Source organism: Rhizorhapis sp. SPR117 (genome assembly GCF_021742065.1).
The window spans coordinates 1-49,442 of sequence record NZ_JAKKIE010000031.1 but is presented as its reverse complement, the minus strand read 5'-3'; the positions used below and the strand labels follow the sequence as shown (position 1 = coordinate 49,442).

At 60.8% G+C, this 49,442-nt stretch carries 56 protein-coding genes, 1 tRNA gene and 1 pseudogene; 24 read left to right on the top strand and 34 right to left on the bottom strand.

The window, feature by feature from the left end; all coding sequences use genetic code 11:
• Positions 1-398: 398 nt before the first annotated feature.
• From arsB to L3X40_RS13010, 9 genes are all read right to left on the bottom strand, one after another.
• Complete coding sequence (gene arsB, locus L3X40_RS13050; RefSeq protein WP_066970392.1) at positions 399-1,463, bottom strand: ACR3 family arsenite efflux transporter; 1,065 nt, start codon at positions 1,461-1,463, stop codon at positions 399-401.
• Positions 1,460-1,987 carry an arsenate reductase ArsC gene (locus tag L3X40_RS13045; RefSeq protein WP_096367739.1) on the bottom strand — a complete coding sequence of 176 codons (528 nt, stop codon included), beginning with the start codon at positions 1,985-1,987 and terminating at the stop codon, positions 1,460-1,462. Before L3X40_RS13045 ends, arsB begins: the two co-directional genes overlap by 4 nt.
• Complete coding sequence (locus tag L3X40_RS13040) at positions 1,984-2,340, bottom strand: ArsR/SmtB family transcription factor (RefSeq protein WP_066970295.1); 357 nt, start codon at positions 2,338-2,340, stop codon at positions 1,984-1,986. Before L3X40_RS13040 ends, L3X40_RS13045 begins: the two co-directional genes overlap by 4 nt.
• Positions 2,340-2,792 (bottom strand): ArsI/CadI family heavy metal resistance metalloenzyme, encoded by a 453-nt coding sequence (locus L3X40_RS13035; RefSeq protein ID WP_237366001.1) that lies wholly within the window; start codon positions 2,790-2,792, stop codon positions 2,340-2,342. The genes L3X40_RS13040 and L3X40_RS13035 overlap by 1 nt, the downstream gene beginning before the upstream one ends.
• 74 nt (positions 2,793-2,866) lie before the next feature.
• Positions 2,867-3,730, bottom strand: a complete 864-nt coding sequence (locus tag L3X40_RS13030) for an ArdC family protein (RefSeq protein WP_237366000.1) — start codon at positions 3,728-3,730, stop codon at positions 2,867-2,869.
• Between the two features lie 169 nt (positions 3,731-3,899).
• The gene (locus tag L3X40_RS13025; RefSeq protein WP_237365999.1) at positions 3,900-6,062 is read right to left on the bottom strand and encodes an integrase; all 2,163 of its coding nucleotides are present in this window, start codon (positions 6,060-6,062) and stop codon (positions 3,900-3,902) included.
• A complete protein-coding gene (locus L3X40_RS13020) occupies positions 6,059-7,846 on the bottom strand; it encodes a hypothetical protein (RefSeq protein WP_237365998.1) in 1,788 nt (595 codons plus the stop codon). The genes L3X40_RS13025 and L3X40_RS13020 overlap by 4 nt, the downstream gene beginning before the upstream one ends.
• Positions 7,843-9,192, bottom strand: a complete 1,350-nt coding sequence (locus tag L3X40_RS13015) for a tyrosine-type recombinase/integrase (RefSeq protein WP_237365997.1) — start codon at positions 9,190-9,192, stop codon at positions 7,843-7,845. The genes L3X40_RS13020 and L3X40_RS13015 overlap by 4 nt, the downstream gene beginning before the upstream one ends.
• Positions 9,193-9,349: 157 nt before the next feature.
• Positions 9,350-10,108 (bottom strand): ArdC family protein, encoded by a 759-nt coding sequence (locus L3X40_RS13010; protein ID WP_237365996.1) that lies wholly within the window; start codon positions 10,106-10,108, stop codon positions 9,350-9,352.
• Between the two features lie 380 nt (positions 10,109-10,488).
• Here L3X40_RS13010 and L3X40_RS13005 point away from each other — a divergent pair, with 380 nt between their 5' ends.
• Positions 10,489-10,755, top strand: a complete 267-nt coding sequence (locus tag L3X40_RS13005) for a hypothetical protein (protein ID WP_237365995.1) — start codon at positions 10,489-10,491, stop codon at positions 10,753-10,755.
• 20 nt (positions 10,756-10,775) lie between these two features.
• Here L3X40_RS13005 and L3X40_RS13000 read toward each other — a convergent pair whose 3' ends face one another.
• The 4 genes from L3X40_RS13000 to L3X40_RS12985 all read right to left on the bottom strand — a co-directional run bounded on the left by L3X40_RS13000 (position 10,776) and on the right by L3X40_RS12985 (position 13,613).
• Positions 10,776-11,531, bottom strand: a complete 756-nt coding sequence (locus L3X40_RS13000; protein WP_237365994.1) for an HNH endonuclease — start codon at positions 11,529-11,531, stop codon at positions 10,776-10,778.
• 282 nt (positions 11,532-11,813) lie between these two features.
• Positions 11,814-13,028 carry a tyrosine-type recombinase/integrase gene (locus L3X40_RS12995; protein ID WP_237365993.1) on the bottom strand — a complete coding sequence of 405 codons (1,215 nt, stop codon included), beginning with the start codon at positions 13,026-13,028 and terminating at the stop codon, positions 11,814-11,816.
• Between the two features lie 66 nt (positions 13,029-13,094).
• The gene (locus tag L3X40_RS12990; protein ID WP_237365992.1) at positions 13,095-13,337 is read right to left on the bottom strand and encodes a hypothetical protein; all 243 of its coding nucleotides are present in this window, start codon (positions 13,335-13,337) and stop codon (positions 13,095-13,097) included.
• A 33-nt stretch (positions 13,338-13,370) separates the two neighbouring features.
• Positions 13,371-13,613 carry a hypothetical protein gene (locus tag L3X40_RS12985; RefSeq protein ID WP_237365991.1) on the bottom strand — a complete coding sequence of 81 codons (243 nt, stop codon included), beginning with the start codon at positions 13,611-13,613 and terminating at the stop codon, positions 13,371-13,373.
• Positions 13,614-13,922: 309 nt separating this feature from the next.
• On the opposite strand from L3X40_RS12985, the gene L3X40_RS12980 reads away from it, so the two are divergent.
• The 5 genes from L3X40_RS12980 (at position 13,923) to L3X40_RS12960 (ending at position 16,864) form a co-directional block, all read left to right on the top strand.
• Positions 13,923-14,117, top strand: a complete 195-nt coding sequence (locus tag L3X40_RS12980) for a hypothetical protein (protein WP_237365990.1) — start codon at positions 13,923-13,925, stop codon at positions 14,115-14,117.
• 119 nt (positions 14,118-14,236) lie between these two features.
• On the top strand, positions 14,237-14,461 hold the full coding sequence (locus L3X40_RS12975; RefSeq protein ID WP_237365989.1) for a hypothetical protein: 225 nt from the start codon (positions 14,237-14,239) through the stop codon (positions 14,459-14,461).
• Between the two features lie 150 nt (positions 14,462-14,611).
• Positions 14,612-14,866 carry a hypothetical protein gene (locus L3X40_RS12970; RefSeq protein ID WP_237365988.1) on the top strand — a complete coding sequence of 85 codons (255 nt, stop codon included), beginning with the start codon at positions 14,612-14,614 and terminating at the stop codon, positions 14,864-14,866.
• Between the two features lie 61 nt (positions 14,867-14,927).
• Positions 14,928-15,206: a hypothetical protein gene (locus L3X40_RS12965; RefSeq protein WP_237365987.1), complete on the top strand. Its 279-nt coding sequence runs from the start codon at positions 14,928-14,930 to the stop codon at positions 15,204-15,206.
• On the top strand, positions 15,203-16,864 hold the full coding sequence (locus L3X40_RS12960; RefSeq protein ID WP_237366005.1) for a recombinase family protein: 1,662 nt from the start codon (positions 15,203-15,205) through the stop codon (positions 16,862-16,864). Before L3X40_RS12965 ends, L3X40_RS12960 begins: the two co-directional genes overlap by 4 nt.
• Here L3X40_RS12960 and L3X40_RS12955 read toward each other — a convergent pair.
• The 5 genes and pseudogenes from L3X40_RS12955 to L3X40_RS12935 form a co-directional block, all read right to left on the bottom strand.
• A tRNA-Arg gene (locus L3X40_RS12955) sits at positions 16,823-16,899 on the bottom strand. The genes L3X40_RS12960 and L3X40_RS12955 overlap by 42 nt on opposite strands.
• A 106-nt stretch (positions 16,900-17,005) precedes the next feature.
• Positions 17,006-17,515 carry a DUF1178 family protein gene (locus L3X40_RS12950; RefSeq protein ID WP_237365986.1) on the bottom strand — a complete coding sequence of 170 codons (510 nt, stop codon included), beginning with the start codon at positions 17,513-17,515 and terminating at the stop codon, positions 17,006-17,008.
• Positions 17,512-18,342: a carbon-nitrogen hydrolase family protein gene (locus tag L3X40_RS12945; protein WP_237365985.1), complete on the bottom strand. Its 831-nt coding sequence runs from the start codon at positions 18,340-18,342 to the stop codon at positions 17,512-17,514. The genes L3X40_RS12950 and L3X40_RS12945 overlap by 4 nt, the downstream gene beginning before the upstream one ends.
• Before the next feature lie 6 nt (positions 18,343-18,348).
• Positions 18,349-18,606 carry a glutaredoxin 3 gene (grxC, locus tag L3X40_RS12940; RefSeq protein WP_237365984.1) on the bottom strand — a complete coding sequence of 86 codons (258 nt, stop codon included), beginning with the start codon at positions 18,604-18,606 and terminating at the stop codon, positions 18,349-18,351.
• Positions 18,607-18,615: 9 nt separating this feature from the next.
• Positions 18,616-19,417, bottom strand: a pseudogene (locus L3X40_RS12935) (double zinc ribbon domain-containing protein).
• A gap of 45 nt (positions 19,418-19,462) precedes the next feature.
• Here L3X40_RS12935 and L3X40_RS12930 point away from each other — a divergent pair.
• Positions 19,463-20,320, top strand: coding sequence for a class I SAM-dependent methyltransferase (locus tag L3X40_RS12930; protein ID WP_237365983.1), 858 nt, complete (start codon positions 19,463-19,465; stop codon positions 20,318-20,320).
• A gap of 15 nt (positions 20,321-20,335) precedes the next feature.
• On the opposite strand, the gene L3X40_RS12925 is transcribed toward L3X40_RS12930, so the two are convergent.
• Complete coding sequence (locus tag L3X40_RS12925) at positions 20,336-20,761, bottom strand: (deoxy)nucleoside triphosphate pyrophosphohydrolase (RefSeq protein WP_237365982.1); 426 nt, start codon at positions 20,759-20,761, stop codon at positions 20,336-20,338.
• A gap of 73 nt (positions 20,762-20,834) precedes the next feature.
• On the opposite strand from L3X40_RS12925, the gene L3X40_RS12920 reads away from it, so the two are divergent.
• Together L3X40_RS12920 and L3X40_RS12915 are read left to right on the top strand one after the other, a co-directional pair.
• Positions 20,835-20,996 carry a Flp family type IVb pilin gene (locus tag L3X40_RS12920; RefSeq protein ID WP_237365981.1) on the top strand — a complete coding sequence of 54 codons (162 nt, stop codon included), beginning with the start codon at positions 20,835-20,837 and terminating at the stop codon, positions 20,994-20,996.
• 126 nt (positions 20,997-21,122) lie between these two features.
• Positions 21,123-21,281, top strand: a complete 159-nt coding sequence (locus L3X40_RS12915) for a Flp family type IVb pilin (RefSeq protein WP_237365980.1) — start codon at positions 21,123-21,125, stop codon at positions 21,279-21,281.
• A gap of 475 nt (positions 21,282-21,756) precedes the next feature.
• Here the strand turns inward: L3X40_RS12915 and L3X40_RS12910 are convergent, their stop codons facing one another.
• The 3 genes from L3X40_RS12910 to L3X40_RS12900 are packed head-to-tail and all read right to left on the bottom strand — an operon-like array spanning position 21,757 to position 25,431.
• Entirely contained in the window at positions 21,757-22,701 is a 945-nt protein-coding gene (locus L3X40_RS12910) for an acetyl-CoA carboxylase carboxyltransferase subunit alpha (RefSeq protein WP_237365979.1), read from the bottom strand.
• 11 nt (positions 22,702-22,712) lie between these two features.
• On the bottom strand, positions 22,713-23,609 hold the full coding sequence (locus L3X40_RS12905; RefSeq protein WP_237365978.1) for a tyrosine recombinase: 897 nt from the start codon (positions 23,607-23,609) through the stop codon (positions 22,713-22,715).
• A 22-nt stretch (positions 23,610-23,631) separates the two neighbouring features.
• Positions 23,632-25,431 carry a hypothetical protein gene (locus L3X40_RS12900; protein ID WP_445177189.1) on the bottom strand — a complete coding sequence of 600 codons (1,800 nt, stop codon included), beginning with the start codon at positions 25,429-25,431 and terminating at the stop codon, positions 23,632-23,634.
• Between the two features lie 270 nt (positions 25,432-25,701).
• On the opposite strand from L3X40_RS12900, the gene L3X40_RS12895 reads away from it, so the two are divergent.
• Positions 25,702-26,247, top strand: a complete 546-nt coding sequence (locus tag L3X40_RS12895; protein WP_237365976.1) for a shikimate kinase — start codon at positions 25,702-25,704, stop codon at positions 26,245-26,247.
• On the top strand, positions 26,238-27,341 hold the full coding sequence (gene aroB, locus L3X40_RS12890; RefSeq protein ID WP_237365975.1) for a 3-dehydroquinate synthase: 1,104 nt from the start codon (positions 26,238-26,240) through the stop codon (positions 27,339-27,341). The genes L3X40_RS12895 and aroB overlap by 10 nt, the downstream gene beginning before the upstream one ends.
• A 13-nt stretch (positions 27,342-27,354) precedes the next feature.
• Here aroB and L3X40_RS12885 read toward each other — a convergent pair whose 3' ends face one another.
• The 5 genes from L3X40_RS12885 to radA are packed head-to-tail and all read right to left on the bottom strand — an operon-like array spanning position 27,355 to position 31,831.
• Positions 27,355-27,681, bottom strand: coding sequence for a DUF423 domain-containing protein (locus L3X40_RS12885; protein ID WP_237365974.1), 327 nt, complete (start codon positions 27,679-27,681; stop codon positions 27,355-27,357).
• On the bottom strand, positions 27,678-29,486 hold the full coding sequence (locus L3X40_RS12880; RefSeq protein ID WP_445177188.1) for a cation:proton antiporter domain-containing protein: 1,809 nt from the start codon (positions 29,484-29,486) through the stop codon (positions 27,678-27,680). The genes L3X40_RS12885 and L3X40_RS12880 overlap by 4 nt, the downstream gene beginning before the upstream one ends.
• The gene (locus tag L3X40_RS12875; RefSeq protein ID WP_237365973.1) at positions 29,483-29,932 is read right to left on the bottom strand and encodes an iron-sulfur cluster assembly scaffold protein; all 450 of its coding nucleotides are present in this window, start codon (positions 29,930-29,932) and stop codon (positions 29,483-29,485) included. The genes L3X40_RS12880 and L3X40_RS12875 overlap by 4 nt, the downstream gene beginning before the upstream one ends.
• Complete coding sequence (locus L3X40_RS12870; protein WP_237365972.1) at positions 29,929-30,453, bottom strand: CvpA family protein; 525 nt, start codon at positions 30,451-30,453, stop codon at positions 29,929-29,931. Before L3X40_RS12870 ends, L3X40_RS12875 begins: the two co-directional genes overlap by 4 nt.
• Positions 30,454-30,463: 10 nt before the next feature.
• Entirely contained in the window at positions 30,464-31,831 is a 1,368-nt protein-coding gene (radA, locus tag L3X40_RS12865; protein WP_237365971.1) for a DNA repair protein RadA, read from the bottom strand.
• Positions 31,832-31,934: 103 nt separating this feature from the next.
• Here radA and L3X40_RS12860 point away from each other — a divergent pair, with 103 nt between their 5' ends.
• The gene (locus L3X40_RS12860) at positions 31,935-32,630 is read left to right on the top strand and encodes an endonuclease/exonuclease/phosphatase family protein (RefSeq protein WP_237365970.1); all 696 of its coding nucleotides are present in this window, start codon (positions 31,935-31,937) and stop codon (positions 32,628-32,630) included.
• Between the two features lie 48 nt (positions 32,631-32,678).
• Positions 32,679-35,012, top strand: coding sequence for a patatin-like protein (locus tag L3X40_RS12855; RefSeq protein ID WP_237365969.1), 2,334 nt, complete (start codon positions 32,679-32,681; stop codon positions 35,010-35,012).
• Between the two features lie 9 nt (positions 35,013-35,021).
• Here the strand turns inward: L3X40_RS12855 and L3X40_RS12850 are convergent, their stop codons facing one another.
• A complete protein-coding gene (locus L3X40_RS12850; protein WP_445177187.1) occupies positions 35,022-35,498 on the bottom strand; it encodes an SH3 domain-containing protein in 477 nt (158 codons plus the stop codon).
• Between the two features lie 148 nt (positions 35,499-35,646).
• Here L3X40_RS12850 and L3X40_RS12845 point away from each other — a divergent pair, with 148 nt between their 5' ends.
• Both L3X40_RS12845 and L3X40_RS12840 read left to right on the top strand, forming a co-directional pair.
• Positions 35,647-36,645, top strand: coding sequence for a 2-hydroxyacid dehydrogenase (locus L3X40_RS12845; protein ID WP_237365968.1), 999 nt, complete (start codon positions 35,647-35,649; stop codon positions 36,643-36,645).
• A 9-nt stretch (positions 36,646-36,654) separates the two neighbouring features.
• Positions 36,655-37,503, top strand: a complete 849-nt coding sequence (locus L3X40_RS12840; protein WP_237365967.1) for a glycosyltransferase family 2 protein — start codon at positions 36,655-36,657, stop codon at positions 37,501-37,503.
• 9 nt (positions 37,504-37,512) lie between these two features.
• On the opposite strand, the gene alaS is transcribed toward L3X40_RS12840, so the two are convergent.
• The gene (gene alaS, locus L3X40_RS12835; protein ID WP_237365966.1) at positions 37,513-40,164 is read right to left on the bottom strand and encodes an alanine--tRNA ligase; all 2,652 of its coding nucleotides are present in this window, start codon (positions 40,162-40,164) and stop codon (positions 37,513-37,515) included.
• Positions 40,165-40,245: 81 nt separating this feature from the next.
• Positions 40,246-40,869 carry a glutathione S-transferase family protein gene (locus L3X40_RS12830; protein WP_237365965.1) on the bottom strand — a complete coding sequence of 208 codons (624 nt, stop codon included), beginning with the start codon at positions 40,867-40,869 and terminating at the stop codon, positions 40,246-40,248.
• A gap of 191 nt (positions 40,870-41,060) precedes the next feature.
• On the opposite strand from L3X40_RS12830, the gene L3X40_RS12825 reads away from it, so the two are divergent.
• Positions 41,061-41,270 (top strand): dodecin, encoded by a 210-nt coding sequence (locus L3X40_RS12825; protein WP_237365964.1) that lies wholly within the window; start codon positions 41,061-41,063, stop codon positions 41,268-41,270.
• Between the two features lie 173 nt (positions 41,271-41,443).
• Here the strand turns inward: L3X40_RS12825 and chrA are convergent, their stop codons facing one another.
• From chrA to L3X40_RS12810, 3 genes are read right to left on the bottom strand one after another with little or no spacing between them, the layout of a single operon-like run.
• Entirely contained in the window at positions 41,444-42,625 is a 1,182-nt protein-coding gene (chrA, locus tag L3X40_RS12820) for a chromate efflux transporter (RefSeq protein WP_237365963.1), read from the bottom strand.
• 33 nt (positions 42,626-42,658) lie between these two features.
• Complete coding sequence (locus L3X40_RS12815) at positions 42,659-43,393, bottom strand: sulfite exporter TauE/SafE family protein (protein ID WP_237366002.1); 735 nt, start codon at positions 43,391-43,393, stop codon at positions 42,659-42,661.
• A 36-nt stretch (positions 43,394-43,429) separates the two neighbouring features.
• Positions 43,430-43,768: a PadR family transcriptional regulator gene (locus tag L3X40_RS12810; RefSeq protein ID WP_237365962.1), complete on the bottom strand. Its 339-nt coding sequence runs from the start codon at positions 43,766-43,768 to the stop codon at positions 43,430-43,432.
• A gap of 138 nt (positions 43,769-43,906) precedes the next feature.
• On the opposite strand from L3X40_RS12810, the gene L3X40_RS12805 reads away from it, so the two are divergent.
• From L3X40_RS12805 to L3X40_RS12785, 5 genes are read left to right on the top strand one after another with little or no spacing between them, the layout of a single operon-like run.
• Positions 43,907-44,680, top strand: a complete 774-nt coding sequence (locus L3X40_RS12805) for a hemerythrin domain-containing protein (RefSeq protein ID WP_237365961.1) — start codon at positions 43,907-43,909, stop codon at positions 44,678-44,680.
• The gene (locus tag L3X40_RS12800; protein WP_237365960.1) at positions 44,677-44,883 is read left to right on the top strand and encodes a hypothetical protein; all 207 of its coding nucleotides are present in this window, start codon (positions 44,677-44,679) and stop codon (positions 44,881-44,883) included. Before L3X40_RS12805 ends, L3X40_RS12800 begins: the two co-directional genes overlap by 4 nt.
• A 17-nt stretch (positions 44,884-44,900) precedes the next feature.
• The gene (locus L3X40_RS12795; RefSeq protein WP_237365959.1) at positions 44,901-45,359 is read left to right on the top strand and encodes a DoxX family protein; all 459 of its coding nucleotides are present in this window, start codon (positions 44,901-44,903) and stop codon (positions 45,357-45,359) included.
• Entirely contained in the window at positions 45,328-45,963 is a 636-nt protein-coding gene (locus L3X40_RS12790) for an acyltransferase family protein (protein ID WP_237365958.1), read from the top strand. The genes L3X40_RS12795 and L3X40_RS12790 overlap by 32 nt, the downstream gene beginning before the upstream one ends.
• Entirely contained in the window at positions 45,893-46,390 is a 498-nt protein-coding gene (locus L3X40_RS12785) for a hypothetical protein (protein ID WP_237365957.1), read from the top strand. The genes L3X40_RS12790 and L3X40_RS12785 overlap by 71 nt, the downstream gene beginning before the upstream one ends.
• Positions 46,391-46,401: 11 nt before the next feature.
• On the opposite strand, the gene L3X40_RS12780 is transcribed toward L3X40_RS12785, so the two are convergent.
• Positions 46,402-46,671, bottom strand: coding sequence for a metal-sensing transcriptional repressor (locus tag L3X40_RS12780; protein ID WP_237365956.1), 270 nt, complete (start codon positions 46,669-46,671; stop codon positions 46,402-46,404).
• 98 nt (positions 46,672-46,769) lie between these two features.
• Between L3X40_RS12780 and L3X40_RS12775 the strand changes: the two genes are divergently transcribed.
• From L3X40_RS12775 to L3X40_RS12765, 3 genes are all read left to right on the top strand, one after another.
• Positions 46,770-48,107 carry an MFS transporter gene (locus L3X40_RS12775; protein ID WP_237365955.1) on the top strand — a complete coding sequence of 446 codons (1,338 nt, stop codon included), beginning with the start codon at positions 46,770-46,772 and terminating at the stop codon, positions 48,105-48,107.
• A 95-nt stretch (positions 48,108-48,202) separates the two neighbouring features.
• On the top strand, positions 48,203-48,520 hold the full coding sequence (locus L3X40_RS12770; protein WP_237365954.1) for a hypothetical protein: 318 nt from the start codon (positions 48,203-48,205) through the stop codon (positions 48,518-48,520).
• Between the two features lie 54 nt (positions 48,521-48,574).
• Complete coding sequence (locus L3X40_RS12765) at positions 48,575-49,396, top strand: TolC family protein (protein ID WP_237365953.1); 822 nt, start codon at positions 48,575-48,577, stop codon at positions 49,394-49,396.
• The last annotated feature ends 46 nt before the right edge of the window (positions 49,397-49,442 follow it).

Genomic DNA, 49,442 nt, shown 5'->3' with positions numbered 1-49,442 from the left:
ACATATCCTGACAGTCCAGCCAAAAACGGCGGTTGGAAGGTGAAATCCATCGGTGCCTCCAGCACTGCCCAAAACCCCATGGCCTCCCCCGAGGCGGGGGTGGGCGGCGAGAGCGACCGGAGAGGCCCGCCGAAGCGGCGGGCTGCACCCGCAGGGGCGAAATGCAATGGAGCAGTCCGGCGCAGCCGGACTTGCAGCGCGCCGTGGCGGGCCTAGAAGGGAGCGCCGACCACTCCCGCCTTGAGGGAGGCCCGACGAACAGCGCCGCCGCGCCAGCGGCGACCGCTGGGTGCGGGCGAAGCCCGTGCCGATCGCCTATGCGACTGGGCGGCCGATCCCGAGAGAGAGCGGCCGCCCAGGTCTTCTATCGTTGATGATCGCGAACGCGCCGCGCAGGATTATGCAGGCAACGACCGCTCATACCAGGGCCGCGTCTTCTTCACGAGCGCGACGACCGAGAGCATCACCGGCACCTCGACCAGCACGCCGACGACGGTGGCGAGCGCCGCGCCCGATCCGATGCCGAACAGGCTGATCGCCGCGGCGACGGCGAGTTCGAAGAAGTTGGACGCGCCGATCAGCGCGGCGGGCGCGGCGACGCACCAGGCGACGCCGAAGCGGCGGCTCAGCCAATAAGCGAGCCCGGCATTGAAATAGACCTGGATGAGGATCGGCACGGCGATGAGCGCGATGACCAGCGGATGCGCGATGATCGCCTCGCCCTGGAAACCGAACAACAGCACCAGCGTGGTGAGCAGCGCGATCAGCGATACGGGGCCGAGCGCTGCCAGCAGGCGATCGAGCGCCGGCTGTCCGCCAGAGGCCAGCAGCGCGCGACGGACAAGCTGCGCGGCGATTACCGGCACGACGATGTAGAGCAGCACCGAGATGAGCAAAGTGTCCCACGGCACCGTGATCGACGCGACCCCGAGCAGCAGCGCGACGATCGGCGCGAAGGCGAACACCATGATGACGTCGTTCAAGGCGACCTGGCTCAGCGTGTAATTAGGCTCGCCCTCGCACAGGTTGGACCAGACGAACACCATCGCCGTGCAAGGCGCGGCGGCGAGCAGGATGAGGCCGGCAATATAGGAGCCGATCTCGGCCTCGGGCAGCCAGGGGCGGAACAGATAGCCGAGGAAGAAGGTGCCGAGCAGCGCCATCGAGAAGGGCTTCACCGCCCAGTTGATAAAAAGCGTGACACCGACGCCCTTCCAGTGCCGCCTGACTGATCCCAGCGCGCCCAGGTCGATCTTGAGCAGCATCGGCACGATCATCAGCCATATCAGCACCGCGACGACGATGTTGACGTTCGCGATCTCGGCCGCGGCGACGCGCGCGAACAAGCCGGGCAGCGCATAGCCGAGCGCGATGCCGACGACGATGCAGGCCGCGACCCAGAGGCTGAGATAGCGTTCGAAGGTGCCGATCGCGGGCTTCGCCGCCGCGGCGGCATCGCTCACGCGGCGTCCCCGCGCCGGTTGCTCGCGCCTTCGCCCTGACCGATCTCGCGGACATGTGCCCTCAATGCCATCACGTCGAGCTGGTCGAACGGCAGCGCCATGAACAGCTTGATGCGGTTCTCGAGATAGCGCAGCGCTGTCACGAAGGCGCGCTCGCGCTCGATGTCGTTGCCCTCGACATGGCTCGGATCTTCGATGCCCCAATGGGCGGTCATCGGATGGCCGGGCCAGACCGGACACGTCTCGCCCGCCGCATCGTCGCAAACGGTGAACACGAAATCCATCACCGGCGCGTCCGGCACGGAGAACTCTTCCCAGCTCTTCGAGTGAAGGCCTTCGGTCGGGTAACCGATGCGCTCCAGCAGCCTCAGCGCGTCGGGGTTGACCGCGCCCTTGGGGAAGCTGCCTGCGGAATAGCCGCGGAACCGGCCTTCGCCGAGCTTGTTCAGTGCGCTCTCGGCGAGGATCGAGCGGGCCGAGTTACCCGTGCAGAGGAACAGGACATTGAAAACACGGTCGGTCATTGAACGGCTCCGGGTTGGCAGCAGGCGGCCCTGGTGACCACGTCGGCGAGCGGAGCACAGATCTCCGGGGCGCCGCCGCAGCAATCCTCCATCAGGAAGCCGAGCAGGTCGGTCATGCGGGCATAATCAGCGGTGTAGATGATCGACCGGCCCTCGCGCCGCGACGACACGAGCCCGGCGTGGCCGAGGATGTTGAGGTTGCCCGAGAGCGTCTGCGGGACATGGCCCGTCGCGCGCGCGATATCGCCCGAGGCCATGCCCTCGGCGCCGGCGCGGACCAGCAGGCGAAAGACCTCGAGGCGGCCCGGATGCGCGAGCGCCGAGAGCGAGGCGACGGCAGCGTTCGCGTCCATCAGCAGCACGCCTGCTTTGGCGCGGGCGCATCGGCGGGGCCGCAGCAGGCCGCGGCGGGCTCGGGCAGCACCTCGTCCTCGCCGTAGCTGGTCGCCTCACCGAAGGTGAAGAAGGTCTCCCAGCGCACGCCGGCGGGATCGCGGACCCAGCTCTTGTCCGACTGCGCGTAGCAGCAGGTGGTCGCTTCCTGATCGAGCGTCTCCGCCCCGGCGGCCTTGAGGCGACCGGCGAGCGCGCCGAGCTCATCGGCGCTGTCGACCTGGATGCCGATATGGTCGATGCCGGCCGCGCGCGCGCGCTCGGAGATCGCGAAGTTGACCTTGGGATCGTCGAGCATCCACTTGGCGTAGTCGTCCTTCACGACGACGGGCGCGGCGCCGAACAGCGTCTCGTAGAACTGGATCGACGCGCCGAGATCGGGCACGCTGACGTGCAGATGGATGCGCTTCATGGAATGGCTCCTGATAACGACTCGATGACACTACGAGTATATCCGTAATATCATCGAGTCAATGAGCACGACGCTCATGGCTGCTGGGCGTGCATCCAGTCAGCGGCGGCCTGCGCCTTGCTGGCTGCGGTGAAGATCGCCCGCGGCTCATCCTTCAGGAGTTGGAGCCAGGAAGCGATATAGGCGGCGTGGTCGGGCCGCGGCTCGTGGGCGATCCCGAGATCGGCGAGCAGGAACGAGGCGGTCAGCTCGGCGGTCGCTTCCTCCATCGCGAGCGCGTGCCTGGTCCACTTGGCGCTGAAATCCCGATCGAGCCGATGGGCTGCGCCACTGGCATGAGCGGCCTCGTGAATACGGGTGGCATAGAAGCCGTGAGCGTCGTGGAAGGCGCTGAAATCCGGCATGTGGATGCGGTCTTCGGCGATGTGATAATAGGCGCTGGCCGAGCCGTAGACAGTATCGATGCCGAGGGCGGCGATGAAGGCTTCGGCGGCGGCGAGGCGTTCGCTCTCGGGCAGGTCCGGCCCCGATTTGGGCGCATAGCCATCGACCTGATCGGCGTTGAACAGGCCGAACGCCTTGGCGAAAAGCCGTCGATGGTCGTCATCGTCGCTGGCGTCGTCGCCCTTCGCGTGAAACTCCTTCCAGAGGACACCGAGGCTGGCGTGCTCACCCTTGCGGACCTGCGCGCCGAGCGCCTGCCACTGGCGATAGGTGCCCCAGACCCCGCTCGCATAGCCGCTGCCATAGGCGGCCGCCCAGAGCGAGACCGTATTTATGCCGCGATAGGGCTTGCCGCTGGCGACGTTGGTCGGGCGGGTGACGTCGGCGCCGGAATGATGCCATGGCATGCGCCAGGTGCCGGTGCCGGCTTCGATGGCGTCGACGATCGCTTGCGTGACGCGAGCATAGACGTCTGAGCGTTGTGAGGCTGACATGATCTGTTCTCCGTTCTCGCGCCGGGGACCATCCCCGGCGGCGGAGGCCCGTTCGCGCCGGGCACAGGGGGGCTCGCGCACCCGTCAGGGCCGCAGCGAAGCGAAGGACGGCGAAGCCGTTGCGCGGGCGCGCCGACCGGCGCAGGACTCCGCCAACAACCGGGGTGGTCTACGGCGCGGGAGGGTCGATCCCGGCAATCACCACGCTCAGGCGATCCAGCTCGCGCTGGAGAGCCTGACGCTGGAGATCGGAGATGCGCCGTTCGCGTAAGTGCGCCCTGGCATCGGCCGCCGCGCGTTCCCAGGCCGGCCTGTGGCGGGCGGTGATGCAGGCGTTGGGACAGCGGGTCGGCTCGCACAGGGCAGTGAGCGGCCCTGCCGGATCGGGGGTCGTCACGCGCTTGAGGCAGAGCGCGGTCGCGGGATCGAAGAAGCAATCCGCGAGCGGGCCGACATGGAAGGTGCGCGCGACGCTGGCGAGCATGACGCGCAGGCGGGCGCGATCGGCGATCATGGCGGGCAAAGGCCCTTGTCTGACGGCGGCATCGTCGAGCGTCCGCGCGATGCGCGGTCCCGCCGGTCCACCGAGCGATGCGCCGCCCTGACGCCGGTCGAAATAGTCCAGCAGATCGTCAATCTGACCGAGCCGACGCTGCGCCTCGAACTCGGCGCGAAACCCTGATGCGCTGGTCCCGGCATAGCCTTCGAACGCGGCGACCGAGGCGTGCTTGTACTGGATCATGCCGGCGATGGTGCCGAACGGACGGTTGGCGATGTGCCACGCGATCGTGCGCCGGAACTGCCGCGTCGTGATGCGCCACGGCTTGCCATCGGGTCCGGGCGGGATGACCGGCTCATCGGGGGTGCCGAAGGCGCTGTTGAGGTGGTCGCGGAAGGTGTTGAGCTGGCGGACCACCTCGCTCGACAGATGCGTCTTGGAGACGGCGCTCGCGCGCAGCACCGGCCAGAGCGTATCGCTGCCGCTGGCGCGCGCCGGCCCTGCCGACAGGCGTTCGAGCACCATGATCGCGGCGGCGACCGGCTCGATCGTCACCCAGCTCGCCGCCTCGCCCACCGCCGCCCGGCGCTTGTAGATGGTCGACCGGATGCGATGGCGCTCGATCAGGCCGTCCTCGCTGCGCGCGATAGAGAGACACCCGCGCCGCATCGCCTGCACCTCGCAGTCGCGCATGCCGGTCAGGTAGGCGCACACGATATAGGCAGCGGCTTGAAGCATCCGTTCCTCGTGTGCGAGAGTCTTCGCATCGAAGCGCTCGCGCCACGGCCGACCGCTGTCAGGATCGATCGTGATCGGCGTGTCCATGCCGCCGACCTCTACCCCCAGCTCGGCCGCCACTGCGTCGATCAACCTCGCTTCACCGCCTGTCAGCAGAAGATGCGCGCCAGGCTCGGCCTGCACGTCGATCCCGACATGGAGATGCAGGAGATGGGCGTTGATCGGTGGGGTCACTGCGCCGGTGTTGGGGTCGACGCGCAGCTTGCCGTTATGAGCGGTGCCCCAGATCGGCGCGCCGCGCCCCTCGCGGCGTCGGCGGCCGAAATAGGCCTTCAGGCGGGTGCGGCGACGTTGCCGGCGATCAGGGTCTGGAAGGCCGGCATCGGCGGCGGCAAGGCGATCCCGGCGCACTTCGAGCCGCGCAAGCTCGCGGCGGGCGGCGAGGATATCGTCCGCGAATATGGTGACGTAGCGCAACGACCAGGCGAGTAGCGCGGCGATGACCTCTTCCGGGAAGCGCGGCGTGCGGTTCTCCCGGACATGGCGGTAGCCCGCAACGCGGGCGGGCGCCTGTCCGGCCCAAGGCTCGAATGCAAGGCCTCCGCTATCGAGGTGGTCGCGATAGTAATAGAGATCTGAGACCACTTCGAGGAGGTGGCCGACGATGACGGGTCGTCGGGCAGGATCGTCACGGAGATGACGGGCATAGGCATCGAGCAATGGCTGATCGATACGGGAAACGTCGAGCCGTCCGAGCCGCTCGCGGGCGAAGGCGAAGAACCGGCGGGCACGGTTGAATGCCTGGCGGATACAGGCGGGTGGTAACTTCGTCCGATAGCCGGGGAGATCGGCGTTGAGGCGGGCGTAGAGATAGGCGCGCATCACCGCCTGCACATCGGCATGTTCGAGCACGTGGAAATGCACGGTGACGTGGCAGCGCCGGGCGTTCTCGCGGAAGACGGCGGGACCGAGATCCCAGCTCGGGTCGCCGACGCGCGATAGCGCCTCGCGGGTATGGCCTTCCTTGAGTGGCGCGCTCGCCAGCACGGGGCGATCGTCGAAAGCGGGCGCCTGGGCATGAACGGGCATGGTCATGCGCGGACCTCCGGCGGCAGATAAAGCCGTTCGCCCTCCATCTGCCGGCGCGCATCGGTGATGACGGCATCGGAGAAGGCCGGCAGGACCTGGGCGGTGATGCGGGCATGGACGCGGCCGAACTTGGCCGCCCAGTCGGTCGCGGGCAGGCTCAGCCGCTGCTCTTCGACGAAGGCGAGGAAGGCGAGGATCGCGGGGAGCTTGCGCACGGTGATGACGGCGTTGGGGCAATCAAGGCAGCCCCAGAAGGGCTGCGCGCAGGGTGATCCGGCCTCGGCGAAGGGACTGTTGTGGAAGCCCGCGCAGGCTGCGAGCCAGACATCCTGTTCGCCGTCGAGCAACGGACCCACGGTATCGGGCGGCATCAGCGGCGCGGCCTGTTCGGGTGCTTCGCGCAACGTCTGCTCGGCGGTGGGCGGAAGCACGGTCGGCATCGCGGCGGCGACCGCCGCGCGGAAGGCGTCGGCGACGGCCGTCTCGTGCACGGGCCGGAGCGACGGCAGATCGGCATAGTGGCGCGCCGCCACCTCGCGCGAGTGGCCGACCGCGAAGCGGGTCATGTGCCCCTCGGTCTTGGTGTACCACAGCGCCTTGTGGGTCTTGCGGAGCCGCGAGAGCAGCAAGTGGAGCGGCTCGCCGTCGTCATCGACAATAGCGTGCTGAGCTACCCAGGCATCGATCCGTTCCGTCGGGTGGCGGATGCCTACCCGCAGGCCGCCAGCGTTGTGATAAACCCAAAGACGATCGTCGTTCAGATGCTTGCGGGCAATCGCCGAGACCTCAATCAGGCGACGAATCAGACCACCAGGCGTGCCCCCACCGCCATCGCGCACGCGCATGCTCTTGTGCTCGGCGCCGCAGGCGCGGCGCTTGAGATAGCGCAGCTCCACCGTGCCGGCATGGGGGTTGGTGAGACAATCTGTGGTCAGCGTCTTCAGGCACTCGGGCTCGAGGCCGGTATCGAGCGTGAGCAGCACGAGCAGCGCCGGCAGATCGCGCGCAAGCGGGTGATGGCGGCCATGCAGATCATCGATGAGCGTGCTGATCGGCAATCCGCGCCGCATGCGCATGAAATAGAGGCTCTTCAGCGCCGGGTGGTCTGCAACGATAAAGCCCTGCCGCGCGATGATCGCTTCGACGTCGGCCCGCGCTCTGGCGATGACCGGGTCGCCCTCATCGGTGCGGTCGTCGGCACCGAGACGGCGGAACATCGCTTCGACGTCGGTCCTCGCGGCGTCGCGCAACGCGCGGGCGACGAAGGGGCTATAAGCATCGCGTGGGGTCGAGCGGCCCGCCGATGTGGCCAGCGTGTAGCGCAGCCGCTCATGCAGGTCGGGCGCGATCCGATCGGGCCGGTCTGCCTCGATCGCGCGCAATGTGTTGACGATCTTGCCGACCGATATGTGCCGGTGGATCGCGCCCATCCCGCGCTGTTCGAGCGCGGAGGCGAACCCATCGATATGGACTGCACGCAGGTCGTTGACGCCGGTCACCCCCGGCGCACCATCACCAAGCCAGGCGAAGAAGTGACGATAGACCTGCACATACTGCTTGATGACGCTGGCCGCACCAATCGGTCCCCCGAGCGCAGCCGATCGACGCAGCGCGCCGGCGAAGGCGATAGCGAGCGGACGGGGATCGAGTGCGGCCATATCGACCAGGACCGTTCCGCCATGCCGCGCCTCGATGGTGAACTTGAGGCCGAGCACCGGATCGGGCTTCTGTGGCTCCGGCGTGATCGGCGCGAAGGCGACAGGCCGGCCCTTGCGGGGATGGCCGCTCATGCGCCCTGCGGTCCCGGCAGCAGCGCAAGCAGCTCCTCGACGGCCGCGTCCACCGTATCGGCGCGCGTCGCGATATGGTCGAGGTAGATATAGGTGGTGGTGAGGCTGGCGTGGCCAAGCAGGCGTTGCACCTGCTGCAGCGGGTCGCCGAGGATCAGCCGATAGCTCTCCAGCGGTCCGACCGGCAATGCCGCTTCGCGCAACCGCTGCTGGATCAGCAAGGCGAGCATATGGACTGCGAATGTGTGGCGAAGCTGGTGCGGGTTGATCGACAGCGGGAAGCCGTTCTCCGCGCACCGGTTGCAGGCGCGGGTGAAGATCACCTCCCACGAGTTGGGCCGAACAGGCTGCCCTACCTCGGTCAGCCACAGCGCCGCCGGCTCGCGGGGCGATCCATCCTCGTCGTACAGGATCAGGCGGCATCGTTCCTCCGGGGTGCAGATATCGCGCATGCGGTCGAGACCGGCGCGGGTGACAGGGATCGATCGTTCGAGCTTGGTCGCGCCGTCTCGCGCGGCGAACTTGGCCACGCCCGCTGCGCGCTCGACGGCGACGTAAGCGGCAATCTGACGAAGCAGCCGACGCGGGAGCAGGACGCTGCGTCCCCGGTCGCCCTTGGTCAGCGGTGGCGGGAGAGGCAGCCAAAGTTGTTGGGCATCGCCGTCCTCGCGGTCGATCGCCGCGAGCTCGGCGGCGAGCAGGCCCGACGCCTCTTCGAGGCGCAGGCCGGTGGTGACGAGAAGATCGGCAAACAGCGCGTTGCGCAGCCCGTTCCGGTCGCGCGCGCCGAGGCGCTCGGTGCCGTCAGGGGTAAGGCCGCGCAGGCCGACCTCGCGGAAAATACGGTAGTCGTCCATCGTGACGAACCGCACATCTGATCGCCTGGCAACACGTTCATAGGCGTCATTGCGCGCCGCGATCATGCCGCGACGGCCACCATGCGCCGGTCGCCACACGGCGCGGCGGCTGAACGGCGCGTCGGTGATCAGCCCGTGCTGCTCACCCCATCGGTAAAGGCGATCGAGACTGGCGACGGCGCGGTTCCAGCTTGCGGCCGTTATCCGGTGATCGGCCTCGTCGCGGCGTCGCTCACGATGATAGGCGTCGACATCGTCGCGGGTCGCAGCCCACACGGTCTTGCCGCAGGCATCGAGAAAGCGAAGCCAGACAACGACATCATAGGCATAGGCGCGAAGCGAGTGCCGCGAGCGGACGCCCGACAACGGCAGGTCGAGAAAGAAGCGATCCAGATCGGGATCATAGAGCGCGTCGCCGCGCAGGATCAGCGGCACATGCGCATCGAGGCCCCTGGCCTCGCGGCGCTCGCAAACAGTAATGATCGACACCGGCGCGAAGCCCTCCCCCCGGACCCCCCACCGGGAAGCTGACCTTCACACCGTTGCGCACTATGGCCCGGCAGCAATCAGGCTGGCCTCCGCCAGCTCTTGGGTCAGCGCTACGGCCAGCCTGATTACTGCCTACCGTGGGCGTCCATCGCCGACCTTACTGCAAAGTTGCGAGCGGCGCAGACTGTCCAGATAAGGCGACCAGTTCTTCGCGGGCGTAACCGTCATCGCCGAAGCGCTTGCGCCCGAAATCACGGTCAAGGCGCGTGGTGTGCTTCGTCCAGTGCGTCGTCTCATGGGCGAGCGTGGCATAGTAAGCCTGCGCATCGCGGAAGGCATCGAAGGGCGGCATCTGGATATAGTCGAGCCCCGGGCTGTAGTAGGCGCTGTCGCCCCCGTGACGGATATCGGCACGAATGGCCGCGAAGTACGCCTCGGCGTCGGCGACGCGCTCATCGGGGTTACGGGTGCTTTCGGCCAGCGCGTAGTAGTGACCGGGCAAGTCTTCGATCTGTTCGACGTTGAAGACCGTATAGGCCTTCAGGAACGGGATCGTGCGTTCGACATCATCACCGGTGGACTCGTCGGCTTCTGTTTTGCTGATCGTGTTGGCGTAGACGACGGGCGCGCCCTTCTCGCCCTTGCGGACATGGCCGCCCAGCTCGATCGCCTGGCGGAACGTCATCCAGATCGGGGCGCTGAAATGTCCCGTCATGGCCGAAGCCCAGAGGGTCAGGACGTTGATGCCGCCGTAAGCCTGGCCGTTATGGCGCAGGGGCCGGGATACGTGACCGGCGGCGTGCGCGGCGTTCCAGGGCTGGGTCCAGGGTTTCACGCCCTGCTCAAGGGCGGCGATGATCTGGTTGGTGATGCGGCTGTAGATATCCTGCCGTGGTGTTTCTGTTGTGTTCGACATGACCTGTCTCCTTTGCGTCGGGGTTTTCCTCAAGACGCGGAAGAAAAAGGCCGGGCGACCGAGCCGGACGGTCAGGCCCTAACACGGTCGCGACGCGCAGCGGCGGGAGTGGTGCGGGCGGGGTTTGACCGGACGGCGCGCCCGGCCGAATTATCGCGTCAATCCTTGAGGAAACCCGCCGAAGGAGCGGTCTCTATTCGGGCAACACGTCTCGGCAGAACTACGTGCCGCGTCGGAACCGACGATACGGCGCATGACAACCGGGGCTTGAACCAGCGGTCAGCCGGACGACACGCGGCGAATCCACGATATGCGGCTGCCGACGACAACAGCGCGGCCAGCCGATCGGCATCAAATCCAGACACGCGAAAGGACTGAACATGGAATACGAGAACTGGAAACGGCTGACGCCACGGCAGATAGCGAAATGGCCTGCCGCCGATAAGGGCTACCTGCGCCCGCAGCAGCAGGTGACGATCAGCATCGATGCCGACCTGGCGAAATGGCTAATTGAGAATGTTGTGGGCCGGTCGTCCTTCACGGGCGATCTGGAAGAAACAATCGTCACGGCCCTGCGGGTCATGCGCGGAGACCTGCCGCCCGCTGCTCTGCCGCTTCCGAATGGGAGCATCAAATCGGGCAGTTGAACGCTCTGAGAGCGGGCTGGCTATTGGCGGCTGGGCTTGAAGATCAGGTCGTTGTGGTGCGCGACATACTGGTCACCAACCTGGTGACCCGGCACTTGCCGCAGGGTCTCGATCTCCAAAGACCGCACGCCGTAATCGAACTCAGCATGATGGTTCGGGCATAGGCAGAGCAGGTTTTCCTGCACATCGGGGCCGTTGTGCGGCCCGCCTAGTGGCTGGATATGATGGGCCTCGGCATAACGGCGTCCGTCCGGTAGGTTTATCGTTGTGCCGCACACCTGACACTCATGACGGTGAAGCGCTTTTACCCGGAGCGCCATCTGCGTGTCGCGCAGCACTCGATAGGTGCGCGCTTCGACCCGCTCGGGCGGCTTGACCGCGTCAGGCGGACGCGGCGTTGTCAGTTGTACCGCTCCAGGCAGAAATTGGGACCAGTTGAAGGTCTTGGATTGACGTATTTGGTCAGCCCACCATACGAAGTCATCCTCGCTCTTGCCGAACAGATTGAAATACCCTTGGCCCGGCATACGATCGTCGCCATTCACGATCAGTCCGGTAATCGCCGGTAACCCCTTGGCTGCGGTCCAGTCCGCAAGGGCCACCAGCCCCTGATGCTTCAGGCTCAAACCGTAAGTCTGGCCCTGCTGAGAAAGGCCGAGGCGGTCATGGGCTTCCTTGTATGTGATAAAGGTTTCTGGCTTTTCCGGAATCGCCTTCGGTAAACGTTCGACAAGCAGCGCGAGTAGGTGTTGTCCCCGCTCATCAAGCTCAAGCATACATCTCTCCTCCCGGCGCTCTCAGTCAGCGCCTTCAAAATAACCACACTTCGCAAATGGCATTGCCACAAACGCGCCACAAGCTCACGCGGGCCAAGCCAGACAATCGAGGATTTCTGCGGGTTATAGCAGATCGCTGATTTGTGGCAAAAACCGATGATTTAATGCGTCTATGGGAAAACTATGTCTCTAAGTGATTGATTTTGCATGGCGCGCCCGGCAGGACTCGAACCTGCAACCCTCTGCTTAGAAGGGCATTTCAATAAGCTTCAGAACAAGGACTTACTGTGCGTGCGCCACAGACTCGCCACAAGTATTTTGATCCAGGCGTGCAAGCAGCCCGATTTTGTCGCGTTCATCGATTTCGGCACGCTCAATCAGGTGTCCGTAGATGTTCAGTGTGGTGGCGATGTTCGTATGTCCCATCAATTTCTGAATGCGCTTCAGGTTGACCCGGCTCTCGATCAACATGGAGGCGTAGAAGTGGCGCAAGTCATATGGTGAGAATTTCACGCGCTCCACGAGCTTGCCGTCAACTTCCACCACCTCGACCAATCCAGCTTCCAGACAAGCAGCCGCGAATGCCTGTTTGCGCCAATTAGATACAGCCTGCCATCGTCCCGTGGCCGTCGGAAACACTAGGTCGTATTTATTCTCCGGTGCGTAATTGTCGGCGTAGTGCATGACCATATCAGCGGTATCCGGGCTGAGGTCGATCCAGCGCCAGCCTGCTGGCGTCTTGGTGACCGAAATTTTATGCCCACTCCGCTCAACCGCCCGGTCAATCTTCACCTCCTTAGGTGAGACATTGAAGCGCGGCAGCGCAAGATACTCGCCGGGCCGCATTCCTGTATCCGCCGCAAGGTAAAGCATCGGTCGGTTGCGTCGCCAGGCCTTTTCGATTTGCAGATTGCGTGAATTCGCAAGGCGGTCTGCCGCCATGAGCAACGCCTGCACCTCCGCTACCGTTGGCGGCGTCACGGGCTGCTCATAGCGGGATGACGTACCCACGGTAATCCCGGCGGCGACATTGCTACCGATATGACCCCGTAGCGCCATCTCCTTCATGACTGTTTGGAAGTATGTCAAAGTCTTGCGCGCGAGATAGCGCGAAGGGCAATGCGATAACAGCCACGAGCGAAACCGGACGATGTCCGGTGGCTGCAACATGGATAACGGCTTGTCCCATGCATAGCCCTGCATGAACGCGGCAAAGTAGCGGTAATGTTTTAGCGTGAAGGCAGTGACCGGCTCATTGCCATCGGTACCTTCCTTCTCACAGATTTGGAGCCAACGCTCGATCGCCTCCGGCACGGTCTTAACCGTGTAATCGATTGCCCCTTCTTGACTCTGAGTGCGTCCGCTCTCCACAAAAGCGCGGGCCTCTTTGAGTGTCTCGAAGGTTGCATAGGCGTATCCCGACTTCGAACCGAGGCTGGCATAGCGGACCTGATATGTTGTCCCTTTATTACCTGTGCGCTTCCTTATGTCTGCCATAATTAGATTAACTGCTGTTATTATTGTTAAGTACAATATTAATAGATCAAATAATGATTCATGCGGTCAACTATTATTTCCAAACTCACTTTCTGCTTGTGCTTGTAGACGCTTGTAAATCTCGACCAGTGTTCCTTTCTCGATCTTCAACGTGCCTTCGATTGGATCAACGAAGAACGGCAACTTGCGCCGACCGGTACCGTCCTTGTCGGCGGCCCGTTTCATCTGACGCGGGTTCAGATCGACTCCCATTTCGGCAAGAACCTGCCGGGCCTGCTCAAGGCCGATATATTGCGGCGGCATTTTCATCCGCGTCCCCTGTCAAATACATGCGCCTGCCGCCTAGCGGGGATCGTAGTGATCCGCCGCCGAACGGTAGGGTCCCTTCTTCGTCACCTTTTTCACCTGATGTCCCAGCCGGTTGCGGGGAGAGACTTTCTCGCCCAACCCGTCCGTCGGGTTGATGAACAGCACCGCGCCATAAGAAAAGCGCAGCGCAAATTCATCCTCGATTTCATTGATGGTTTCAAAAAGCGCCTGGCGAAGTTCAGCAATGCTCATTTCGCCAATAAATCTAATCTGCATAAATACGTCCAAAAATAGTATTCATAATATCAACACAACCATTACGTTAATTGTATCGCGGGAAAGCGCTTCTCTGCAAATTTCATTGCCCGCAAGCCCGCAGAAACCTTGGGGTTCCAGCCTGTTTTCCTGCCGTTCCTGACCTGCTTTTCAGCGCATCCGGCTGCCCGTCGCTGCCGTGCCGCTGCGGTTATCTTTTCCTCCTTCCCTTCTCCACCCCCGCCCACAGGGGCCTTCATCCGTCGATGATCTGTGTGTGGGCCGGAAAGGCCCTGGTTGTCGGGGCCTCCGAAGAAAAGGAGAAATACGATGTCCCGCATCATCACTGTCAGCGAACTCAGCAACCGGTCGCTTGCCGAACTGCATGTGCTGTACCGGCAGGTGCAACAATCACTGGCCCAGGCGGCACCGGGCTCGGACGCGCAGCGTCACGCGGTCGCCAGCCTGGACGCCGTCAGCCGGATGATCCGGCTGCGGCAACAGGCGATGGCACCGCGTTTCTAGCCGCTGCGCTGACCGGCCCGGTTCGCCGGGCCGGTTTTCTGCGATGTGGCGGGCGCGCGGTTCCCGCGCGGAAAGCGGATGCGGCGTGCATCCATATTCTCCTGCGAAAGGAGACGACGATGAGCAATTCCCAAAATGACAGGCTGGTACAGGTGCGGATGCCAGCGCGCTTTTCCGCATGGGCCGAGACATGGCTGGCGGCCTGCGACCGACCTGTTACGGAAGAAACCGTCGATGCGCTGTTTCAGCAGATGATCGACGAACTGTTCGATCCGTCCTGCCCGCAACCGGGCGACGATCCGCCATGCTGCGATCCCGGCGGCGGCATGCGCAGCCCGGTTTAAAACCGACCGCACGAAGAAAGGCGCACGAGTCATCGGCTCGTGCGCCTTTCGCTTTTCAGGATCGCCGGAGATTTCCACGCGCTTTCCCCGTGAAAACAGGTCCCGCAGCGCCCGCATATTCATCCCATCGACCAGCCAATGGAGATGAAAATGAACAAGGATATTCGGCGCTGGGCTGCCGGTCATCTGAAGGCGCAGGGACTTGAATCCTGCCATGCCCGGATCAACGCCGTGCATGACGCGGTGGTGATGGTGCTGCAATCCGGCCGCTTCGGTGATGAGCGGTCTGAGGCCATCTTTGAGCAGGCATACGCCGCCTACGGCGACAGCTTCGCGGAATGCTGCCGCCAGCGCGGGCTGGACTGCCATCCCCACCGCCGCATCGCTTTGAAGAACGACAACTGAGCCGCCCGGCGGCGGCACAGCCGCCGCCCCTGCCAAATCCGTCACAAGAGAGGACTGACCGATGCGCGGACAGGAGTCCCGCCATCGCCGGATAGTGCCGCCTCGTCCCGCCGTGCAGGCCGGGGCGAACGGCACCCTCTCGCCTGACGATTGGACGGTCCTGCACGATCTTCATGCGGACGATCCGATTACCGACGAGGAACTGGCCGTCATCGAAGCCTTCCTGATGCCGGCGCTTCAGGCGTTGTTTGAAGCAGAAAACACGTCACACGACTCGAAAGAGCCGCAAAGATTTGGCAAGGTTGCAGACAGGATCGTTGCTGCGGATGACCGGCCATGAACACGCGCGTTACAATCCCTCCTGATGCGGAAGCGCCGCCGCGCGCGGCTTTATACCTGCGGGTCTCGACCGGGCGGCAGGCCGAGCATGATCTGTCGATCCCCGACCAGCGCCGCCAAGCCATCGCCTATTGCGAGTCGCGCGGCTGGATCGTCGCCGCCGAATTCGTCGAACCCGGTGCCAGCGGCACCGATGACCGGCGGCCTGAACTGCAACGCCTGCTCGACATGGCGACGGCGGGCGGCGCGCCGTTCGATGTCGTGCTGGTCCATTCCTTCAGCCGCTTCGCCCGCGATCATTTCGCGCTGGAATATCATGTGCGCGCCCTGCGCAAACACAACGTGCGACTGGTGAGCATCACGCAGGACCTCGGCGATGACCCGATGAGCGTGATGGTCCGGCAGGTCTTCGCCCTGTTCGACGAATACCAGTCGAAGGAGAACGCCAAGCACACGCTGCGCGCCATGCAGGAGAATGCGCGGCAGGGCTTCTGGAATGGCTCGAAAGCGCCCTACGGCTATGCGGTGATCGCCGCCGAACAGCGCGGTTCCAAAACCAAGAAGCGGCTGGCCGTCGATCCCGTCGAAGCCGAAACCATCCGCCTGATCTTCCGGCTGTTTCTAGAAGGCGATGGCACGGGCGGGCCGATGGGCGTGAAGGCGGTCGCGGCCTGGCTCAACGATCACGGCCACCGCACCCGCAGGGGCGCGCGCTGGGGCATCGGCCCGTTGCACAAGCTCGTGACCAGCACGGTTTACAAGGGCGAGTACCGCTTCAACCGCAAGGTCTGGAAGACGAAACAGGACAAGCCGGAAACCGAACAAATTCTTGTCCCGGTCGATCCGATCATTGACGCACCGGCATTCGATAAGCTCCAGAAGAACCTCAAGGCGCGCAACCCGAAAGTCACGCCGCCGCGTACCGTCACCGGCCCGATCCTGCTGACCGGGCTTGCCACCTGCGCAAGCTGCGGCGGCGGCATGACGCTGCGCACCGGCAAATCAGGCCGCTACCGCTACTATGCCTGCGCGACCTGCGCCCAGAAGGGCAAGAGCGCCTGCAAGGGCCGCGCGATCCCGATGGACAGGCTGGATACGATCGTCACCGACAGGCTCGCCACCGACCTGCTGACCCCGCAGCGCGTCCACAAATTGCTGGAAGCCCTGCTCGAACGGCAGTCCGCGCGCAGCGCGGATCATGCCGAGCGAATCACGGCCCTGCGCACAAAGCTGCTCGACGCGGAAAGCAGGCTCAGCCGTCTCTATCAGGCCATCGAAACCGGCATCGCCGATCCTGCCGACGCGACTCTCAAGGACCGTATCGCCGCCGTCAGGACCGAGCGCGACATTGCGCAGGCCACGCTTGACCGCGCCCTGACCGAAATGCGGCCCGAAGCGAGAATCAGCGCCGACAAAATCGACGCGTTCACCGCGACCATGCGCGCCAACATTCAGGACGGGCCGACTCCGTTCCGCCGCGCCTGGCTGCGCGCCATGATCGACAATGTCGAAGTGGACGACGCGGAAATCCGCATCCACGGCCGCCGGACCGTGCTCGAACGTCTTGTGATGGGGAACGGGCAGGCTGCGGCCGGAGTGCCCAGTTTTGTTCGGAAGTGGCGCGCCCGACAGGATTCGAACCTGTGGCCCCCAGATTAGGAATCTGATGCTCTATCCTGCTGAGCTACGGGCGCGCACTGAAAAACCGCTGGTTTCCTTGGCGTTGCGATAGGCATCCAGCTTGCAGGCGTCAAGGAAAACGGAACGAGGCGCGCCCCTGTCTTGACCATCACGGATACTCTAGTTTTGAATATCCGGCGGAATGACGGGCAATGGCAAGGGCGCGACTTCAACGCCCTCTTCCAAAAGCGCGCGGGCCTCCTCGGTTGCGACTTCACCATGGATTTGCTTATGCGGTTCTTCACCATAATGCATAGCGCGCGCGCGATCAGCGAATGTTCGGCCCACCCATTCCGATTTTTCCAGTATTTTTGCCTGTGTCTCTGCCAGCGCAGAGATCAATGCCTGCATTTTCGCCATCTCGTTCGTCGTCGAAGCGTTGCTGAGCGACACCGCATGATTTTCAGCATCCTGGGCCGGTTGTGATTGAGGCATCGGAGCGGACTGGCGTTGCTGGCTGGATTTAGGTCCAATGGCAGGACTCATCACGGCCTTGCGCACCTGAGAATCGCCGCACACTGGGCAAGAGATCATGCCCGCCGCCCGTTGCTTTTCATAATCTGCACTTGATCCGAACCAGCCTTCGAAAACATGGCCGCGATCATAGCATTTCAGGTCAAAGACTATCATTTGGTTTCAATTTCACTCGGTATAGTACGTCGGTTGGTCAGCGCCGGTATGCGCGAACGCACATCAGCGACCCTTTCCATCTCTATATCGGTCAATGCAAGGCCTGTTTCAGTATCCATGTCCAATAATATATCACCCCAAGGATCAACCACACATGAATGGCCGTAGGTTTCTCGGCTATCCTCATGTTTGCCGACCTGCGCCGGGGCGATGACGAAACAGCCTGCCTCTATGGCTCTGGCGCGCAAAAGGACGTGCCAGTGCGCCTGCCCTGTCGGCACAGTGAATGCCGATGGCACCAGCAAGATATTCGCGCCGGCATTGGTCAATGCTCTGTAAAGATCGGGAAAGCGCAGGTCATAACACACGCTGAGGCCCATGCGTGCCCAAGGGGTATCGACGGTTACGACACGCTCACCCGGACCATATACCGACGATTCGCGCCAGCTTTCACCCGTGGCCAGATCAACATCGAACAGATGGATCTTGTCATAACGGGCGCGGATCTTGCCTTTGTCATCTATGACGAAACTGCGGTTGCTCCAACGCCCGTCGCTACGTTCATCTTTTAATGCCAATGACCCCAGATGCACCCAAAGCCCCGCCTTGGCTGCTGCCTCGCACACCTGCGCCAGAACGATATTATGCGCCTCATCGACAAGCGTTGCCGCTGCACGCTTTCTGTCTCTATCGAGCTGACCCGCCATTTCCGGTGTGAAAAGCATATCGGCACCACGATTTTTCGCCTCCTGCACTGCCTTCACAATCACCTGCGCATTGCGCGTGGGATCGGTTCCGCTCGTCATCTGGCATATGGCAGCCCGCACTGGAAATCAGGCTTTCAGCAAAGGATCAAGCCTGCCCGCACGTTCAAGCATCATGAGATCATCCGATCCGCCAATATGCTTCCCTTCGATGAAAATCTGAGGCACCGTGTAACCTCCATTGGCTCGATCCAGCATTTCCTGCCGCTTGGGTCCGCCCAAGCTAATGTCATATTCCTCAAACTCCACCCCCTTGTCGCTCAGCAGCCGCTTGGCGCGCGTACAAAAGGAACACATCATCTTTGTATAAATTTCAACACGGGGCATAAATGTCCTTCACTCCTTCATACCGAGATTGGCATGGGCGCCATGATTGTCAATCAGCGTGGCAGGCTCTTCGCGCAGGACTCTCGCCCAACAGAGGATGTGCACCGACGCAGCCCCGCCACGCTTGAGAACTTTTGCACAACTATTGGCCGTGGCACCACTGGTATAGACATCATCGACCAGAACCACCGTCTTTCCAAGCAGTTCGCTGCGGGATTTCCTTGCCACTTGAAAGGCTCCGCTGAGCGTTTTCATGCGCTGTGACGGGTTCATCCCACGAAGCGGCGGCGTGCTTTTGATCCGCTGCAAAATCTCTAACTCCACCGGCAATCCCAAGGATTGACCCAGCGCTCGCGCTATCAAGGCGGATTGGTTGAAACCCCGCCACCCCAAACGCCAGCGATGCAACGGCACAGGAACAAGCAGCATTTCCGTTCGCTTTTCAGGCTGAACATGCCGTTCCATATGGCGTGCGATCAAGCGCGCCAAGCCTATCCTGCGCCCATATTTCAACTTCAGCGCGACTGTACGGGCTATATCCCCATAGGCCAGCACAGCGCGCGCGGTCATGCGCCGGAGGATGCGCCAGACATGCGCCGCAGCGGCTGTTTTCCGGCTGTTCAAAAGCAAATGGCAGCCCGCAGCTATTACAGCAGGGTGTTCCAAGGAACTCCATTTTCCCCCAGCACGACAGGCAGAATTGCTGGTGCTCTGCTGTAATGACACCACAGCCTGGACATCGTGGCGGCAAAGCAAAATCCACAAGCCGGGTCCCCAACGCGCGCAATATGTTCACAGGCCCCCTATTCATAGCCCCTTGTCCTATGTCCCCACGCGATGCACAAGCCCGACTGTGATGCCGACGACCAACAATCATGAGATTTTCGATCGCCGTCTGCGCCGGATGCGGCGCGACCGTGCAGCCCGGAATTTTGCCGAACATGATTTTCTCTACCGCTATATGGCAGAGGAACTGCTCGACAGGCTGCGCGATGTAAAAAGGAGTTTTGACCGGGTTCTGCTGATCGGCTGCCCGACCCCATTCCTCCGCGAATCGCTGGCGGCGATTGGAATGACGGTCTTATGCACCGATCCGGGCATTACCAATGCGCGCGCGACCAATGGGGTGCAGGCGGATGAAGATGCCTTGCCCTTTGCAGATGCCTGTTTCGACCTCGTCATCGCTTGTGGAACCCTTGACAGCGTCAATGACCTTCCCGGCGCGCTGATCCTGATCCGACGGATTTTACGTCCCGACGGACTCTTTCTTGCTGCCTTTTCGGGGGCCGGTTCGCTTCCGGCATTACGTAGAGCCTTATTGGTCGGAGACGGAGAGCGCCCTGCGCAGCACATTCATCCACAAATTGATGTGCGATCCGCCGGCGACCTTCTCAGCCGCGCCGGCTTTGCCATGCCGGTCGCTGATAGCGACATTCTGAATGTCCGGTATTTCAGTATTTTTTCGTTGATGGCGGATCTGCGTGGCATGGGTGCGTCCAACCTGCTGTCATCCCGCCCACCACATATGACGCGCGAACAGCTAGGGCGCGCGGCAAGCGTCTTCGCAAATGCGGCCGATGCCGATGGAAAAACGACGGAAAGTTTCAGCGTCATCTATATGAGTGGCTGGGCGCCAGATCCAAGCCAACCCAAAGCAGCGCGTCGGGGCAGTGCCACCATTTCCTTGACCGAGGCTTTGAAGAGCAAGCGTTGAACCCGAAAGCGGCTATTACAACAAAGCGTCGAGCAGACCGATCAGCGGTTTATCCGCGGGCGGCATGTCCAGAGCATGCATCTGTACCGGCCGAACCCACTTCAGCGCGCTCGCTTGGGTCGGGACAATAGTGCCCGACCATTTCCGGCATATATAAAGTAACAGCAACAGGTGTCTGTCACCCAAGGTGTCGCTGGCAAATGCAGCGGGCGCAAGGCAGCTTACATGCGTATCGATGCCAAGCTCCTCCTGCAATTCGCGCACAAGGGCTGCTTCGGGGGTTTCGCCCGGTTCTATCTTGCCGCCGGGGAATTCCCACAGGCCCGCCATCGCCTTTCCCGGTGGGCGCTGCTGCAGAAGAATGCGTCCGTCCGCATCGATCAGCGCAACCGCCACAACATGGAGCAAGGATGAGCGGGAAACCGCAAAAATGTCGTTCATAAACCTTTGTTAACGACACCCATACTATGAGTCACCATAGACGCATTGTGAAATGGGGTTTTTGATGATCCGAATGCTGAGAAAATTGTCGGGTTCCGACAAAGGCGCAACGGCTGTCGAATATGGCCTGATCTGCGCGCTCATCGTTCTCGCCGCCATGGGCGCTATCGCGAGCTTGGGAACTAAAACATTAGCGATGTGGAGTAACATCAGCAATGCGGTCGAAGACAATTGAAGGTTAACGAAACAAATTCGGTCTCGCGTTAAATCTTTGTCAACCTCAATCTCCTATTTCTGCAAATGCTAGCCTGGGAATCCAGGAAGCCGGGTAAATTGAAGCTTGAAACCAAGGAGACCGACTATGCAATATATTCGCAAGATTTTCGCTGACAACAAGGGCGCGACCGCTATTGAATATGGCCTGATCGCAGCCCTGATCGCCGTTGCTGCCATCACCGCGATGTCCAGCTTGGGTACGAAGCTGGGCGCTACCTTCAACAACGTGTCCACGAAGCTTTAATAGCGTCTGACACGTCCAAAAACAAAAAAGGCGGTGGAACGACAGGTTCCGCCGCCTTTTTTATGTCAGAAGAGCATGATCTGGTGCCTAGTCATGTGAAGCTGAATTTTGTCACATAAGATATCGTCATGCTGCCTGCGCAGGGAATCATACCGTTGCGACAAATAGGCTGGGCTCGCCATCATAGCCCCTCCCCCTGAAGGGACTATTGCATAATTCGTGCATTTCCTGATTTTCGTCGTTCCCGCGAAGGCGGGAACCCATCTCCCAACGTAAATCAAGCGGTTAGATCAGGAAATGGATCCCCGCCTTCGCGGGGATGACGGTAAAATGAAATTATGCAACGATCCCCACAGGGGAGAGGGAGATTGGCTACATGTTTCAAGGGCACAATTGCCAATCAAGTTCAGGGTGACGATCTTTAATATTGAAAACTTCGATTCCACCATACCAGGACGAAACCTGCCTCAATATGTCAGGTGCCCATTGCCAGAAACTTGTCCTGCCGTGCGATGCGCAATTTGTCCCGGGGTTGACGTGAAAGCTGATCCAGTTCCTCGGCAATAGCACTCCCCAGAGTCTTGATGGCCGTCGCCGGATCACGATGTGCGCCGCCAACCGGTTCCTTCACGATTCGATCAATGACGCCCTGTCCCAGCAGATCATTGGCTGTAATTTGCATCGCAGCAGCAGCCTCGCTGGCCTTTTCGGCCGTCCGCCAGAGAATCGAGGCACAACCTTCAGGCGATATGACTGAATAAACGGCATGTTCGAACATCAATACACGATTGGCAGCGGCCAAGGCCACCGCACCGCCTGAGCCCCCCTCTCCCACAATCGCGGCAACCATCGGCACACCAAGCGCGAGGCATTGTTCGGTCGATCTCGCAATGGCTTCGGCTTGCCCGCGTTCTTCCGCCTGAACGCCTGGAAAAGCGCCAGATGTGTCCACGAGCGTCACCACTGGCAAGCCGAACCGGTCGGCAAGCTGCATCAGACGGATCGCCTTGCGATAACCCTCTGGCTTGCCCATCCCGAAATTATGTTTGAGACGGCTTGCGGTGTCATCGCCCTTTTCATGGCCGATCACCATCACCCGACGCTTTCCCAATCGCGCAAAACCGCCGAGAATCGCCTGATCATCACCAAAGGCTCGGTCCCCGGCCAAAGGAATGAATTCCTCGAAAATACCCGCGACATAATGTTTGAAATGGGGCCGTTCGGGATGCCGCGCCACCTGCGTCTTCTGCCAAGGCGAAAGCTTCGCATAGGTATCGGCCAGCATCTTGTCCGAACGAGCTTGCAACCGCTGGATTTCAGCGTCGATGTCCAGCGCGCCTTCGTCAGCGGTTTCGCGCAATTCGGTGATACGGGCCTGCAGGGCCGCTATCGGCTTTTCGAAATCGAGAAAACTTACCATAGCCGCTGGCGTTAAGGCTCTCGACGCTTCAGGTCAACGAGGGGATGGCGCGCGTTGACCAGTTCGACCAGACGGCGGCTATCGACATGCGTGTAAATTTCGGTTGTCCCGATGTCAGCGTGACCCAGCATGGTTTGCAAGGCACGCAAATCCGCCCCACCTTCCAGCAAATGCGTGGCAAAGGCATGGCGCAGAACATGGGGGCTTACCCGTTCCGGCGCGATCCCCGCCGCGGCGGCCAGTTCCTTCACCAGTTGGTACAGACGGATACGGCTGAGATGGCTTTTGCCAGAAGGAAACAGCCAGGGCGAATCCGCCGGCACATATTCCGACCACAAAAAGACCGCAGCGCGGGCGCGGTCGGAAATCGGCACCATCCGCTCCCGCCCGCCCTTGCCCCGCAGGATCAGGAAAGGGCGATCCGACACGATTGATTTACGCGGTAATGACACCAGTTCACTGGCCCGCAAACCCGACCCGTAAAGCAGTTCGACAAGCGCGGAAAGGCGGGCGTCCAGCGGTGATTCGATCGCACGTCCGGTCCGTTCCGCGATGACCGCGAACATCCTTTCCAATTCGTCATGGCTCAATAGCTTGGGAAGTGGTCGTTTCCGCGTCGGTCGCGGCAGCGCCGCCGATGGATCGTCCGCACGAAGTCCCTCCTCCTGCAGAAAAGCAAAAAACCGGCGAAGCGCGGAGGCCTTTCGTCCAGCAGTTGATGCAGCGAGCGTCATCCATTGCTCGCCAAAACCGGAAAGTTCGGGCTGCCCGGCATGTTCGAGCCTGCCTTCAAGCTGTTGGGACGCCTGAACAAGATCCGTGCGGTAAGCAAACAGCGTATTGCGCACCGCCCCCCGCTCTGCCGCCATCATTTCAAGAAAGCGATCGATCAGGTCCATGTCGTTCATCGCCGCCAATGCCCCTGTGACCCTAAAGGCGCGCGATGGCCTCTGCCGCGATCATCCGCGCTTCGGGTTCAAAACCGGACCGCCGCAATGCCGAAACGATATGGAACAGATGTTCCGGCGGAAGCTGGTGCCAATTGTTGCCCTGCATACCGACAGCAGCAAGCAATGCGACAGTCCCCGCCTCCCTGCGTTGCGCCGCAGCGTCTATCGCCCGGGTCCAGCGCGATGAATAGCCTGGACGCAAGCCAATTTCAGGCGCGATTTTCGTCATATCTGCGCGGTTCATACGTCCCAATCCGGCAAGTCCCGCAACCAGCATACGGGATTTGATGAAATTCACGCTTTCATCCCTCCCCTTATACTGATCGACCCGATTATAGCCCGTATCCACGCGCGGCCGCGGTGATCCAAGCGCCAGCATGGCCCACGCATCTTCACCTGCTTGACCGCTCATCTTCCCGGCAACTTCACTCCATGCCACCGCGTTGCGATCAAGTCCGGCGGCAAGCATCGACGCAATAAGTGGCGCTATGTCCTCACCGACCTCTGAACTGACCGGCAGGCGCGCAGCGGCGCGAGCCATGGCGACATATCCTGCGTAATCAGGCTTGTCTTCCTTCGTCCAGAAACTGTGCATTGCCGTCAGTCGCTGCGCCATATCTTCGCCGGTATAGGCGGTGCGCATGGCCCGCACGCCCTCGCTTGTGTCGGCGCCTTCCTGTTCACCAAGGCGGCCGTAAAAATCGACAAGAGCGGCGTTGGAAAACACCCCGAGACGCGCGGCCATATTGACCGAACCAAGACGCGACTCCATCGGCAACAACGCCGCGCGGGCCTTCCATGCCTGAACATGCGGGCTTACGCCGCGCCAAAGCCTGTCGGGTATTTCCACCGCGGTTGCCGTCGCCATGCCGAAACGCCAGGCGGTTATCCGATCAACGCCTTCCCATTCGATGTTCACCGAACGACGGCTGTTCAGCCCTGCGCCCACCACTTTTTCCGCCAGATGAAAATCAATGCCGCGCGCCGTTCTGCGCCGTGCCGCTTCGTCCAACAAAGCGCTGGCCATACTCTGATCACCTGAAAGCGACGCGCAAATGGCACGGCTCAGATTCCAACCCGGTTCTTTGCTGACGCGCAGCGCCAATCCTGTCAGCGGACAAAGGCCGGCGGGATCAGCGGTCGCCAAATAGGTCTGCATGGCAATGGCGAACAGACGAGGCGTATAATCAACGACATCGACGCTCTGCACCATCATGCGGGCGGCATCGGCCTCTCCCATCCGCAGGAGCAGCCAGGCTCGCTCGGCGGCCCAATCCGCACCATTCACGTGGGCGGGTGTATCGGTAGCTGATAAAAGCGTTCGCCGCAGTAGGATGGACGCCCAACGCGAAATGATGGGCGCCTGAGTCTTTTTCATCAGCGCCACCAGATAGCCGCCATCAGCCTCGCCAAAGGCATCTGGTGCAAGCCCGTGCCTGCGCGGCGTTATGACACCGATGCGGTCCAGCGAGCGGCGTGCCGCGGCAGGCAAGTCCATCTTGCTTCGTGCAAGCTCTATATCTTCCTCTTCGCCATCCTTCTGGTCGTCGCCCTCATTAAGCAAAATCTCTGGAAGAGAGGCTGTCGCTTCCGATGGTGGTGCAGGCTTTTCGCCCTGCGATGGGGGCAGCGAAAGCGGTGTTCCATCGGATGGCACGGCTTCGCCAAAACCGGGCGGCAACAGCGATTCAGGCGCATCCTGCCCAATCGCCGGAATGGCAAGCGCCACAGTCGCCAACCCGGCGAAAAGCCAATGTTTTGTACGACGGCGCATGGCCATATTATTGCGCAAACCTGTCTGAAGAGATCAGTTTTTCAACGCGAACCTGTTCCTGCTGGCCACCCCGTGACCAAAGATACCAGAGCCCACCGCCCACAATCGCGATCATGACAATCCAGATGATGAGCGGGCGGCTACTGCTTGTTCTTCTATTCCTCATACACGCTCCCTACCGCCAACCGGGGGCCTATTTCCAGCCTCCGCAAACGGCGCAATCAAATAAAAAGACGATTTGCCCGACTGGCTCGGGGCTGTATAGCCGCGCCTGCCATGCAACGAAACCTGAAATCCTTCAATCCGGCGATCAATTGCCCCATTGTGTTGATCGGTATGATGGGTGTTGGCAAATCGACCGTGGGACGGCGGTTGGCGGCACGTCTGGGCTTGCCGTTCATTGATGCCGACGATGAAATCGTACAAGCCGCGGGCATGAGCATAGCCGACATTTTCGAACGTTTCGGCGAAGCACATTTCCGCGATGGCGAGCGGCGCGTGATCGCGCGGCTTATGGATGGCTCACCAAAGGTTATTGCAACCGGCGGCGGCGCGTTCATCCAGGATGATACGCGTGAGGAAATCTTGTCGCATGCTGTCACCGTCTGGCTCGATGCGGATATCGACATATTGGTAGATCGGGTCTCACGGCGCGAAGGACGCCCTCTTCTCGCAGGCAAGGACCCGCGCACTGTTTTGACGGAGCTGGCGGCAAAGCGTAACCCGATCTATGCGCTTGCCCCAATCCATGTAAAAAGCATAACCGCTCCGCATGATGCGACGGTGGACAAGATCATGAAGGCGCTGGAAGAATGGCGATAATCCCGGTCGCTCTGGGTGAGCGCAGTTATGACATATTGGTAACGCAGGGCGCGATCGACCAGGCGGTGGCGCATCTGGCCGGGTTTGCGCGTAATGAGCGCTTGGTTGTCGTCACCGATGATAACGTTGCCGCGGCGCAATTGCCTCGCCTGACCCGTGCGCTTCAGCAGGGTAACATCATGGTTCAACCGATAATATTGCCGAGTGGGGAAGCCACAAAAAGTTGGGAATCTCTGGCAAAACTGGCTGACCAATTGCTTGATCTTGGTATCGAACGGAGCGATCACATTGTTGCGTTGGGCGGCGGTGTGATTGGCGATCTTGTTGGTTTTGCAGCGGCTATCCTGAAGCGGGGTTGTCAATTTATACAGATTCCGACCACGCTGCTGGCGCAGGTCGACAGTTCAGTTGGCGGCAAGACAGCAATCAACACTCGCGCCGGCAAGAATCTGATCGGCGCGTTTCACCAGCCTGCCTTCGTACTGATCGATCCCTCCTCACTCGACACGCTGCCTGCACGCGAACTGGCCGCAGGCTATGCAGAGGTCGTCAAATACGGCCTGATCAACAATGCGGATTTCTTTGCATGGTGTGAAGCAAACGGTCCGGCACTGATCGCAGGCGACATGGTCGCCCGAATGACTGCCATTGAAAAAAGCGTCAGGGCCAAGGCCGCGATCGTTGGAGAGGACGAACGCGAAACCAGCGGCCGCCGAGCGCTTTTGAATCTGGGCCATACCTTTGGACATGCGCTGGAGGCCGAAACCGGCTTTTCCAGCACGCTGCTACATGGTGAAGCCGTAGCCGCAGGCATGGCCTTGGCTTTCCGCTTTTCGGCGCGCATGGGCCATTGCAGTATGGAGGATGCGGCGCGCGTCAGCACGCATCTGGCTTCGGTTGGACTACCCCATGACCTTGCAGGTGCGCATGTCTCGGCGCCGGGAGAAATTCTCGTAGAACATATGCTGCATGACAAGAAAATGGCAGGCGGCAAGCTGCCCTTCCTTCTGGCGCGAGGCATTGGTCAGACATTTCTTGCCAAGGATGTCGACCTGAAGGACGTGGCCGCATTTCTGGATGAAGAAACGCGCTAAACCTGTCGATGTATCAAGACTTGAATGCAATCCAGGCAGTCCAAAGCCAACCGATGATCAGTAAGCTTCCGCCAATCGGCGTAATTGCGCCGAACCAGCGTGGCGCTCCCCAAGCCATGGCGTACAGCGTCAGCGCAAAAATCGCACCGCCGACCAACAACATGATGGCCGGACCGCGCGCGAATTGCAAAATCGCCAGCGCCGCAACCGCATGAACAAGCTGGTACATGCCCCCGGTCTTCAGCCAATCGCTTGCTTCAGCATTTGGCGCGCCATGAGCGCCAAATGCGCCCGCTCCAACCGCAATCGCAGCGGACAAGGCCGCAAAGAACGCAATCATCCGCTTTCTCCTTCAAAACCGCCATCGGATGCGCGCATACTATGGCCGGGACGAAACATCAGATCCTTGGCCGCATGCAAAGTCCCCGCTGCATCCTGTGCGTCCAGTCTTTGCCGGTCATTTTCCCGGTAGCGGCGTACCACTTCGGTGATCTCTTTATCCGGCAGACCCAGTGCCTTCATCGCCTGAGTCCCCATGGAAATTGCCGATTCGAATACCTCACGTACCACCCCGGCAATATCCATCCCGCCAAGTCGCAACAAATGTTGCCGATCATAGGCGCGTACAAATATCGCCGCTTGCGGAAAGGCTTCCGTCACCTGGCGAAGCGTTGCAGTATCAAGCCCATTTCCATCGATGCAAAAGGCGATAATACGTACTTTTTCTCCACCCGCACGCCGCAAAAGATCTACACGGGTGCCATCGCCATAATAGACCTTCATGTTGAACTGGCTGCTCATTTCAATCTGCGCAGGCTTTCTGTCGATCAGGGTAACGCCGCAACCATGACCCATCAGCATCTGTGCAACCGTCTGTCCAAAGCGCCCATAACCGATGACAAGCGCGCTACCTTGCACTGCTTCGTCGGGTCCCGCAGGTTCCTCTTCATTCGATGGCCTCGCAAATTCCAGCTTGCGGGCAAGCAGCAACAGGAACGGCGTTGTCGCCATGGATATGGTGACGATCGCGCTGAACATACTGGCGGCCTGCGGCGCGATAAGCAGGGCATGTTGCGCCTGGGTAAAGAGGACAAAACCGAATTCACCGCCCTGACTAAGCAGCAGACCCAGGGCGAATGCCTGTTTGGTTTCCATCCCAAACACGCGGCCCAGCACGAAAATGATGCCGACCTTCGTTGCGACAAGAGCGGCGGCCATGGTGAAGATAAAAAGAGGACTGGCCAGAATGGCGTGCACATCGAGCACCATACCCACTGCAAGAAAGAACAGCCCCAGCAAGATGGAACGGAATGGCTCCACATCGGATTCGATCTCATGTCGATAAGGAGAATCGGCCAGCATGACGCCCGCGACGAAAGCGCCCAGAGCGGTTGAAAGGTGCAGAGAATGCATCAATGCGGCACTGGCGAGAACCGTGAATAGCCCAACGACAATGAATAATTCACGCTCGCCCAGCCTGCCTGCCAGCTTCAATAATGGATTGAGGATGAACTTTCCCGCCAGCACCAGCCCGGCTATCGCCGCGACTGTGTAGAGTGCAAGCTGCCATCCCGGCGGTCCCAGCGCATCGGCGGGATTGCGCGACAAAGCTGCAACGATGGTGATCAGTGGTACGATGGACAAATCCTGAAACAGCAGGATTGAAAAAGCCTTTTCACCAAAAGGTGAGTTGATCCGGCCGCTGCTCTTAAGGCTTGGCAAGACCTGCGCCGTCGATGACAAACCGAGCGGCAGGCCAAGGGCAATCGCGGCGCCCCAACTGAATTGTGTGGAATAATAGATGATTGCCGTCAGCGCAGCACCGCAGAGCGTGACCTGCACCAAACCCAAGGCGAATATGTCGCGTTTCAATCGCCACAATCGCTGGGGGTTAAGCTCCAGTCCGACAAGAAAAAGCAGCAGGACAATGCCAATTTCCGCAATGGCTAGCTTCGATTGCGCGTCGCCCACAAGCCCAAGGCCCTGTGGCCCTACCAGCGCGCCCGCAATCAGATAGCCCAGCACCGCGCCAAGGCCGAGGCGGCGGAATAGCATGACGAAAATCAGCGCCACGCCGAGCAGGATCACTCCGTCCGTTAGCAGAATATCAGTCGCGCTCGCGGCTTGCGCCAATGCGGGCTTCACGGTGCGCTCTGCCCGGCGGCGATGGCCATAGCTTCCGCTACCGCTTCAAACCCCAACCGGATCGAGGGATGGCGTGCGGGATAATTGCGGGCTGGTGTGATAAGATCGAATCCGGGCCAGAAATCCGGAGTGGAATCGAGAGTATCGCCCTGCCCCGCCAGCCAGTCCGCCAACGCATCGCGGGCGGCTACCAATTCCTCCAGCGATTTGCCTATTGCATGGGACGCCATCAGCGACGCGGATGCCTGACCCAAAGCACAGGCACGCACTTCCAGACCAAGATCGATAAGGCATGCTCTGGCATCGACCCGAACGTCGGCAATCACGCGGCTTCCGCAGGTCATTGAGCGCTTTACTACGCTGGCCTGAGGATCGATCAACCGCTGATGATGTGGAATCGACGCGGCAAGTCGCAAGATATCCCTGTTATAAAGCGGTGCATTCATTCGGTCGCATCACCCTCATTAGCGGGCTTGCCCCGTTGTTCGGCGACAAATTCGCTCATGGCCTTGCCGCTGGCGCTGAGTAACGGATAGCTGCGCGATGCCGTCATCCATTCGGGGCGCTTGGCCGCGCCGCCATATATGGTATCATAAACCAGACTCGCCAACATGAATAGCAACGTGGCGCCAATCAGACCCTTGAGAGCCCCGAAACCAAGCCCAAGCAAACGGTCCACAGGTCCCAGGATGGACTGGCGCGTCCGGGCGCCCAATGATCGGGCCAGAAATTTCCCCGCCGTAAATGTGATGCCGAATACCAGAATAAACGCCAGTACCGCTGCACCCGATTCAGTTCCTGTCGGCCCGATCAGCCATGCCGTAGCAGGCGTATGAAACATCCGGATTGCAAATATCGCCAGAACCCACGCGATGAGCGATAATGTTTCCATTACAAAACCGCGCAGAAACCCAAAAATAGCGCCGCCGCCGATCAGGGTCAGAATGATAATATCAAGAGCTGTCATGATCCGTTCGCTAATCGCGCCCAAGCATATGGTCAACAAATTGCGCGAGCGTTCTGAAGCCAGCTGTTGAAATGTCCGCCGCCTTGTCCGTCACGGAAGCTGGCACGAGAGCACGGGTGAAGCCTAATTTTGCCGATTCGCGCAAACGAAGTGCGGCATGAGCCACCGGCCGAATTTCGCCGGACAGGGCGACTTCTCCAAATAATATCACGTCCCCTGGCACTGGTCGTTCGGAAAGCGCCGAAATGAGTGCCGCTGCCACAGCCAGGTCGGCCGCCGGGTCGGAAATGCGGTAACCGCCCGCAATATTGAGGTAAACCTCACAAGACGACACATTAAGCCCGCAACGCGCCTCCAGCACAGCCAGGATCATCGCCAGCCGTCCGCTGTCCCATCCGACCACAGCGCGACGCGGTGTGGCACCACTTGCCAGTCGCACCGTCAAGGCCTGAATTTCCACCAATACGGGCCGCGTGCCTTCCAATGCCGGAAACACCGTCGCGCCGGTCACATTTTCGTCACGATGAGTCAGAAATAACGCCGATGGATTGGCGACTTCCGTCAACCCTTCCGTCTCCATCGAAAACACGCCGATTTCATCCGTGCCGCCAAATCGATTCTTGTTCGCCCGCAAAATACGATATTGATGGCTGCGCTCCCCTTCAAAGCTCAATACCGTGTCGACCATATGTTCCAGAACACGCGGCCCCGCGATGCTGCCATCTTTGGTGACATGACCGACCAGGACCACGGCCGTGCCGCGCTCCTTGGCAAAACGGATCAATTCCTGAGCAGACGCGCGCACCTGGCTGACCGTACCGGGTGCGCCTTCGATCAGATCGCTGTGCATTGTCTGAATCGAATCAATGACCAGCAATGCCGGCGGCGCGCCTTGCCCCAGCGTAGTCAGAATATCGCGTACGGACGTTGCCGAGGCGAGCTGCACCGGAGACTTTCCAAGCCCCAGCCGCTGCGCGCGCAAACGCACCTGATCGGCGGCTTCCTCCCCACTGATATAGGCGACGGCCAACCCTCGCGCCGCCATCAGCGCCGCTGCCTGCAACAACAAGGTCGACTTGCCGATGCCGGGATCACCACCAATCAATGTTGCCGATCCCGCGACCAATCCACCGCCAAGCGCCCGGTCAAATTCAGCAATCCCTGTCTTTTCGCGTGGTGGCAGGCGCACGTCGCTATCAAGGCCTACCAGCGCGACCGACCGGCCGCCCGATTGCAGACTGTGCCGTGCACTAAAAACGGTTTCAGTCGCTTCTTCGATCAGGCTGTTCCACTCACCACAATCATCGCACTGCCCTTGCCAGCGATACGACACCGATCCGCATTTCTGACAGACATATTTCTTCTTCGCCTTGGCCATGATTCGGATGTATCAGAACATAGAGGGAACGCTAGGGGGAAAATATTGGCGGTTCCGGTGTTAAATCCTTGCGCCAATCGATGAAGAGCAGGAAATAAAGGGCATGATCAAGGTTGCCAGCTATAATATGCACCGGGCCATCGGCACCGATCGCCGACGGAATCCGGAACGCATATTGGATGTGCTACACCAAATGGACGCGGATGTTATCGCCTTGCAGGAAGCCGACCGGCGCTTTGGTCCCCGCATATCCGCTATCCCTCCCCACCTTTTGGAATTACATAGTGATTACAAGGCGGTGCCGCTGGATATCCAGACCGATAGTATGGGGTGGCACGGCAATGCCATATTGGTGCGCAAATCAGTCAGGATCATCGAGCATGACATACTTCATATCCCCTATCTGGAACCGCGCGGTGCGGTGATGGCGGAGGTTGCAATTGACGACCAGTCGTTGCGCATATTCGGGATGCATCTGGATCTTTCGGGGTTGTGGCGACGCAGGCAGGCGGCGGCGGTTATCGCGCGAGCCACGGGACATGACGATGCATCCCCAACCGTTTTGATGGGCGATCTGAATGAATGGAGCGCCCAGAGCGGATGCCTGCGCGACTTTCGGCATCATTTCAATTTCGCCCATTGCGGGAAAAGCTTTCATGCGCGCCGGCCAGTGGCGCAACTTGACCGGATCATGCATTGCGGCCAACTTGCCGTAACAAACTGCGGCGTTCATGACAGCCCGTCAGCGCGCAAGGCATCTGACCATCTACCCATCTGGGCAGAATTGGAGCTGGTCTGACAGCCCTTTTACTCGACAACATCCCTGTTGCCTGCCATCTCTTCATATATGAGGGAGAAGGAACTGAGGCTGGCGCTGGTGTGCTATGGCGGGATCAGCCTTGCCATCTATATGCACGGCATAACCAAGGAAATCTGGCATCTTGCCCGCGCAAGCCGGGATTTTCATGATGGCGCGCCAAAGATTGGCGGCAGCCTTGAGGTCTACCGCGAAATTCTGGAAGATATTCAGGCGCAGGCAGACCTGAAATTAAGGGTGATGACCGACATCATTACAGGAGCCAGCGCGGGCGGGATCAATGGCATATTTCTGGCTCAAGCGCTGGAAACGGGGCAATCGCTCGATCCGCTGACTGAGCTATGGCTTAAAAATGCTGACGTCGATCTGCTCCTCGATCCCGATGCGCGCCCGATCAGCAAATTCACCAAGTTCTGGGCGGCTCCCCTGGTCTGGATGGCGGCGCGGCGGCCGGACGATACGGTGGTGCGCACCGTCGCTCCGGGCACACGAGAAGAAGTCCGGCATAAATTATCCAACTTCATCCGCGCGCGTTGGTTCGCCCCTCCCTTTGGCGGCGAAGGGTTCACCCACCTGCTGCTTGACGCATTGGACGCCATGGAAGCTAGTGAAACAGGTCCGACGCTCGTGCCGGCAGGACATCCGCTGGATCTGTTTGTCACGGTGACTGATTTTGATGGGCATCCCGAACGACTGCGCCTTAACAATCCCCCGGAAGTCGTTGAAACTGAACATCGGCTAACGGTCGGATTCCATGTCAGGGGGGATATTGACCGCACATTGGGCAATGCTGCCGAACTGGCTTTTGCCGCACGTGCCACCGCCAGTTTTCCGGGTGCGTTTCCTCCCTTCACGGTACGGGAGTTGGACAGGGCTTTAAAAAAGCGAAAGCGCTTGTGGCCGGAGCGCAACCAATTTCTGAAACGGATATTGCCCCGCCAATATGCCGTCGGCGCGGCTGAGGATACCGCGTTGATTGATGGGTCGGTACTGGCAAACGCTCCCTTTGCGCAAGCCATTGCGGCACTGCGCAACCGTCCGGCGCGGCGCGAGGTGGACAGACGTTTCGTTTATATCGATCCCAAGCCCGGCATCCGAAGCATCAGGATGCGCCGCCGCGGAAATGACGATAATGCCGATAGCGACCAGGTTCTGCCGGGATTTTTCCGTACCATTTTTGGCGCGCTGTCCGATATTCCCCGCGAACAGCCAATTCGCGACAGTCTGGAGGCTATAGAAGAGCGCTCGAAACGCATTCGCCGGATGCGCCGGATTACCGAAGCCTTGCGTCCTGAAATCGAGCAAACGGTCGATGCATTATTTGGCAATGTATTTTTTCTGGACCGGCCAACCCCTGCGCGGCTTGCGACATGGCGGGCAAAGGCGCAGGAACGAGCGGCGCGCCAAGCCGGATTTGCCTATCCCGCATATGGCCATTTGAAACTGTCTGGTATCGTCGAGGATATATCCAGCCTTCTGTTTCGCCTGGGCGGAGATGGAAGCCTGTCACAGCGGGAGGCCTATCGCACCGCTATTTGGAAAGACATGCGCGAGCAAGGACTCGACCGGATCGGGGAAAAGGCAAATGCTGGGGCGTCAGAGCCGGTGATTGCTTTTTTCCGTAATCATGATTTAGGTTTTCGTATTCGCCGACTGCGATTTTTAGCGCGCCGATTGGCCGAAACGCTGGAAATTGAAGGGAATGCGCCGGCCGAAGGGATCAGTGGCTTCCATGACGCCATTTATGACGGCCTGACACCGTATCTGGAACGCGAAACTTCCGATTTTTATGACGAGGATATGATTGCGGCAGCGTGCAATTTCATCGACGCGCCGCATGCCGCAATCGACCTGCTGGCCGGGCAGCGCAATCTGAAGGCCATGGACGACCGCGCCGAAACGCTGTTGTCCGACGCGTTATGGGCTTTACCCAAGGAAGAAAGACGGGTGATGCTGCTCGCCTATCTGGGTTTCCCGTTTTATGACATAGCGACTCTGCCCCTCCTTCAAGGCGAAGGACTGGACGAGTACGATCCTGTGAAAGTTGACCGGATTGCCCCTGATGACGCTACCGCTATCCGCGCGGGTGGAGCAGAAGCAACACTAAAAGGCATAGAATTTAATAGCTTTGGAGCCTTTTTTAGCAGAATCTATCGAGAAAATGATTATCTGTGGGGCCGCCTGCACGGCGCCGACCGACTGATCGATATCGTCCTGTCTACCCTGCCAGTCGGCAAACATATCGCCGCTGGTGCGGCCGCGGCATATAAACGACGTGCGTTTCATGCGATATTGGATGAAGAAGCTGAGCGGCTGACGTTGGTGCCGGATCTGATTGCATCTTTGCGGAATGAGATTGGATGAGTCCGCGTTCTATTGCGAAGCGCCCCAAATATGATCTGCTTGAATGAAACCCTTCTGACCATGCACGTCGATAAGGCACCAGCCTTTGTCACAATCCGAAATCCGTCCGACGACACCTGATTCGGCACGAAAAAGGATGCGGGCATCACCCTGAGGAGCCTCACGGAGCGCCTGAACACCATCCCTTACGATTGCTGTGGGCTGATCGCTGAGCAGCCGGACATGCATCCAGCCCTGTACCCCATCGGGATCCTCGATCTTGCGCCAATGCGAATAGAGTTCGATCACCTTGACCGGCAGATCCCGGCGGCGATAAATCCAGTTGGCCGGATAATCCGTGCTTGGCCCAGTACGCATACGGGCCTCATCCTTTGACAGCGAGGCCCAGTAGGGCGGCGTTTTGTCCTGCGCCGAGGCCGCCGTGGGCACAAGGACAACCATTGCCGAAATCGTCAGCAAAGCCTTGCGCAGCCCCAATGAAGTCATGCCATTCCCCCTCCCGTCGAACATCTTCCTCTGGCTGTGCCAAATCGGCAGGCAGGCTTCAAGCTGCTCGTTGATTCAATTCGCGCTTCATCACCGGACATGTCATTGGTGCTTGACCTTCTAGGCTCCAAACGGATAGCGCCAAAGCATGCCGAAACGACCGCGCCCTGCTCATCCTAAGGTCATTGTCACGCGGCGGCTCCCGTCGGTTACCGAGGATCGGCTGCGCGAACTCTTTGATGTCGTGCTGAATGAAGCTGACAAACCCATGAGCCGGACGGCGTTGCTTGATGCGATGCGCAATTGCGACGTGCTGGTGCCAACCGTCACGGATCACCTGGATGCAGACCTGATTGAGCAGGCCGGCGACCGGCTGCAGCTTATTGCCAATTTTGGCAATGGCGTGGATCATATCGACCTGAAAGGCGCGCGAGCGAAGGACATTCTCGTCACCAACACGCCCGGTGTGCTGACCGAAGATACAGCGGACATGACGATGGCGCTGATCCTGTCCGTGCCCAGGCGGTTGGCCGAAGGAGAAAAACTGGTCCGCAGTGGCAAATGGCCGGGCTGGAGTCCCTCCGGCATGTTGGGCCACCGCATTGGCGGAAAAATGCTGGGCATCATTGGCATGGGCCGTATCGGTCAGGCCGTGGCGCAACGTGCACGCGCATTTGGCCTGTCCATCCTCTACCACAACCGCCGCCGCCTGCCTTCCACCGTGGAAGAAACGCTTGACGCCACTTTTGTCCCTGAACTCGATACGATGCTACAGGCGTCAGACATCATATCCATTCATTGCCCGCATAGTAATGAAACCCACGAGTTGATGAACGCAGAACGGATCGCCCTCCTGAAACCGACAGCCTATCTGATCAATACGTCCCGCGGTGAAATTATCGAGGAAGGCGTTCTGATCGAGGCACTTGAGCAAGAGCGAATCGCGGGTGCGGGACTGGACGTCTATACCCATGAACCTGAAGTCGATCCACGCCTGCTGGCCCTCAGCAACGTGGTACTGCTCCCCCATATGGGTTCCGCCACGTTTGAAGGCCGCGCGGCTACGGGGGATAAAGTCATCGCCAATATTCGCGTCTGGGCCGATGGCCATCGCCCGCCTGATCAGGTTCTGGAAGGCTGGATCTGACGGTTCGGCATGAGCCTTTGCGTCGCCATTTTCGCATATGAAGAAGAACGACGGATCGAAGCATGTCTTCTCAGCCTGCCTCTGGACCGGACCGACATCGATTTTCACGTCCTGGTCAACGGTTCGCATGATCGCACCGCCGAACTGGCACGGTCAAACGCCCGCACGCGCCCCAACGTACACGTTCATGACCTGCATCCGGGAGGCAAGGCACGAACCTGGAACCATTTTGTCTTCGACATCGACCAGGGACGTCATGACGTCATCATCTTCATGGACGGCGATGCCACCATAAAGCCCGGATCCCTGAACGCATTGGCCAATACGCTTGCGATAAACCCCTATGCCAACGCCGCCAGCGGCATGCCTCTCAATGGGCGTAATCATCTGGCTTATCAGGCGGAATTGAAACAGGATCGCGGTCTCTTTGGTGACCTCTATGCCCTGAGAGGCGATTTCCTGAGTCGGATGCGGGTGCGCAATATTCGTCTTCCTGAAGACCTCATCGGCGATGACGGTTTGATTGCTGCACTGGCCGCAACCGATCTGCGAAGTGAGGCGAATTGGGACAAGGAACGCGTTGTGCCGTGTGAAGATGCCGGTTTCTATTGCGAGCCTGTCAATCTGCTCACCCCACGCACATTGCATGTGCAATATCGTCGGATGATCAATTACAGCGTCCGTCATTTCCAGAACCGGATCATATCCGACATCATGCGGAACACAGGCCCTGAAGGCTTGCCGAAACGGATGGCGGACCTTTATCCCGACTATCTGCCGGGATTTCGTGCAAGGCGATCGCCACAATTGGCGTGGTTTGATTTTCTGGCATTGCGGCGGATGGCCAAACAGTTTTGATCCTGCCCGCTATTTGACCAATGCCGCCTTTACAGCCTCAATAGCGGCCGCCGCTTTCCCGCCATCCGGGCCGCCGCCCTGCGCCATGTCAGGACGTCCACCGCCGCCCTTGCCGCCCAGGGCTTCGACTCCGGCACGAACCAGCTCGACCGCGCTATGACGGGCAATCAGGTCATCGGTAACGCCAACCGCAATGGAAGCGCGGCCATCAACAACAGCGACTAACGCACTGACGCCAGATCCAAGCTTTTTCTTGTTCTCATCGACAAGCCCGCGGAGTTCCTTCGGGTCCAGACCCTCGATTACCTGACCCAGAAAGCCGACATTGCCGATTTGTTCCGGTCCCGATGCATCCGGTCCGCCCTTGGCGCCACCGCCAAGTGCTAACGCCTTTTTCGCATCGGCTAACTCACGCTCCAGCTTGCGCCGTTCCTCAACCAGCGCGGCAATGCGCGCCGGGACATCGTCGGGTGCGGTTTTAAGTACGGCGGCGGCGGCTTTCAGCTTGTCCTCACGATCGGAAAGCCACAGGCGCGCGGCTTCACCTGTCAACGCCTCGATCCGGCGAATACCGCTCGACACTGCGGATTCACTGACAATTTTGAACAGGCCGATATCGCCTAGCGCAGAGACATGAGTGCCTCCACATAGCTCGACCGAATAATGCTTGTCCGTGGCCTGCCCCATCGACAGAACACGCACCTCGTCGCCATATTTTTCCCCGAACAGTGCCATTGCGCCCGCCTCTATGGCGTCATCAGGCGTCATCAGGCGGGTAGTGACGGCATCATTACCGCGAATCTGGGCGTTCACGTCTGCCTCTACCTTCGCGATCTGTTCAGGCGTCAGGGCGTCTGGTTGGGAGAAATCAAAGCGCAAACGGTCAGCCGCGACCAGGCTGCCCTTTTGCGTGACATGGCCGCCAAGCCGCTCGCGCAAGGCCGCATGGAGCAAATGCGTAGCGCTGTGATTGGCGCGGATACGATTGCGGCGCTCCACATCGACGCTTAGATGAATAGTGTCACCCACAGCGACGGTGCCTGAACCTATTTCTGCTTGATGCGCATGCAGACGACCGAGCGGCTTGGCCGTGTCGATCACCAGCCCTGCAAGACCTTCCGGAGACGATATGGTACCGGCATCGCCCATCTGCCCGCCGCTTTCACCATAGAAAGGGGTCTGATTGGTAATGATGGTGACATTGTCGCCTGCCGCCGCGCGATCCACGCTTTTACCATCGCAGACAAGCGCCACGACTTGCCCTTCTCCTTGCGTGGAAGTGTAGCCGGTGAATTCCGTGCTGCCCGCATTTTCGGCAATGTCGAACCAGATTTCATCCGACGCCTTGTCGCCAGATCCCTTCCATGCCGCCCGGGCAGCGGCCTTTTGTTGCGCCATGGCAGCGTCGAAACCGGCACGATCGACGCTCAGCCCGCCAGCGCGCAAAGCGTCTTCGGTCAAGTCATAGGGAAAGCCGAACGTATCGTATAATTTGAACGCCGTATCGCCCGGCAATGTATCGCCTTCCTTCATGCACGCCGTTGCTTCGTCCAACAGGCGCAATCCCTTTTCCAGCGTTTGGCGAAAACGGGTTTCCTCACGCAGCAGGGTTTCCTGGATAAGCGGCTGCGCCCGGATCAGTTCCGGATAGGCGCCCCCCATTTCCGCAACCAGACCGCCGACAAGCCGATGCATCAGTGGCTCGGCTGCGCCCAGAAGATGCGCATGACGCATCGCCCTCCGCATGATCCTTCGCAGAACATAGCCGCGCCCTTCATTGGCGGGCAGCACGCCATCGGCAATAAGAAAACCCGAGGAACGCAGATGATCCGCGATGACGCGGTGGCTGGCCTGATTGTCGCCAGTGATGGCGGTCTTCGTCAACTCGCCCGATTCCTCGATCAGCGCCTTGAATGTGTCGGTATCGTAATTGTCGTGCACGCCCTGCAGCACTGCCGCGATGCGTTCCAGACCCATGCCGGTATCGATGCTTGGCTTTGGCAATGCCAGCCGTTCACCGCCCGGTTGCTGGTCATATTGCATGAAAACCAGATTCCAGATCTCGACGAAGCGGTCACCGTCTTCCTCCGGCGAACCCGGAGGGCCTCCCCATATATGGTCGCCATGGTCGTAAAAGATTTCCGAACAGGGGCCGCATGGGCCGGTATCCCCCATCGACCAGAAATTATCCGACGTGGCGATGCGGATGATCCGCTCGTCAGGCAGGCCTGCTATTTTCTTCCAATGGCCGAAGGCTTCATCGTCGTCATGATAGACGGTGACGGTCAGGCGGTCAGGGGAGACTCCCCATTCCTTTGTGATCAACGTCCAGGCGTGATGGATCGCCTGTTCCTTGAAATAATCGCCAAAGCTGAAATTGCCGAGCATTTCGAAAAACGTATGATGGCGTGCAGTGTAGCCGACATTGTCGAGATCATTGTGCTTGCCGCCTGCACGCACGCATTTCTGCGACGAGGTGGCGGTCACATAGCCGCGTTTTTCAAGGCCGGTGAAAACATTCTTGAACGGCACCATGCCAGCGTTCACGAACATCAGCGTCGGATCGTTATGCGGAACCAGTGGCGCTGATGGAACGGTTGTATGTCCTTGCGACGCGAAATAGTCGAGAAAGGAGCGGCGGATGTCGTTTGTCGATGTCATGGAGGCGATTTAGGCGAGAGAAACCCGTCGCACAAGCATTACGGTCCACCGCAAACAAGCAAGGAGTCGATTAGGCATTTTTCAGGCATAGGCATATGGTCCTCCGGCCTTTAACGCCGCCTTGTAAGCAGGACGCGCATGCATACGCCGCAACCATGCCATCAGTTTTGGCCGGGAAGCATCAAGACCTGCTCGAGCGCGACACACCTCCAACGGAAAGCTCATCATGATGTCGGCAGCGGTAAAGCTGTCGCCAGCAAAAAACGAATGCTCGGCCAGTTCGGATTCGAGCCAGTCGAGATGTTCGTCCAGCATCACCTTTAGCGGCTTTCTTGCTGGCTTCCCCAATACGCCAAGTCGCCCCACCACAAGCATCGCCAGAAGCGGCGGCATCATGGACCCTTCGGCATAATGAATGAACTGGCGATAACGCAGTACATTGTTCCGATGCGGCGGAGGACCAAGGCGACCATCGCCCTTTTCCAAGAGATATTCCACAATGGCCCCGGTTTCGGCCAGTACCAGCTTGCCATCCTCAATAACCGGAGATCTGCCCAACGGATGCACATCACGCAATCCTGGCGGAGCCCGCATGGTCGGATCGCGTTCGTATCGCTTCACCTCATAGGGCATTTCCAGTTCTTCGAGCAGCCATAAGATCCGCTGGGAACGGCTGTTTTCGAGATGATGGACGATTATGGTCATGGGCTGATGTCTCCTCAGCCAGAAATTTCACCGGCAAACTGCCCCCGGAGAAGGTTCTCCCATTCTACTATGCTGGTGCGGGAATCATAGTGCGGGAACGACGATCCCCCAGATTTCCATTCTTTGAATGCAACGGTCGCAGCGTTCAGACGTTGGATCCCATACTGAACAACAATGGAGGAAGGTGCGACATGACGAACGCCGTGTACAAGGTCATTGACGTCGTGGGAAGCAGCCCGACGAGCATCGAAGATGCCATCGAATGCGCGATCAGCCGAACGGCGCAAACGGTGCATAATATTGGCTGGTTCGAAGTCACTGAAACGCGCGGCCATATAGTCGACGGCAAGATCGCCCATTACCAGGTGCACCTGAAACTGGGTTTCACCCTGGACGACTGAGCCCGGAGCTACTCTGCGGTAAATCAGGTCACATCTGGAAGGAAATGGTGCCCCGCACCGGATAAACATAACGAATACATATCGCCATTTTTGCTACGCTAGAACAGCCTTACACTGCCGTTCGTCGTCTATCATCGCCGTCCCTCACCGCGAGCGCTACGGCATAGGCATTCCTACGCTTGCCACATCGCGACCGCGACGGCAGCGCCGACCGATCCAAATACGATGGCGAGCGGCGGAACCCTCAGCCCGACGAACAGCGCGAAACCGGCCAGCGCAATCAAGGCATCCGCTAGCGAGTCGATGCCGCTCGTCCATAATGGATCGTAGAGCGCCGCTGCGAGAATGCCGACCACGGTCGCGTTAACGCCTGCAATCGCCGCGCGTGCCCGGCTGCTTCGGCCAAGTACGGCGCGGAAAGGAAGCATCCCCGCGATCAGCAGCAATCCCGGCAGGAATATCATGGTGAGCGCGATCACGGCCCCCAAGGGCGCCGCCTTCGGCATCCCAATCGCTCCGAGATAGGCCGATAGCGCGAAGAGCGGCCCCGGCACTGCCTGCGCAGCGCCATAGCCTGCAAGAAATCCACCGTCATTCATCCAGCCGGGCACCAGCCCCGCGCGCAGCAGCGGGAGCACCACATGGCCGCCGCCAAACACGAGCGCGCCGGCTCGGTATAAGATATCGGCGAGCGCGAGCGAGGAGCCTTCGGTCGCCGCCAGCGGCAGCAGCACCAGCAACGCCGCGAACAGTGTCAGACAGATGATCCCGGCGCGCCGGCTCGGCGTCCAGCCTAGGGATTCCTGCGGCCTCGCTTCACCGCTTGGGCAGACGACAATGCCGATCAGCGCTCCCAACACGATCAAGGCGATCTGCGCTGCCGGAACAGCGATCACCAGCATCGCCGCTGCGGCGCCCGCCGCCATCGCCATTCGCCGCGGATCGGGCGTAAGCGACCGCGCCATGCCGACCAGCGCCTGCGCAACCACCGCCACCGCTGCGATCTTGAGCCCGTGAATCGCAGCCTCGGCGACGGCACCCGACAACTCGGTTGCAACCAGCGCAAAGCCGAACATCATGAGCGCCGACGGCAGCGTGAATCCGGCCCAAGCCGCGAAACCACCGAGAGGGCCGGCGCGCATCAGCCCGAGCGCGAAGCCGACCTGGCTCGATGCCGGGCCGGGCAGAAACTGGCACAGACCCACGAGTTCGCCATACGCTTGATCGTCGAGCCAGCGCCGCCGCTCGACCAGTTCGCGCCGAAAATAACCGAGATGCGCGATCGGCCCGCCGAACGAGATGCAGCCGAGCTTCAGAAAGGCGCCGAACACGTCGCGCGCGGTGCCGTCGTGCACTTTGCTGGATATCCGAGCTTCCGAAGCCATGCGCTACCAGATCAGATCGCGCTGTTGCCAGATCATGACGAGTCCGGAAACCGCCATGAACCCGACGATAAAGCCGCGAAAATTGCGTTCGCTCATTCGTGCGAGTATGCGCTTGGCGAGCCAGTTGGACGCGAGCGCACCCGCACCCGCCGCGATCCCGAACAGCAGCAGTTTCCCTGTCAGCGCACCCAACGCGGTGTAGGTGCCGATCTTGGCGAGGTGCATGGGAAGCGATACCGCTGTCTTGGTGCCGACCATCCGCTCCTTCGTGATGCCAGCGTTGAGATAGAGCGTATTGACCACCGGCCCCATCGCGCCGATGAGGCCCGACAGAAATCCGACTAAGAGCTGCGTGGGGAAAAACCACCAGCGCGAGACCGTGAACGTGCGCCGCTTGGCGCCGAAGCGGTATTGAAAGACCGTCGATACCAGAAACAGGCCGACGACGATTTGAAGCCATTCCACCGAGGTATGGGTAAAGACGGCAGCGCCAAGCACTGCTCCGATCAAGGCGCCGGGGAGCGCCCAGGCGACGACGCCCCATTCGATCCCCTTGCGGAACACGATTATCCGGCCGCTGCCAGCGATCAACGTCGCGATCGCGGCCACGGGCGCTACCGCCCGCGCGCCAGCAATGAAGCCGATCAGCGGTACGAGCAGCATCGCGCCGCCGCCGCCGCCGATGGTCGAGACGATCCACGCGACGAAGCCGGACACGGCGAGCAGGAGATAGGCCATCACGGCGCATTTCCGCCGAAGGTTCGGGTTGCCGGATCAGCCGTTCTCTTGGCCCGGCCGGCGCTCACGGCCGCGTCCTTCGACCAGTTCGCCGAACAGCTCCCGCGCCTGTTTGTGGGCGATTGCCAGCCCTTCGCGCCCCAGCTCGGTTGCGCGGTAATAGCGCCGAGCAGTGCGGCCGTCGCGTATTTCGTGGCTGGTCAGATAGCCCTTCTTCTCCATCGCGTGCAGCATCGGATAGAGCGTCCCGGCGCTCAGCTTGTAGCCGTGATGCGCCAGTTCCTCGATTATCCAGGCGCCATAGATCGGCTCGTCCGCCGCATGGAGCAGGATGTGGAGCCGGATGAAGCCGGAAAGAAGTTCGCGATGGTCCATGCCACTCCAGATGCATCGACATTCTCATCGGTTCCCGATATCGTGATTCGATATCGGGAACCGATGAGAATGCAACCTGTTCCTTCAACTACGCGCCATCTCACCTAATTGGCGCCCTCAAGATAGGAAAGAATGCCGATGACGGAGCAGAAAATCCAGCCGCAGCCTATCGAAGCCGACCATAACCGCCGCCGCGCGCTCAGTCTGGTCGCCGGTGCGGGGCTCGCCGCATCGGTACTGATCCTGCCTGGCTGTTCGCGTGCTGCTGATGACGACAAAGATAATGGCGAGAAAGGTGAAGAGGGCGAAGGCGAGGTCACCGCCAATGAGGACCTGATGCGCGAGCATGGCGTGCTGCGCCGCATCCTGATCGTTTACAGCGAAATCGCGCCGAAACTAGTCACCAATCCCGCCGCTGTCGATGCCAGCGCGATTGCGAACGCCGCCACGCTCTTCCGCAATTTCGGCGAACGCTATCACGAACAACTGCTTGAGGAGCAGCATATCTTTCCGCTGGTGAAGAAGGCCGGCGGCAAGGGCGCCGATCTGGTCGACACGCTGCTTGCCCAGCACGAGCGTGGCCGCGCCATCACCAACTATATCCTCGACCGGACCAGGGGCGGCAGCATCGCGACCGGCGACGGCGAAGCGCTGGCGAGGACGATGCGCGCCTTCACCCGCATGTACGAGACGCATGCCGCGCGAGAGGACACGGTGGTCTTCCCTGCCTTCAAGGCGGCAGTCGGGCCAAAGGCCTACGCCGAGTTAGGCGAGCAGTTCGAGGATATCGAGCATAAGGAATTCGGCGGCGACGGGTTCGACATCGCGCTCGACAAGGTTGCGGACATCGAACAGGCGCTGGGGCTTCAAAACCTCGCCGACTTCACGGCGCCTCCGCCGCCCGGCGGATGAGCGACTTTCGTTGGCCGCCCGGCACCGACGACTGGATTCGCTTCGGCGCCGGTATTGCGGGAGTCACCGTCGCGGCATGGCTGTTCCTCACAACCGAGGAACCCCTGCTCGCCGATCTCGGGCTCGTTGCCGGGCTGGTTGGCGGTGAGGTGCTGGGCCAGGTCATCGTGGTGCTGCGCCACCAAGGCGTAAGAGGGGAATGACGATGTGGCGAAGGATAATGGCGACCGATAACGAACGCTGGCGCATCCTCGTTCGTCTGATCGTCGGGCTGGTGGTTTTCTTTCCCGAAGGCATTCAGAAGCTCGCCTTCCCTGCAATTCTCGGCGCAGGACGCTTCGCGCGGATCGGCATTCCCTGGCCGGACGTGCTGGGGCCGTTCGTCGGCTGCGTCGAACTCGTCTGTGGCGCGCTCATCATCCTCGGGCTGTTCACCCGGCTCGCCGCCATCCCGCTTATCGTCACGATGATCGTGGCGCTCATTTCCACCAAGCTGCCGATCCTGCTCGGCCATGATGTCGGGCCGTTCCAGCTTTCGGACATCAAACGGCTGGGCTTCTGGAGCGCGCAGCACGAGGCGCGCGCCGACCTTTGCATGTTGCTCGGCTGCATCTACCTGCTGATCGTCGGTGCCGGCGGCTGGTCGCTTGACCGGGGCTGGTTCGGGTCCGCGCGATGAGCGGCGGTTCCTCGCCACACACAATGCCCTGCGCGGCATCGCGGCGCTCGCCGTTTTCGCCTATCACCTCCAGCTCGATCTGCTCCACCGCCTGCCGCTCGGGCCTGCAACACCGTTGATCGAGCGCGGTTATCTCTGGGTCGACTTCTTCTTCCTGCTCAGCGGTTACGTGCTGTCGATGTCGTATCTCGACCGGCTCGGCAGGGGGCGCTTCACGGAGGCTTGGACCTTCCTTCGTGCGCGGTTCGCGCGCATCGTGCCGATGCATCTGGCTGCGCTGGCGCTCCTCGTCGCCTTCGTCATGCTGTTACGACCGACGCAGGAAGGACTGGGCGGCGCACGCTTCTGGTCGTTTCTCGACACGCCGAACTCTGGTTATCTAGCTCTCCAGGCAATGTTGCTTCAGGTCTGGAATTATCGCGCGGCAGTAAGCTGGAACGTGCCCTCCTGGTCGATCAGCACTGAGATGCACGTCTATCTGGTTCTGCCGATGCTCGCTTGGGCGGCAGCGCGTCGTCCGAGCCTGGTTCCGGTTGGCGCTGTCCGGCCATCCCGAGGGGTTCAGCCTGTTCGGAGCGCGCGCCTATATCAACGTGCCCGATGACGGCTCGGTTATCGCAGCCGACATCGACCAAGGACGACAGCTCGCCCGCTGGCCGACCGGGCTGCATCGGCTCAATTTTCCGCTGGCGGTCGATCCTTCGGGGAAATCGCTCACGATCGCCTACCGTCCGCCGGCCGCGCTGGCGACGATAGACACGGCAAGCGGCAGCACGGTTTTGGTTCGGTCTGCTTGCGGCGATGCCGACGATCTGTTCTTCGTAGCCAGCCATATCCTGCTGGTCTGCGGCGCCGGCCATGTCGATGTGATCGCGGCCGATGGCGAGAGTGAGCGCGTCCAGCCCGCCGGCGGCGCGCGCACCGGACTCTATGTGCCTGAGCTGGACCGATTGTTCGTGGCCGTGCCGGCACGCGGCCGTTCCGCTGCGGTCTGGGTGCTCAAACTGAACTTTCCGCGCGACCGGCACTAAGACATCAGCGCCTACAGGTAGCGCGAGATCGCCTTGAAATCCTCGATAGCCCTGGCCGCGCCGCCCTCGTCGGCGGCGTGGCTAAGACAATGATCGATATGATCGTTGATGAGCGCGCGCTTCGCGCTTGCCACGGCCTTTTCCACGGCGTCGAGCTGCTGCACGACATCGACGCAGGTCCGTTCTTCCTCGATCATGGTGACGATGCTGCGCAGATGGCCGGCGGCGCGATTGAGCCGCTTGATGATCGCCGGATGGCTGGCGTGCTTGTGGTTGCTCATCGGCCTATCTTCCACCGTGAGAAGTGCTTGTCGAGTTGATTGATATATCCCCCTGGGAGGATATTGCAACTATCCCCCCAGGGGGATATGGAACCGCCATGCTCCGCGTTCTAGCCAACCGCACCTATCGCCACCTGTTATTCGCGCAGGTCATCGCGCTAATCGGAACAGGCTTGGCGACGGTTGCGCTCGGGCTGCTCGCCTATGATATTGCCGGTGGCAACGCGGGCGCGGTGCTGGGGACGGCGCTGGCGATCAAGATGATCGCCTATATCGGCGTCGCGCCGGTCGCTGGCGCCTTCGCCGACAGGGTGCCCCGCAAGGCGCTGCTCGTCTCGCTCGACCTGATCCGCGCCGCCGTCGCCATCTGCCTGCCGTTCGTCACCGAGGTCTGGCAGGTCTATGTGCTGATTTTCGTACTGCAATCGGCCTCGGCGGGGTTCACGCCGACCTTTCAGGCTACCATTCCCGACGTGCTGCCGGAGGAAGCCGACTATAACCGCGCATTGTCGCTGTCCCGGCTCGCCTATGACATGGAGAGCCTGACCAGCCCGATTCTTGCGGCGGCGCTGCTGACCGTCATCAACTTCCATTGGCTGTTTTCGGGCACGACGATCGGCTTCCTCGCCTCGGCCGCGCTGGTCGTGACCTCGGGCTTGCCCAAAGCTGCGGCGGCGGCGACCCGCAATACCGGCATCTACGATAAGACGACGCGCGGCATCCGCATCTATCTCAAGACGCCGCGTATGCGCGGTCTGCTCGCCGTGACGCTAGCGGCTGCGGCGGCGAGCGCGATGGTGATCGTCAATACCGTGGTGATCGTTCGTGGGCTGGGACTCGGCCAGCGTGATGTCGCGCTGACGCTGGCCGCGTTCGGCGGCGGCTCGATGTGCGCGGCGTTCGCGCTGCCGCGCATCCTCGATCGCGTGGCCGACCGCCCGATCATGATCGGCGCCTCATTCCTGCTGGCGATCGGCCTGGTCTTGCTGGCGGCGATCAGCGCGATGATCCCGCCGGGACAGGCTTATTGGCACATCCTGCTCGGCGGCTGGTTGCTGCTCGGCATTGCCTATTCGATGAGCATCACGCCGGGCGGCCGGCTGCTGCGGCGTTCCGCCGGTTCCGAGGATCGGCCCGCACTGTTCGCCGCGCAGTTCGCGCTCAGCCATGTCTGCTGGCTGATCGCCTATCCGCTGGTCGGTCAGCTCGGCGCACAAGTGAGCATGACCGCCGCGTTCGGCGGCATGGCCGCGCTGGCGGCGGTAGGCGCAATCACGGCGCTACTGCTGTGGCCGGCCCATGACCCGGACTCGGTATCGCACCAGCATGGCGACCTTCCGGCCGATCACCCCCATCTGCGCGACGCTCACGCCTATGGAGAGGCCAAGCATGCCTTCGTGATCGACGACCTCCATCCGCGTTGGCCGACAACATGAGCCGCACTCACGCATTGCGAAAGATACCGTCCTCGCGTTACCAAGGAGCTGTGATCGCGACACCTGTCCGCACTCAGCTTATTCGGGGCCGCTCTATGGCGTTGCTCCTGATGATGCTTGCGTTGGTCGGGATGGTCGTTCTTGCGAACTGGCATGACTCCAAGCCCCATGTTCATGACATCACGGGTGCCGAGCATGTGATCGAGCTTGGCGATCATCATCCCGTCGACCAGCCACAGCCTGCTGACCCGCTGCACCTAGCGGCGCATGTCGTGTTGCAGGGGATTGCCATTCCGGCCGAGCCGGCGGTCGCCGCAACCGCGCCCGCTCTCGCGGTCGAATGGGCGATGGCGGGTCCAACCGCGGTCCATTCCCTCCCGCCCATATCGATCCTTCGTCCCCCAAGGGCCTGACCGTCCGACGCGGCATCGCCGCTGCGGCAATCTGTCAGCTCGAAGGGAAAAATTATGAATGGCGTAAAGCGCCGGCTGCCGCGTTGCGCGATGGTCGGCATGACGGCTGTGCTATGGGGCACGGTATTGGGGGGGACGGCCTATGCCCAGGAGGCGCCGCCGTTCGCCGTACTGCTCAAACAAAGCGAGGATGCTCCGCGCGCAGCGGCCATCGCCGCCGATGTCGCGCGGGCGGAGGGGCTTGCCGAACAGGCTCGCGCACGGCCTAACCCGAGCGTGAGCGTGCTGGCCGAGAATATCGGCGGCGGCGCGCCCTATAACAGCTTCGACGCAGCAGAGACGACGCTTCAGATCAACCAGCCTTTCGAGCTGGGTGGCAAGCGCTCCGCGCGCATCGCCGCCGGTCAGGCGGGCGTAGGTGCGGCACGGGCGCGAGGACTCGATGCGCGAGTCGCCTATTCCTTTGACCTTGCGACCGGCTATGCAGCCGCAGAGATCGCTCAGCGTCGGATCGACCTCGCCGAGGACGAGGTGGAGGAAGCCGAGGCCGACCTGAGAGTCGCCAACGCTCAAGTCGGGGCCGGCAAGGAAGCGCGGCTGCGCAGCCTCCAGGCGGAAACGGCATTGCAAGCGCTGCGCGCCGATCTGGACCTTGCCAGGGCCAACTACACGGCGGCTCTCGCCCGTCTGTCGGCGCTCGCCGGCATGGCTCAGCCCTATACCGGCCTTTCCGGCTCGGTGCTGGCGCTGTTCGATACGCCTCCGGCAGTCGGGCCGGTCGATCCGGGCCGGTCGACGATCTACCGAACGGCCCTTGCCGAGCGCGAGGCGGCAAACCAGCGACTTATAAACGGCGGAGTAAAAATGTACCACTGACGGGTCTTTTGGGGTCCGTTCATTTCGGAGTAAAAGTGTACCGGTC

Bases quoted from the DNA above. Each gene is read 5' to 3' on its own strand.
- L3X40_RS13045 (WP_096367739.1), bottom strand. From the start codon at position 1,987: ATGACCGACCGTGTTTTCAATGTCCTGTTCCTCTGCACGGGTAACTCG.
- L3X40_RS13040 (WP_066970295.1), bottom strand. From the start codon at position 2,340: ATGGACGCGAACGCTGCCGTCGCCTCGCTCTCGGCGCTCGCGCATCCG.
- L3X40_RS13035 (WP_237366001.1), bottom strand. From the start codon at position 2,792: ATGAAGCGCATCCATCTGCACGTCAGCGTGCCCGATCTCGGCGCGTCG.
- L3X40_RS13030 (WP_237366000.1), bottom strand. From the start codon at position 3,730: ATGTCAGCCTCACAACGCTCAGACGTCTATGCTCGCGTCACGCAAGCG.
- L3X40_RS13025 (WP_237365999.1), bottom strand. From the start codon at position 6,062: ATGACCATGCCCGTTCATGCCCAGGCGCCCGCTTTCGACGATCGCCCC.
- L3X40_RS13020 (WP_237365998.1), bottom strand. From the start codon at position 7,846: ATGAGCGGCCATCCCCGCAAGGGCCGGCCTGTCGCCTTCGCGCCGATC.
- L3X40_RS13010 (WP_237365996.1), bottom strand. From the start codon at position 10,108: ATGTCGAACACAACAGAAACACCACGGCAGGATATCTACAGCCGCATC.
- L3X40_RS13005 (WP_237365995.1), top strand. From the start codon at position 10,489: ATGGAATACGAGAACTGGAAACGGCTGACGCCACGGCAGATAGCGAAA.
- L3X40_RS13000 (WP_237365994.1), bottom strand. From the start codon at position 11,531: ATGCTTGAGCTTGATGAGCGGGGACAACACCTACTCGCGCTGCTTGTC.
- L3X40_RS12995 (WP_237365993.1), bottom strand. From the start codon at position 13,028: ATGGCAGACATAAGGAAGCGCACAGGTAATAAAGGGACAACATATCAG.
- L3X40_RS12990 (WP_237365992.1), bottom strand. From the start codon at position 13,337: ATGAAAATGCCGCCGCAATATATCGGCCTTGAGCAGGCCCGGCAGGTT.
- L3X40_RS12985 (WP_237365991.1), bottom strand. From the start codon at position 13,613: ATGCAGATTAGATTTATTGGCGAAATGAGCATTGCTGAACTTCGCCAG.
- L3X40_RS12980 (WP_237365990.1), top strand. From the start codon at position 13,923: ATGTCCCGCATCATCACTGTCAGCGAACTCAGCAACCGGTCGCTTGCC.
- L3X40_RS12975 (WP_237365989.1), top strand. From the start codon at position 14,237: ATGAGCAATTCCCAAAATGACAGGCTGGTACAGGTGCGGATGCCAGCG.
- L3X40_RS12970 (WP_237365988.1), top strand. From the start codon at position 14,612: ATGAACAAGGATATTCGGCGCTGGGCTGCCGGTCATCTGAAGGCGCAG.
- L3X40_RS12965 (WP_237365987.1), top strand. From the start codon at position 14,928: ATGCGCGGACAGGAGTCCCGCCATCGCCGGATAGTGCCGCCTCGTCCC.
- L3X40_RS12960 (WP_237366005.1), top strand. From the start codon at position 15,203: ATGAACACGCGCGTTACAATCCCTCCTGATGCGGAAGCGCCGCCGCGC.
- L3X40_RS12950 (WP_237365986.1), bottom strand. From the start codon at position 17,515: ATGATAGTCTTTGACCTGAAATGCTATGATCGCGGCCATGTTTTCGAA.
- grxC (WP_237365984.1), bottom strand. From the start codon at position 18,606: ATGCCCCGTGTTGAAATTTATACAAAGATGATGTGTTCCTTTTGTACG.
- L3X40_RS12930 (WP_237365983.1), top strand. From the start codon at position 19,463: ATGCCGACGACCAACAATCATGAGATTTTCGATCGCCGTCTGCGCCGG.
- L3X40_RS12925 (WP_237365982.1), bottom strand. From the start codon at position 20,761: ATGAACGACATTTTTGCGGTTTCCCGCTCATCCTTGCTCCATGTTGTG.
- L3X40_RS12920 (WP_237365981.1), top strand. From the start codon at position 20,835: ATGCTGAGAAAATTGTCGGGTTCCGACAAAGGCGCAACGGCTGTCGAA.
- L3X40_RS12915 (WP_237365980.1), top strand. From the start codon at position 21,123: ATGCAATATATTCGCAAGATTTTCGCTGACAACAAGGGCGCGACCGCT.
- L3X40_RS12910 (WP_237365979.1), bottom strand. From the start codon at position 22,701: ATGGTAAGTTTTCTCGATTTCGAAAAGCCGATAGCGGCCCTGCAGGCC.
- L3X40_RS12905 (WP_237365978.1), bottom strand. From the start codon at position 23,609: ATGAACGACATGGACCTGATCGATCGCTTTCTTGAAATGATGGCGGCA.
- L3X40_RS12900 (WP_445177189.1), bottom strand. From the start codon at position 25,431: ATGGCCATGCGCCGTCGTACAAAACATTGGCTTTTCGCCGGGTTGGCG.
- L3X40_RS12895 (WP_237365976.1), top strand. From the start codon at position 25,702: ATGCAACGAAACCTGAAATCCTTCAATCCGGCGATCAATTGCCCCATT.
- aroB (WP_237365975.1), top strand. From the start codon at position 26,238: ATGGCGATAATCCCGGTCGCTCTGGGTGAGCGCAGTTATGACATATTG.
- L3X40_RS12885 (WP_237365974.1), bottom strand. From the start codon at position 27,681: ATGATTGCGTTCTTTGCGGCCTTGTCCGCTGCGATTGCGGTTGGAGCG.
- L3X40_RS12875 (WP_237365973.1), bottom strand. From the start codon at position 29,932: ATGAATGCACCGCTTTATAACAGGGATATCTTGCGACTTGCCGCGTCG.
- L3X40_RS12870 (WP_237365972.1), bottom strand. From the start codon at position 30,453: ATGACAGCTCTTGATATTATCATTCTGACCCTGATCGGCGGCGGCGCT.
- radA (WP_237365971.1), bottom strand. From the start codon at position 31,831: ATGGCCAAGGCGAAGAAGAAATATGTCTGTCAGAAATGCGGATCGGTG.
- L3X40_RS12860 (WP_237365970.1), top strand. From the start codon at position 31,935: ATGATCAAGGTTGCCAGCTATAATATGCACCGGGCCATCGGCACCGAT.
- L3X40_RS12855 (WP_237365969.1), top strand. From the start codon at position 32,679: ATGAGGGAGAAGGAACTGAGGCTGGCGCTGGTGTGCTATGGCGGGATC.
- L3X40_RS12850 (WP_445177187.1), bottom strand. From the start codon at position 35,498: ATGACTTCATTGGGGCTGCGCAAGGCTTTGCTGACGATTTCGGCAATG.
- L3X40_RS12845 (WP_237365968.1), top strand. From the start codon at position 35,647: ATGCCGAAACGACCGCGCCCTGCTCATCCTAAGGTCATTGTCACGCGG.
- L3X40_RS12840 (WP_237365967.1), top strand. From the start codon at position 36,655: ATGAGCCTTTGCGTCGCCATTTTCGCATATGAAGAAGAACGACGGATC.
- alaS (WP_237365966.1), bottom strand. From the start codon at position 40,164: ATGACATCGACAAACGACATCCGCCGCTCCTTTCTCGACTATTTCGCG.
- L3X40_RS12830 (WP_237365965.1), bottom strand. From the start codon at position 40,869: ATGACCATAATCGTCCATCATCTCGAAAACAGCCGTTCCCAGCGGATC.
- L3X40_RS12825 (WP_237365964.1), top strand. From the start codon at position 41,061: ATGACGAACGCCGTGTACAAGGTCATTGACGTCGTGGGAAGCAGCCCG.
- L3X40_RS12815 (WP_237366002.1), bottom strand. From the start codon at position 43,393: ATGGCCTATCTCCTGCTCGCCGTGTCCGGCTTCGTCGCGTGGATCGTC.
- L3X40_RS12810 (WP_237365962.1), bottom strand. From the start codon at position 43,768: ATGGACCATCGCGAACTTCTTTCCGGCTTCATCCGGCTCCACATCCTG.
- L3X40_RS12805 (WP_237365961.1), top strand. From the start codon at position 43,907: ATGACGGAGCAGAAAATCCAGCCGCAGCCTATCGAAGCCGACCATAAC.
- L3X40_RS12800 (WP_237365960.1), top strand. From the start codon at position 44,677: ATGAGCGACTTTCGTTGGCCGCCCGGCACCGACGACTGGATTCGCTTC.
- L3X40_RS12795 (WP_237365959.1), top strand. From the start codon at position 44,901: ATGGCGACCGATAACGAACGCTGGCGCATCCTCGTTCGTCTGATCGTC.
- L3X40_RS12780 (WP_237365956.1), bottom strand. From the start codon at position 46,671: ATGAGCAACCACAAGCACGCCAGCCATCCGGCGATCATCAAGCGGCTC.
- L3X40_RS12775 (WP_237365955.1), top strand. From the start codon at position 46,770: ATGCTCCGCGTTCTAGCCAACCGCACCTATCGCCACCTGTTATTCGCG.
- L3X40_RS12770 (WP_237365954.1), top strand. From the start codon at position 48,203: ATGGCGTTGCTCCTGATGATGCTTGCGTTGGTCGGGATGGTCGTTCTT.
- L3X40_RS12765 (WP_237365953.1), top strand. From the start codon at position 48,575: ATGAATGGCGTAAAGCGCCGGCTGCCGCGTTGCGCGATGGTCGGCATG.